Raw genomic sequence first — 57671 nt, forward strand, 5'->3', positions numbered from 1 at the left:
TAAGTTTTTTTCGTTTTTTTATTCGTTCGATTAAAAAGAACTCAAAACGCCTCAAAAGTAGGCTTTTATCTTACATATTCTTCAGTTTTTCAGTGAACAAAGAGACTTTTTCCCAGTTTGTGTACTCAACTTCCTTCGTTGTATCCGTTTCACCACCTGTCATATTCATAATAAAGCGGATCATGGTTCTATCGAACCAGTTATAACGTGGGTAATAGAGGGCACCTGCAAATACACCGATTAAAGTCGGCTGCCATGGAGACTTGGTAAGGAACTTCTTAATATACGCACTGCCTTCTGGTGTATCTTTGCCTTGGTCTTCTTTACGCGCCGTTAAGTTAACACAGAAGAACGCAACCTTGCTTGATTGCAACTGAGTAAGGTTGGCATCAATAAATTGATATAGCTTCTTATTAAGGTGGCCATAACGAATCGATGCGCCAATCAACACTCTGTCGTACTGAGCAAAGTCCACCTTGCCAATAGTGTGCAGATCTTGAAGCTCACATTCGAACTCACTCATTTCTTCTTTTATATAGTTCAAGATTTTCTTGGTCTGCCCTTCACGGCTTGAATACAAAAATAGAACTTTTGCCACAATGTTGTCCTTAGCTACGCCAAAACGTAGGGGTCAATAAGATTAATAAGGTGAAGATTTCTAATCGGCCAAACAGCATAGATACGATAAGTACCCATTTTGCTTTGTCGTTCACATCGCCAAAGTGCACCGCGACTTCACCAAGGCCCGGGCCAAGGTTATTTAATGTCGCCGCTACCGCAGAGAAAGCACTCAACTCGTCCATACCAGTTGCAATAAGAGCCAGCATACAAACCACAAACACTAATGCGTATGCAGAGAAGAAGCCCCAGACCGCATCTACAACACGTTGTGGTAGTGCAGAACCGCCAACCTTGATGGTATAGACAGCCCGTGGGTGAACAAGACGCTTCATTTCACGAGCACCTTGCAGAGTAAGTAGTAAGATTCGAATCACTTTCATACCACCACCCGTAGAACCTGCACATCCCCCTATAAAAGAAGAGAACAAAAGCAGTACGGGTAAGAACAATGGCCACTCTGAGAAACCCGTCGTTGTAAAACCCGCGGTCGTAGAGATAGACACGGTTTGGAACAAGGCTTGGTCGAAAGCATCGTAGTACGAATCATAAGAGTGATGATTGAGCAGTAATAAGAAACAAACCAAGAACAGTACTGCCTGAATAAAGATAAAGGCGCGGAACTCAGGATCTTTCCAATAATACTTAGGATGCACACCACCTGAAGCAAATGCAGCAAAGTGAAGCGAATAGTTACATGCTGATATAAGCAGGAACACGACGGTAATCATGTTGATCGCAGGGCTATTGAAATACCCCATGCTCGCATCGTGAGTCGAGAAGCCACCAATCGCAATAGTAGAGAAGCTATGACTGATGGCATCAAAGAAGCTCATCCCAGCAAGCCAAAACGCCACTGCACAAGCAATGGTTAAGCTCAGGTAGATGTACCAAAGCGCTTTTGCCGTTTCAGCAATACGCGGAGTCATCTTACTGTCTTTTACAGGGCCCGGGATTTCTGCACGATATAGCTGCATACCACCGATGCCGAGAACAGGAAGGATGGCTACCGCCAATACGATGATACCCATACCACCAAACCATTGCAGGAACTGGCGGTAAAACAGAATCGCCTTAGGCAGATCATCGAGGCCGACAATAACGGTCGCGCCCGTGGTTGTTAATGCAGAGAAGGATTCGAAGAAAGCATCGGTTACCGACACATTGGGGTTATCGGCGATCAAAAATGGCAGCGCACCAGCACTACCGATTACCGTCCAGAATAAAACAACAATCAAGAAGCCATCACGCGCTTTCAATTCATGCTTATAACGTCGGTTTGGAAACCAGCAGGTTGCTCCACAGAATAAGAGAACAAAAAAGGTCGTCACAAATGGCACACCCGCACCATCTCGATAGATCAGAGCGACGAGCGCAGGTGCGAGCATTGATACACTAAAAAGTGCTAATAATAATCCGACGATTCGAATAATTGAGCGAAATTGCATGAGCTATTGAACGAAGCGAAATGCTTCACACTTCCTAGTTGTCTTTGACTTTCGTTACCAGTGCCTTAGCACCGCTTTTATTGATCATGGTTTGGGTAAACGAATCTACCTGAAGGAGCTCTATTTCAATAATAAGCTCAACTTGAACACCATAATCCGCTTGGACTTCAACAGCCTGATGCTGAGCCATGATGGATTGTGCAATCGGCACAAAGCCATAGTCTAACTCTAGCCGTAATTTTGTGGTTATTTTTTTCTCGATAGTTTGAAGCAGCTTGAGAGCTTGTTGTACTCCACCACCATAAGCCTTAACTAAACCACCAGTACCGAGCTTGATTCCGCCTGAATAGCGAGTGACTACAGCCGTTAACTCGCCAACACCTGAACCAGACAGTTGCGCCAAGATAGGCTTTCCAGCAGTACCCGAGGGTTCGCCATCATCACTAAAGCCCCACTTCATCGAGTCTTCAGGTCGCCCTGCAGCAAAGCCCCAACAGTTATGTCGCGCTGAAGAATGCTCTTTTTTTACCTGTTCAACGAACTGCTTAGCAGCTTCTACACTTGGAGTATGAGCAAGATGAGTAATAAAAACGCTCTTTTTTATCTCTTCTTCAAATAAAGCCGACGCTGACGGTATTAAATAGGGCTGTTCATTCATATCGTTAACTTAATTATTAAGAGCGGCGAAGTGTATCACGCGTGAATAATAAGGGTTAGAGGATCTGTGCTGTCGCACAATGTTAAACAATTGTTTAAAAAATGTATTGAAATTAATCAAGCAGAGGTACAGACTAGAATAACTGGTCTTACCAGGTGCTCTACAATAATAGAAAGATAACAAGATTCTCTCAAACAATCGTGGATTGTATGTCATGGAGATAGACAATGATTTACCAAGCTAACACCCTACAGGTAAAGGAATTACAAGATGGTATTGCGGAATTAAGCTTCTGTGCACCGGCATCTGTAAACAAACTCGACCTTGCAACTTTAGAATCACTAGATAAAGCGTTAGATGCTCTTAATGCTCACGCAGGATTACGTGGTTTAATCTTAACTTCAAACAAAGACGCGTTCATTGTGGGCGCAGACATCACTGAATTTCTTGGCCTATTTGCTAAGCCAGAAGCAGAACTTGATGAATGGTTAAGATTCGCTAATTCAATCTTCAGCAAGCTCGAAGACCTTCCTGTCCCAACTCTTTCAATGATGCGTGGCCATGCCCTTGGCGGCGGCTGTGAATGTGTACTCGCTACCGATTTCCGTATCGGTGACAAGACCACCAGCATAGGTCTACCAGAAACCAAACTTGGCATCATGCCTGGTTTTGGTGGTTGTGTGCGCCTACCTCGTGTTATCGGTGCTGACAGCGCGATGGAAATTATCACTCAAGGCAAAGCATGCCGTGCAGATGAAGCGCTTAAAGTTGGCTTGTTAGATGCGATTGTTGAAACAGACCAACTACTAGAATCAGCGATCAACACTGTTTCTTTGGCAGCCAATGAGAAACTTGATTGGCAGCTACGTCGCAAACAAAAAACATCAGCGCTTTCACTAAGCAAACTCGAAGCGATGATGAGCTTTACCATGGCGAAAGGCTTAGTTGCTCAAAAAGCAGGTCCTCACTACCCAGCTCCGATTACTTCTGTGATTGCAATTGAAGAAGCAGCGCGCAGTGATCGCGATGCGGCGTTAGACATCGAACGCAAACACTTCGTTAAGCTAGCAAAATCTGAAGAAGCAAAAGCACTTGTCGGTTTATTCTTGAATGATCAATACATTAAAGGCTTAGCAAAACAAGCTGGTAAGTCTGCGAATAAAACAACTGAACGCGCAGCAGTACTTGGCGCTGGCATCATGGGCGGCGGTATTGCTTACCAGTCAGCATTGAAAGGCGTGCCAGTGATGATGAAAGACATCGCACAAGCGTCTCTTGATCTTGGTATGAACGAAGCTTCTAAGCTGTTGAATAAACGCTTATCACGCGGTCGCCTAGATGGATTCAAGATGGCAGGTATTCTGTCTTCTATTACTCCAAGCCTGCATTACGCGGGTGTAGAACAGTCGGATGTGATTGTTGAAGCAGTAGTAGAAAACCCGAAAGTAAAAGCAGCAGTACTGAGCGAAGTGGAAGGTTTGGTTGGTGAAGACACGGTTCTAACATCAAACACCTCTACAATTCCGATCAACCTGCTAGCGAAATCACTGAAGCGCCCAGAAAACTTCTGTGGCATGCACTTCTTTAACCCTGTGCATCGCATGCCTTTGGTTGAGATCATCCGTGGTGAACAAACTTCAGAAGAGACCATCAATCGCGTGGTTGCTTACGCAGCGAAGATGGGTAAATCCCCAATCGTTGTTAACGACTGCCCAGGCTTCTTCGTTAACCGTGTACTTTTCCCTTACTTTGGCGGTTTCAGCATGTTGCTACGCGACGGTGCTGATTTCACTAAGATCGATAAAGTGATGGAGCGCAAGTTCGGTTGGCCAATGGGCCCGGCTTACTTACTAGACGTTGTAGGCCTAGACACTGCACACCACGCACAAGCTGTGATGGCGCAAGGTTTCCCAGAGCGTATGGGCAAAGAAGGTCGTGATGCGATTGATGCACTTTACGTTGCTGAAAAATACGGTCAGAAAAACGGTAGCGGTTTCTACACATACAGCGTAGACAAGCGTGGTCGTCCGAAGAAGACCTTCTCTGAAGACATTCTTCCTATCTTGGCTGACGTATGTCAAGCACCACAAGATTTTGATGACCAAACAATTATCCAGCGCGTGATGATTCCAATGATCAACGAAGTGGTGCTTTGTCTAGAAGAAGGCATTATCGCGACACCGCAAGAAGCGGATATGGCACTGGTTTACGGTTTAGGCTTCCCTCCATTTAGAGGCGGCGTATTCCGCTACTTAGACAGTGTGGGCATTGGTAACTTCGTTGAAATGGCGAAAGGCTACCAAGACTTAGGTGCAATGTACCAAGTTCCTCAGCTATTGCTTGATATGGCAGCGAAGGGCGAAAGCTTTTACGACAGCCAACAAGCCAGTTCTCTGTAACCCACATTTGGAAAAGGAATAGCAAAATGAAAAATGTAGTTGTTGTTGATTGCCTTCGCACCCCAATGGGACGTTCCAAAGGTGGAGCTTTCCGTCACACTCGTGCTGAAGATCTGTCTGCACATTTGATGAAAGGCATTTTAGAGCGCAACCCAGAAGTAAACCCTGTCGAAATTGAAGATATTTACTGGGGTTGTGTACAACAAACACTAGAGCAAGGCTTCAACGTTGCACGTAACGCTGCCTTGCTTGCTGGTCTACCGATTGAGATTGGTGCTGTAACAGTCAACCGTTTATGTGGTTCATCTATGCAAGCTTTGCATGATGCAACTCGCTCTATCATGGTTGGTGATGCTGAAATCTGCCTGATTGGTGGTGTGGAGCACATGGGCCACGTACCAATGAACCATGGTGTTGATTTTCACCCAGGCATGTCAAAACACGTAGCAAAAGCGGCCGGCATGATGGGGCTAACCGCTGAGATGTTAGGCAAAATGCACGGTATTAGCCGTGAAGACCAAGATGCATTCGCAGCACGCTCACATGCTCGCGCTCAAGCAGCTACGGTTGAAGGTCGTTTCAAAAATGAAATCCTGCCAACCGAAGCTCACGCTGCAGACGGTTCTCTGTTCACTCTGGATTACGACGAAGTCATTCGCCCAGAGACAACAGTTGAAGGCTTATCCCAGCTGCGTCCGGTATTTGACCCAGCAAACGGCACAGTAACAGCAGGTACTTCATCAGCTCTGTCTGATGGTGCTTCTGCAATGCTTATCATGAGCGAAGAGAAAGCTAACGCACTTGGCCTTAAGATTCGCGCTCGCGTGAAGTCTATGGCTATCGCTGGCTGCGATCCTTCAATCATGGGTTACGGCCCAGTACCAGCAACCCAAAAAGCACTTAAACGTGCAGGACTAACCATTGAAGACATGGGTGTGATTGAGTTAAACGAAGCGTTTGCTGCTCAATCTCTACCTTGTGCTAAAGACTTAGGTCTACTGGATGTTGTTGACGAGAAAGTAAACCTTAACGGCGGTGCGATTGCTCTGGGTCACCCACTAGGCTGTTCTGGTTCTCGTATCTCGACGACGCTAATCAACCTGATGGAAGCACAAGACGTGAAATACGGCTTGGCGACTATGTGTATTGGTTTAGGCCAAGGTATTGCAACGGTATTTGAACGCCCATAGCGTTTACTGACTGTAATATTTGAAGGGTAATCTTTTGTGCAGCTATATTTATATAGCTGCACTTTTTATTGCTTGGCATCCAACAATGCATCGATTGTGTTCAGCGAACTCAACGAGAGAAAAACCAACCCTGACATCTATGCACAAAACGCATATATTCAATGTTGATGTTTCATTATTTTTTCTCGGATGATTCAACTAAAGTTACTTCAGTTTCCTAATATTCCTCCACGGAGCAGATCATGTTTAAAGCACTTGTACTAAACCAAGAAGACAAAAAAACTATCGCGTCAGTTTCTCAAATTGAAGAATCTCAATTACCAGAAGGTAACGTGAAGATTGATGTTAGCTACTCTTCTTTGAACTACAAAGATGGTTTGGCGATTACAGGTAAAGGGCGCATTGTTCGCAACTTCCCTATGGTTCCTGGTATCGACCTTTCTGGTGTGGTTTCACAATCTGATGACCCTCGCTACAAAGCAGGCGACGAAGTGGTTCTAACTGGTTGGGGTGTTGGTGAAGGTCACTGGGGCGGCATGGCTGAGAAAGCAAGCCTAAACGGTGACTGGTTAGTGCCGATGCCTAAAGGTCTAGACGCTAAGAAAGTAATGGCGATTGGTACAGCAGGCTTCACAGCAATGCTTTGTGTTCAAGCTATTGTCGATGCTGGCATCAAGCCTGAAGACGGTGAAATCCTAGTTACCGGCGCAAGTGGCGGTGTAGGTAGCGTATCTATCACTCTACTAAACCAACTGGGCTACAAAGTGGCAGCAGTGACTGGCCGTGCTTCTGTAAACGGTGAACTACTTAAATCACTAGGCGCGACACGTATTGTAGAGCGTGCTGAACTAGAAGAACCAGCTAAGCCACTAGAAAAACAACTGTGGGCTGGCGCTATCGATACGGTAGGCAGCAAAGTGCTTGCGAAAGTATTGGCGCAAATTGATTACAACGGTGCGGTTGCGATGTGTGGTCTAGCAGGCGGTTTTGACTTACCAACCACGGTAATGCCATTCATTCTGCGTAACGTTCGCCTACAAGGTGTTGATTCTGTAATGTGCCCTCGTGAAAAACGTATTAAAGCGTGGGAACAACTGGCTGAGCTACTACCAGAATCTTTCTACGCTCAAGCAACCAAAGAAGTGTCTTTAGACGGTGCAATTCAAGCAGCAGAAGACATCACTAACGGTCAAATCACTGGTCGCGTAGTCATTAAACTATAGGCTCTCAAACATAAAGTTATCAAACCTTAAGCAACAGCTTTAGGCTTGGATAACCCAAAACAACAAAGGGCTGATTTTTATCAGCCCTTTTGCGTTTTTGTCATTCGGGTCAAGTGAACTCAGACTCAGATCCGGTTAACCCAAACCGACATCCGCAATCCGTTTTTGAATCAACTCACCACACTCTTCTTTTACCACTCTTCTTAACCATTGTTGTGAAGCAGAAGAATCGCAACGCGAGTGCCAGATCAGTGAGTAATCAAACGGCATAAATTCAAATGGTAATGGCTTAACAACCAAGTCATAACGCTCTGCTACCAAATAAGCCAAATCAGCAGGCACAGTAATCACCAACGGCATTCTATCGACAATCGCCAATGCCGCTTCAAGGTGATAAGCACGCAGTACCATTCTTCTGGGTTGTTGATTAGCTAAAGCGTTGTCCAATAAAGCCTTAACACCATCACTGATCGCAATCATCGCATGTGGGAGTGAAACATAGTCTGCAAGGCTTAAAGGTTGATCGGCTAATGGATGGTTTTTAGATAACAGACACGACACACCAACCGGCCCCAAGACTTCTTGATGAAGTGGTGCAATGCTGCCACTCGGACGACAGATCGCCATATCAACGCGTTCGGTGCTGAGCTGTTTAAACAAATGCTCATGCTGCAACGGAGCAAACTCCAAAGAGATATTGGGTGCTTGTTCATAAATCTTAGGCAACGCATAAGGCAAGATGGTTTGCATCGCATAATCGGTGGTAGCGATCAGAAAACGTTCGCTGCAATAGTAAGGGTCAAAGTCACTCGGACTCAGCAATTGGCGAAAAGACTCCAAAGGCTGATCAATACGCTGACTGATCTCGAGTGCTTTCTTGGTAGGAATAAGGTGCTGACCTTGACGTGTAAACAACGGATCGTTTAGTAATTCTCTTAAACGCCCTAATACTCGACTGGTTGCGGATTGGCTTAAGTTAAGACGAAGCGCGGCCTGGCTTACGCTGCCCTCTTCAATCAATACCTTTAAAGCGACCAATAAATTAAGGTCTCTACGATAGATGTCTTCTAATTCCACGCCACTTACCTAGCTGTATACGATTGCCATTAGTCACTAAGTTGTTTATAGCATGCTTTAGATAAAAAAAATCCCGCAATTACGCGGGGAAGCCCAAGAAAATTTGGGGATAGTGTCGGAATGTTGTCGTATCGGAATTCGCTTGCTGTATTCGGGTTAGTGCTCTTGCTCTTCGGCTATGCCTTGCCAACGGCGCATCTCTACCCAAATACCAATAATCGTTGCTACTATGCCAAAAATAGGCATCAGTGAGGTCTCTGTCGATGAGCGTAGTACTAACGCACAAAAAGAAATAAAACAGAGAACCGAATAAATTGTTAATCTATCTAATCCTGTCAACATCGCCACTCCTTAGCTAGTTGCCTTTGCTTCAAGTTGTTATCAACTTGTTAACTAAGTTATAGGAAATGATTCTGTTTGCCAAGCACTTATTGCATATTTTTTCTGCAGACGTATTATTCACTCGTTAGATAGATATAGAGATACAAACCATGACATTCAAACCTGAACTGGCAACCCATACTTTAGAAGCTGAAGGCCTGCGTTGCCCGGAACCAGTAATGATGGTCAGGAAGACAATTAGAAACATGCAGGATGGCGATGTGTTACTGGTAAAAGCTGACGATCCTTCGACAACTCGAGATATTCCGAGCTTTTGTCGATTCATGGATCACCAGTTGGTAGGCCAAGCAACAGAAACGTTGCCTTACCAGTATTTGATCAGAAAGGGATTGGAGGCGTAACGCCCCACCGACTATCAAGTATCAAAAAAGCCGCTCGTACCTTATGTTCTTAAACAGAACTCAGAGTACGAGCGGCTTTTTGTTTATTCGCTTCTAGATTTGTTTTGCAGATGCTCCAGCTGATGCTGAATTTCTCGGATATCTTTGCGCATCGGAATAATATGCGCGACCCGAATCCAAGCCTCTACCGCAAGTGCAGTCATGATGATGGCACCCGCGACCATTGGCAGCCACATGTCCGTCAACACCATGCCTAACAGTGTAAGTGCAAGACCAAAAGTAAATAGATAACTTTGGCTTTGTGGAGTAATACCCATATAACGCGTCAACATAATCATGCCCTCGTGTTCTTAACTCACAAGATTAAAATATCATGACAAGTATGACAGTTATATGTCCATTCGCTCGATAAACCCCACAATACTGTAAGAGTATGACCTACAACACATTACTCTACTGATTGAGTATAATAAGACTCAAAACACTTACGAGTAAAACGCAGCAGCGATAGCTAAACCCACGAATAGCAAGGCTGTGATCTTACGAATCAGATCAAGAGGCATCTTATCAGCAGACAGCTTACCGATGATCACCACAGGCACATTTGCCAGCAACATACCAATGGTTGTACCCAGAATCACCCACGCTAATGCATCCGCATATTGAGCCCCTAGGATAGAGGTCGCAATTTGGGTTTTATCGCCGATCTCAGCAATAAAGAAAGCGATAAAACTGGCGACAAACGGTCCTCGGTTTGAGATCTGTTCATCGTCATCTAACTTATCGGGAATCAAAATCCAGCCAGCCATCGCAATGAAACTGACCACCAGCACCCACTTTAATACTTCAGGTGAAAGATAATCAGCAACCACGACCCCGAGCCATGCTGCAAGGGCATGATTGGCAATGGTGGCAAAGAAGATAGCTGCGATGATAGGTATCGGCTTGCGATATCGACTGGCTAATAAAAGAGATAGCAACTGAGTCTTATCACCGATCTCGGCTAAGGCGACAGTTGTAATTGAAATTGCTAAAACGCTCACGACATGCTCATTTGGGATGGGGATTATTATATTTAACCAAAGACAAACCTCGCGCCCCATCCCGGTTCACGATGCTTGTCTATGGTCTTGCTAAGCACCACCAAGGTGGTGGTTGCCTCGAACGCCATGATGATTTTGCATCAATTATGTTGACGAACGAACTCATTCAATAGGATATGAATAAGTAAGCTACTCCCCAAAGACCGCGAGATTTTAATAGCCCATGCTTTCAAACACAAGTGTCAAAGTTATCAAAATATCCACTTGTGCCGAAAAACAAACATTAAAGGCAAAAAAATCCACTAAACGACATTTTAGACCACTAATTAAACAAGATTACCCCTACTCGCTTTACGAATATCTCGGTATACTCAGAGGTTATTTTTCTCATTCATTTAAAAGAATCGCGCGAACCTGACTATGCAAAAATACGATATCAAAACCTTCCAGGGAATGATCCTCGCGCTGCAGGATTACTGGGCTCAAAACGGTTGTACCATTGTTCAACCTCTAGATATGGAAGTAGGTGCAGGCACCTCTCACCCAATGACATGTCTACGAGCACTTGGCCCAGAGCCAATGTCTACAGCTTACGTTCAACCTTCTCGTCGTCCGACCGATGGCCGTTACGGTGAAAACCCGAACCGTCTGCAGCACTACTACCAATTCCAAGTAGCGCTAAAACCATCGCCAGACAATATCCAAGAGTTGTACCTAGGCTCCCTAGAGGTTCTTGGTGTTGACCCACTTGTTCACGACATTCGCTTCGTTGAAGATAACTGGGAAAACCCAACACTAGGCGCATGGGGCCTTGGTTGGGAAGTATGGCTAAACGGCATGGAAGTAACTCAGTTTACTTACTTCCAACAGGTTGGCGGCCTTGAGTGTAAGCCAGTAACTGGCGAGATCACTTACGGTATCGAGCGTCTAGCAATGTACATCCAGGAAGTAGATTCTGTTTACGACCTAGTATGGAACGTAGCACCAGACGGTTCTAACGTGACTTACGGTGACATCTTCCACCAAAACGAAGTTGAGCAATCGACGTACAACTTCGAGCACGCAGACGTAGATTTCCTATTCACTTTCTTCGACCAGTGCGAGAAAGAGTGTAAAGAGCTACTTGAGCTTGAGAAGCCACTGCCGCTTCCAGCTTACGAGCGCATTCTAAAAGCAGGTCACGCATTCAACATCCTTGATGCGCGCAAAGCTATCTCTGTAACAGAGCGTCAACGTTACATCCTTCGTATCCGCAACCTGACTAAATCAGTTGCTGAAGCGTACTACGCGTCACGTGAAGCGCTTGGCTTCCCAATGTGTAAGAAGGAAGGTAAATAATCATGGCGAAGAATTTTCTAATTGAACTGGGTACGGAAGAGCTTCCACCAACAGCACTTCGTTCTCTAGCAGAAGCGTTTGCTTCTAACTTTGAAGCAGGTCTTAAAACGGCTGAGCTTTCTCACGAAGGCATCAAGTGGTACGCAGCACCTCGTCGTCTAGCACTTAAAGTAACTGCACTGGCTGAAGGCCAAGCAGACAAAGTGGTTGAGAAACGTGGCCCTGCTGTTTCTGTGGCATTCGATGCTGAAGGCAACGCGACCAAAGCGGCACAAGGTTGGGCTCGTGGTAACGGTATTACTGTTGAGCAAGCTGACCGTCTGAAAACAGACAAAGGCGAGTGGCTTCTTTTCAAACAAGAAGTAGCTGGCAAACCAGTTCAAGAATTGGTGATGGACATTGCTGCGAAAGCACTGGCTGGCCTACCAATTCCTAAAGCAATGCGCTGGGGTAACTCAGACATTCAATTTATCCGTCCAGTAAAAACACTGACAGTACTACTAGGTGATGAGCTTGTTGAAGGCGAAATCCTAGGCGTAGCATCTGCTCGTACTATCCGTGGCCACCGTTTCATGGGCGAACAAGAGTTCACAATCGACTCTGCTGACCAATACCCTGCGATCCTAGAAGAGCGCGGTAAAGTAATGGCAGATTACGAAGCGCGTAAAGCGATCATCCTTGCTGATTCGAAAAAAGCGGCAGCTGCGGTTGGCGGTACAGCTGACCTAGAAGATGACCTTGTTGAAGAAGTAACGTCTCTGGTTGAATGGCCAGTAGTACTGACAGCGAAGTTTGAAGAAGAGTTCCTAAAAGTCCCTTCTGAAGCTTTGGTTTACACCATGAAGGGTGACCAAAAGTACTTCCCTGTTTACGATGACAACAAGAAGCTACTACCGAACTTCATCTTCGTATCGAACATCGAGTCTAAAGAGCCTCGTCACGTTATCGAAGGTAACGAGAAAGTGGTACGCCCACGTCTTGCTGATGCTGAATTCTTCTTCAACACAGACCGTAAGCGCCCGCTTATCGACCGTCTTGCTGAACTAGACCAGGCTATCTTCCAGAAGCAATTGGGTACTATCAAAGACAAAACAGACCGCATCACAGAGCTTGCAGGCTACATTGCTGAGCAAATCGATGCTGACGTTGAAAAGTCTAAACGTGCTGGCCTACTGGCTAAGTGTGACCTAATGACCTCTATGGTATTCGAATTTACGGATACTCAAGGTGTGATGGGCATGCACTACGCGACTCACGACGGTGAAGACGAGCAAGTTGCACTGGCACTTTACGAGCAATACATGCCTCGTTTCGCGGGTGACGATCTACCAAGCACTGGTATCTCTTCAGCAGTAGCAATGGCAGACAAGCTAGACACTATCGTAGGTATCTTCGGTATTGGCCAAGCACCAAAAGGTTCTGACCCATTTGCACTTCGTCGTGCGTCTCTAGGTGTGCTACGTATCATCGTTGAAAACGGCTACAACCTAGACCTAACCGATCTGATCGGCAAAGCGAAAGAGCTACTAGGCGACAAGCTGACTAACAAAAACGTAGAAGCTGACGTTATCGACTTCATGCTAGGTCGTTTCCGCGCATGGTACCAAGATGCTGGTTTCAGCGTTGATATCATCCAAGCGGTACTAGCACGTCGTCCAACTAAGCCTGCTGACTTTGACCAACGTGTTAAAGCTGTTTCTCACTTCCGTGAACTGGAAGCAGCAGAAGCACTAGCAGCAGCGAACAAGCGTGTAGGTAATATCCTTGCGAAATTCGATGGCGAGCTACCAGCTGAACTCGACCTAACGCTTCTTCAAGAAGACGCAGAGAAAGCACTGGCTGAAAACGTTGAAGTAATGACGGAAGCACTAGAACCAGCATTCGCAACAGGTAACTACCAAGAAGCCCTAAGCAAGCTTGCTGATCTACGTGAACCAGTTGATGCATTCTTCGATAACGTAATGGTTATGGCTGATGACGAAGCGCTTAAGAAGAACCGTCTAACGCTACTGAACAACCTACGTAACCTGTTCCTACAGATTGCTGACATCTCTCTACTGCAAAAATAAGCACAAGTGAGACAATTACTCTAAGTCATACTCTGAGTAATTAACGGTAAACACCCAAAGGGAAGCGAAAGCTTCCCTTTTTGTTTTTGTGAACCAAGCATTTGTTTGTAGAGGTCTTATTGATTAACTGAATGAAACAGCACTCAGACTGTAGAGGGCATTGTTTGCTATAACTGACCTGTTTATTCAGGGGAAGGGAACAATGAAAAAAACAGTACTCGCGCTTTCAATACTCGCTCTCAGCGCATGCAGCCAAACCAGTGACAACAACCTATTACTGACAATTGATAACGACACTGTCGTATTCGAATCATCCGGTAAAGGCACCGTGATTGCAGAACAGGAACTCGCGAAAGGTAGCTATACCTTCTCTATCAGCGATACTCAAAATACCTGTGGCACCAACTATGCGCTGGCTGAAGAAAACCGCATCAAATTCAATAAACCCCTTCGCCTAGACGACTGCGCCGAGAAGTCTGAATTAGATATCAAGATCTTTCGCGCTAACACCTATCAGTTTATGCTCAACCCACAAACCAATGAACTGACCGTTCAGATAAAGCCGAAGCAACAACAAGTACAAAGCTTTGCTTGTCCGGTTCCTAGTGACGAACCAACCATCATCGACGTTGCTCAAACCTTTGATGATGGCACCGTGGTTAGAGACGCTCTTTCAGGCAAACAAGTCACAGTAACGAATGGCAGCGTCACCATGCAGCCAGCAGAAAATAGCCAAGGTGTTCTGCTGCTTGAGAAAGTAGAACCAGAAACCAAAGCTGACTTTAGTTGGGATAACGCCACGGTTTACTTCGTAATGACTGACCGTTTCCACAATGGTAATCCTGATAACGACAACAGTTACGGTCGCAGCCAAGATGGACAAGACGAAATCGGCACCTTCCACGGTGGTGACTTGGCAGGCTTAACCGAAAAACTCGATTACATAGAATCACTCGGTGCTAATGCTATCTGGATAACGTCTCCGTTAGAGCAAATCCACGGCTGGGTTGGCGGCGGTGATCGAGGTGACTTCAAACACTACGGCTACCACGGCTACTACCATCAAGATTGGACCAAGCTCGATGACAACATGGGCACCGAAGACGAGCTAAAAACCTTCATCGATACCGCGCATAGCAAAGGCATTCGTGTTGTTTGGGATGTGGTAATGAACCACACCGGCTATGCGACGCTTGCCGACATGCAAGAGTTTGATTTTGGTAAGCTCAACCTAACTGACGAAGAAGCCAAACAAACACTTGGCGAAAACTGGACAGATTGGCAACCTGCCAAAGGTCAGAACTGGCACTACTTCAACAACTACATCTCTTACAGCGACAAAGAAGCGTGGGAAAAGTGGTGGGGCAAAGCTTGGCTACGCAGCGATATCGGCGCCTATGACTCTCCGGGCTACAATAACCTCACCATGTCTTTGGCGCATCTGCCCGATTTCAAAACAGAGTCGACAGAGACAATCGGGCTGCCTAATTTCTATCGCAATAAGTCCACCAGCGCGACCGATGAACTCAAAACACCTCGTAACCATTTAATCACTTGGTTATCGGATTGGGTGCGCGAATATGGTGTCGATGGTTTCAGGGTCGATACCGCTAAACACGTTGAACTCGAAGCATGGGCAGAACTGAAAGAGAGCACCAACCAGGCACTTGCCGAGTGGAAACAGAACAACCCAGACAAGGCCTTGGATGACTTACCCTTCTGGATGACTGGCGAAGTATGGGCACACAGCGTGGTCAAATCAGATTACTTCGCTAACGGATTTGATTCGATCATCAACTTTGAATTCCAGAGTGATATCGCACCAAAGGCGCTCAAGTGCCTATCCGATCTTGATGCTGATTACCTTCGATACGCAGAGAAGATCAACAACGACAGCGAGTTCAACGTACTGAGTTACCTTTCGTCTCACGACACCTCGCTATTCTGGACACAACATGGCAGTGACTTTGCAAAACAAACCAAAGCTGCAAACGCGTTGATGCTGGCTCCCGGTGCGGTACAGATCTATTACGGCGATGAAATCGCTCGTGATTTCGGCCCAACGGGTTCTGATCCAATGCAAGGCACACGCTCAGACATGCCTTGGGATCAAATCACTGGCGAACGTGCAGAGCTGCTAGAACACTGGCAAGCGCTTGGCCAATTCCGCCAACGCCACCCAGCAGTAGCCCAAGGTAAGCACATCATCCGTAACATCAAGGGCTACTATGCGTTCGAACGCCAATACCAAGATGACAAGGTATTAATCGTTTATACCGGAGCGAAGTAAACCTTCATTAACATAAACACCAGAAACTAAAGGGGAAGCTTAGGCTTCTCCTTTTTTATTGTTAAAGGTGCGTTCAATAAGCAAGCTGTTACTCATTAACCAAACTTTATAGAAGTTTTTTACGTGTTAGAGCATTTGGCGCTATGCGTCGCAAAAACATTGCGGTATGTTCAAGGAATACACTGATGGCAGACATAAGGTCTGCCTTAATGACACGTAACAAGCAATCACAATGAATTAGGTAAAATTAGTAATGCAGTTCTCTAAGTTTGGCGAAAAGTTTAATCGATACTCTGGAATCACTCGTTTAATGGATGATTTGAATGATGGCCTGCGCACTCCTGGCGCTATCATGCTCGGTGGTGGCAACCCAGCCGCTATCCCTGCCATGCTCGATTACTTTAACCAAGCCAGTGCCGACATGCTCGCCAGTGGAGAACTCATCGCCGCCCTCGCCAACTACGATGGTCCGCAGGGTAAAGACAGCTTCATCAAATCGTTAGCGGCAATGCTGAAAGAGACCTATGGTTGGGACATCAGCGAGAAGAACATCAGCCTGACTAATGGCAGTCAAAGTGGCTTCTTCTACCTATTCAACCTGCTAGCAGGCCAACAGCCTGACGGTTCGCACAAGAAAATCCTACTGCCGATCGCACCGGAATACATCGGCTACGGCGACGCGGGTATTGATGACGATATCTTTATCTCTTACCACCCAGAGATCGAGCTGCTAGAAAACCGTCAGTTCAAATATCACGTCGATTTTGAACAACTAAAGGTTGATGACTCAGTAGCGGCTATCTGTGCATCTCGTCCAACCAACCCAACGGGTAACGTACTGACCGACGAAGAAGTACGTAAATTGGATAAACTGGCGCGTGAAAACAACATCCCACTGCTGATCGACAATGCTTACGGCCTGCCGTTTCCAAATATCATCTTTGAAGATGTCGAACCGTTCTGGAATGAAAATACGATTCTGTGCATGAGCCTTTCTAAGCTTGGTTTGCCAGGTGTGCGTTGCGGTATCGTGATTGCGAGTGAAGAAGTAACACAAGCATTGACCAACATGAATGGCATCATCAGCTTAGCGCCAAACAGCGTCGGCCCTGCAATTGCCAATCACATGATTGAAAAAGGCGATTTACTGCGCTTAAGCAGCGAGGTGATCAAACCTTTCTATAAAGATAAATCTCTACGTGCAGTTGAACTGTTACAAGACGCTATCGACGACCCTCGCTTCCGTATTCACAAGCCTGAAGGCGCTATCTTCTTATGGCTATGGTTTGATGAGCTGCCGATCACCACAATGGAACTGTACGACCGCCTTAAAGCTCGCGGCGTATTGATTGTTCCGGGTGAATACTTCTTTATCGGCCAAGAAGACGAGTGGGATCATGCTCACCAGTGCTTACGCATGAACTACGTACAAGATGATGAGGCGATGCAGAAAGGCATTGCTATCATTGCTGAAGAAGTGAAAAAGGCTCGCTCAGAGCAGTAATAAGAGCTTTTAGCTTACCGCAGGTCAAATACAAAAAGAGCACCTCATTAGGTGCTCTTTCACTTTTACTTCCCGATATTTTTTAGCTCTAAGGAGCTAACAGTAATTAGCCTTCTAGTAAACTATTACCATTGATAGCAATCTTACGTGGTTGCATCGCTTCTGGGATTTCGCGTTCGAGGTCGATGTGAAGAAGACCATTTTCCATGCTTGCACCTACCACTTTTACGTAGTCAGCCAGTTGGAATTTACGCTCGAAATCGCGCTCTGCGATACCTTGGTATACGAAGGTTTTCTCTGCTTCTGCTTTACGCTCACCTTTCACAATTAGCATGTTCTCTTTCTGAGTCAGATCTAATTGGTCATCAGCAAAACCAGCGACTGCCATAGTAATACGGTAGTTGTTCTCGTCTTTTTGCTCGATGTTGTATGGAGGGTAACCGCCAGAAGAGTTCTTCGATGTATTCGCTTCCATCATATTGAATAGACGATCGAAGCCGATTGCGTTGCGGTAAAGTGGAGTGAAATCTACAGTTCTCATAATGCTATCCTTTTAGTAAGCAATAGTCTTAGCTGCGAATTTTACTTGGATCTAACCTGTGTGTGACCCAGTAAACAGCTAAGAGATTCAATTCGCATTCCTCGGGTTTCACCTCTATTGGCGACAACGCTGGGACATGGCAATGAATCAATTTTTAAGTTGTGTGCTGCCAAAGTTATCCTCTATTAAGCGATACTTCGTTAGCGGTAATGAAGGTTCTGTTTCTTCTCTTGTAGAGCAAGACAGTCATCCTCTTCACAAATAGATATATGGATTGAGCAAAATAGTTTCAAGGGGTTATTTTCAATTATTTTTGCAACTCAATATTTTTCAATATCTTACAAACATAAAAAAGCACCATCCAAAGGATAGTGCTTTTTTATGTTTTTAGTTTTTTGAGACGAAGCTATTTGGCTTTAGTTCAAGGAAGAGGCGCGGAGCATACGAATGTATGTGAGCACCTCTGACACAGAAATTAAGCCAAAGAGCGAAGTATCAAAGAGACTAAACGTCTAGGTTTGCTACTTTCAGTGCATTCTCTTCGATGAAGTTACGACGAGGTTCAACTTGGTCACCCATTAGCGTCGTAAACAACAAATCAGCACCAACAGCGTCTTCAATTGTTACTTGCATCATACGGCGAGTTTCAGGATCCATCGTGGTTTCCCAAAGTTGATCAGGGTTCATCTCACCTAGACCTTTGTATCGCTGTAGGCTTAGACCACGACGAGACTCTTTCACTAACCAGTTCAGAGCATCAACGAAGCTAGAAACTTCTTGAGTACGCTCACCACGCTTAATGTAAGCGCCTTCTTCAATCAAGCCATCAAGAGCTTCAGAAAGATCCGCTAGCTTACCAAACTCTTTAGAGTTAATAAGATCGATGCTTAGTAGGTGTTCATGAGTCACACCATGAGTACGAACCACAATCTTAGGAACGCTTAAGCCTAGCTCTTCGTGTTTTTCAACTTCAAGGCTGTATTGGCTTGCACCTACTTCTTTCGCGTTTAGCTGTTCAACAAGCTGCTTACCCCAAGCTTCAACTGCCGCGTCATCATGACACTGCTCGGCCGTTAGACGAGGAACGTAAATCAGTTCGTGAACCAATGCGCGTGGGTAACGGCGGCTCATACGATCAACAAGCTTGATGCCTGCATTGTATTGCTGAACAAGCTTCTCTAAACCTTCACCTGCAAATGCTGGCGCTTCAGGGTTTACGTGCAGTTCTGCGTTGTCTAAAGCCAAAGATACTTGATACTGGTTCATCGCATCTTCATCTTTAATGTACTGCTCTTGCTTACCTTTCTTCACTTTGTAAAGTGGCGGTTGAGCAATGTAGATGTAGCCACGTTCAATCAGCTCTGGCATTTGACGGTAGAAGAACGTCAGTAGCAGGGTACGGATGTGAGAACCATCGACATCGGCATCGGTCATGATGATGATGTTGTGGTAACGCAGTTTATCTGGGTTGTATTCGTCACGACCAATACCACAACCAAGAGCGGTGATTAGCGTTGCTACTTCTTGAGAAGACAGCATTTTATCGAAACGTGCTTTCTCTACGTTAAGGATTTTACCTTTCAGCGGTAGGATTGCTTGGTTCTTACGGTTACGCCCCTGCTTAGCTGAACCGCCAGCAGAGTCTCCTTCCACAATATATAGTTCAGACAGTGCAGGATCTTTTTCCTGACAGTCAGCAAGCTTACCAGGAAGACCCGCTAAATCTAATGCGCCTTTACGACGAGTCATTTCACGAGCTTTACGCGCTGCATCACGAGCACGTGCTGCATCAATAATTTTAGAACAAACTGTTTTCGCTTCACCTGGGTTCTCAATAAGGAACTCAGACAACTTCTCACCCATTGTAGATTCAACGGCAGACTTCACTTCTGAAGAAACCAGCTTATCTTTAGTTTGGCTTGAGAACTTAGGATCAGGCACTTTAACAGAAACAATCGCCGTCAGACCTTCACGAGCATCATCACCAGAGGTCGCAGTCTTCGCTTTCTTAGAGAAGCCTTCCTTGTCCATGAAGCTGTTCAGAGTACGCGTTAGCGCCGCACGGAAACCTGCTAAGTGAGCACCACCATCGCGTTGAGGGATGTTGTTGGTGAAACAGTAGATGTTTTCTTGGTAGCCGTCATTCCACTGCATCGCAACTTCAACGGTAATACCGTCTTCGCGCTCAGAGTTAAAGTGGAAGATTTTTTGGATGATTGGCGTTTTGTTAGTATTAAGGTGTTCAACAAACGCTTGGATACCGCCTTCGTATTCGAAGTGATCCATTTTGTCTTCTTCGCGCTCGTCAATTAGCTTAATTGATACACCTGAGTTCAAGAATGATAGCTCACGTAGACGCTTAGCTAAAATGTCGTAATGGAACTCGATGTTAGTGAAGGTTTCTTCACTCGGCCAGAAACGAATCTCTGTACCTGTTTTATCCGTGTCACCGATAACCGCTAGTGGCGCTTGAGGCTCACCGTGGCTGTAGGTTTGAGTGTGGATTTTGCCACCGCGGTGGATAGTAAGAGTAACTTGCTTAGAAAGTGCGTTAACTACTGAAACACCAACACCGTGCAGACCACCAGATACCTTGTACGAGTTATCATCGAACTTACCACCAGCGTGAAGAACCGTCATGATTACTTCGGCTGCAGATACGTTTTCTTCTGGGTGCAATTCTGTTGGAATACCACGGCCGTCATCGCTCACAGACACAGAACTATCTTCATGGATAGTTACAATGATGTCATTACAGTGACCAGCTAGCGCTTCATCAATAGAGTTATCTACCACCTCAAAAACCATGTGGTGCAGACCGGTACCATCATCCGTGTCGCCAATGTACATTCCAGGACGCTTACGTACCGCATCCAGACCCTTCAGTACTTTAATACTCGATGAATCGTAATTATCTGACATAGTTACTCTCTGACTAATTATCCTTGCTCTATTTTGCCATGTTCCACATGAAACATCCTGCTATTTTCGTCATGCATATCTGCAATCTGATCAGCGGTAATAGAGCTTACAAAAACTTGAGCCTGGGTCGCCTTTAAACACTCAGCAAGACGTGCTCGGCGTTGGCTATCTAATTCGGAAGCGAAGTCATCTATCAAATAGATGCACTGCTTACCTGTCATTTGAGTGAGGTGTTGCCCTTGTGCTACTCGTAGCGCGCACACCATCAACTTCAATTGACCTCGTGACAAGACATCTTCCACTGGAGTGCCGTTCACTTTTATCTTCAGATCCGCTTTGTTTGGCCCACTAAAGGTGTAACCAAGCTGCTGATCCCTTTCAAAATTCTTTTCTAATATATCGGCGTACGGGGTGTCTTTGTCCCAGCCACGATAGTAGTTAATCTTTATCTCAAACTCAGGAAGGAAGGTCGCACAGATTTCTTCGGCGACTTCTTTGAGCTGATCAACGTAGGTGGCACGCCACTGACTGATGCTTTCTGCTAAACGGGCCAATTCTTGGTCCCAATAGCTCAGCTCTCGATAGTGCGTTGCCGTTTTCAATAAGGCGTTTCGCTGCTTATTGAGGCGCTTTACCCTGCCCCACGCATCATAAAAGCCCGACTCACTGTGGAAGACTCCCCAATCAATGAATGCTCGGCGATGCTTAGGTCCATCGGTTAGTAAATCAAACCCTTCAGGGTGAATCAACTGCAAAGGTAAGACTTGAGCTAACTGAGCCAACTTTTGCCCAGTTTGACCGCTTATTTTAACCTCTGTCGTGCCATCGCGCTGCTTATTAATGCCAATTGGCAGCTCAAATTGATCCGAGGTCATAAAACGGCCATGTACAAACAGCTCACTACACTCGTTTTGTATGATACGACCGGTAAGTGAACTCTTGAATGAGCGACCATGTCCGAGCAGATACACAGCTTCAAGGACACTGGTTTTGCCGCTTCCGTTAGCCCCTATAAGAAAGTTAAAGCCTGATGACGGTTGAATGTCACAGGCTTCAATATTTCTAAACTGCTTAACGATTAAGCGCGATAAAGGCATAACGTCTTCATATTAATCTTCAATCACGACTCGGTAGGTCAACATAGGGCTGCTTATAAGCGAATTGGCATAACAACGTACATCGCGCTGTCATCTTGTGCGTTCTCGATAAGAGCACTCGCATTGGCGTCTGACATTGAGATGCGAACCTGTTCACAACGCAGTGTGTTCAGAACATCCAATACGTAGCTTACGTTGAAGCCAATCTCTAGCGCGTCACCGTCGAAGTTAACATCGAGTACTTCTTCTGCTTCTTCTTGCTCTGGGTTGTTCGCGGTAATGCGCATCTCGCTATCCGCAAGGTTAACGCGAACACCACGGAATTTTTCATTCGATAGAATCGCAGCACGAGAAAATGCTGAACGTAATTCATCACAGCCAGCTTCAAGTGTCTTGGTGGTATTTTGCGGCATTACGCGGCGATAATCAGGGAAACGACCATCAACCAGCTTAGAAGTGAAGACATAGTTGTTCACTTCAGCTCGCACGTTAGAGTTACCAATTTGCAGTGTTACTGGCTGTTCAGGTGCATCCAATAGCTTCACTAACTCTTGAACACCTTTACGAGGAACAATGATCTGCTTCTGAGCAAAATCCGCACCCAGTTGTGCTTGAGATACTGCCATACGGTGACCATCGGTCGCTACGCTGCGCAGGATAGAGCCTTCAATCTCAAACAACATACCGTTGAGGTAGTAACGAACATCTTGGTTCGCCATTGAGAATTGTGTTTTCTCGATAAGACCGCGAAGTTCAGCTTGTGTCACTGACACTTCAACTTCACTGCTCCAGTCTTCAATATTTGGAAAATCTGCCGCAGGTAATGTTGCTAAAGAGAAGCGGCTACGACCAGAGCGAACCTGAATACGGTCACCATCCAATACCACCGTGATCACTGAGTTATCTGGCAATCCACGGCAGATATCTAGGAATTTACGTGAAGGTACGGTAATGCTACCCGCTTCGAAATCACCTTCAAGCGTTACACGGCTGATCAGTTCAACTTCTAGATCCGTCGCTGTCATCGACAACACGTTATCTTCTACTTTAATCAGTAGGTTTCCTAGAATTGGAAGCGTTGGCCTGCCACCGAGTGCGCCAGATACTTGTTGTAATGGCTTAATCAGGTGACTACGTTCAATGGTAAATTTCATATCTTGCTCTTACGGTCTAAATGGCACTGCGTAATAGTACGTGGCCAAGATTCTGCTTATTAAGGTTAAGAATACTGTGTATTAAGAAGAAAGGGTACGAATCAAGTTCGAATAATCTTCTTTAATGTCGTGGCTCTCTTCACGCAGCTGAGCAATCTTACGACAAGCATGCAGTACCGTCGTGTGGTCACGACCACCGAATGCATCGCCAATCTCAGGCAAGCTGTGGTTTGTTAGCTCTTTCGCCAGTGCCATCGCCAATTGACGTGGACGAGCAACAGAACGAGAACGACGCTTAGACAATAGATCAGCGACTTTGATTTTGTAGTACTCGGCAACTGTCTTTTGAATGTTATCAATAGTGACCAGTTTTTCTTGCAGTGCAAGTAGGTCACGCAGTGCTTCACGCACGAAGTCGATCGTGATCGGGCGGCCAGTGAAGTTTGCATTCGCAATAACACGGTTCAATGCGCCTTCCAGTTCACGAACGTTAGAGCGTAGACGCTTGGCAATAAAGAACGCCACTTCATCCGCAAGGTGAATTTGGTGGTCTTCGGCTTTCTTCATCAAGATCGCAACACGTGTCTCAAGCTCTGGTGGCTCAATCGCTACCGTCAAACCCCAGCCGAAACGAGATTTAAGACGATCTTCTACCCCGTTGATCTCTTTTGGATAACGGTCAGACGTTAGGATGATCTGTTGATTGCCTTCAAGCAGCGCGTTAAAGGTATGGAAGAACTCTTCTTGAGAACGCTCTTTATTAGCAAAGAATTGGATGTCATCGATAAGCAATGCATCAACACTACGGTAGTAGCGCTTAAATTCTTCGATCGCGTTGTTTTGCAGAGCCTTTACCATATCCTGAACAAAACGCTCTGAGTGCATGTAAACCACTTTCGCATTCGGCTTATTATCAACAATGGCGTTACCCACCGCATGCAACAAGTGCGTTTTACCTAAACCAGTGCCGCCGTATAGGAACAACGGGTTGTAGGCTGTACCTGGGTTATCAGAAACCTGACGTGCCGCAGCCAAACCGAGTTGGTTCGACTTACCTTCAACAAAGTTATTGAACTTATGTTTTGGGTTCACGTTTGAGCGGTGATTCAAGTCAACCGCGACAGGCTCTTCATCACGCCAGATATTATGGACAGGTTTGCGAGCTTGTAATTGCGCAGGTGCTGATGACTCAGCGGCCACATCAGCTGCAGTGCGAGTCTGAGTTGGTGTCGGTGTCGCAGGCTTTGGTGCAATCACACGCTTGCTTCCCACTTCAAAATGAAGATGTGGGATATCGTTACCGCAATATTCTTGCAGCAGACGGTTAATGCTATTTAGATACTTATCACGAACCCAATCGAGTACGAAACGGTTCGGTGCAAATAGAGTTAGAGTATTGTCATTGAGTTCCGCTTGTAACGGACGAACCCACATACTGAATTCTGTAGCTGGTAACTCTTCTTGAAGCTGTTGCAAACACTGCAACCAAAGCGAAGATGACACGGTGCCCTCACTCTATTTAAAGTAATATGAAATGACCGCTAATTTTACCTGTTGATAAGTCAGATCACCAGCAATTGATCACAGATCCAGTGAATAAGATCCAAGTTATTCACAATAAATTTGTAATTTATCGGTGGATCCACACATCTTGCCCCTAATTTACTCACACAATGATCCACTTATGCCCGGATCCTTGCTAGTTATCCCCAAATCGGGAATTCAATCTGGTTATGGTTAATAACATCTGGTTATTTATTCTAGTGAGCATTTTCCCAGTAACATCCAAACCCATAAATATAAGGAGTTACCAAATGAATAACTGGATTAAGGCTGCAATTGCGGCTATCGCACTCTCTGCTGCTACTGTTCAAGCTGCGACTGAAGTTAAAGTCGGCATGTCTGGTCGCTATTTCCCGTTTACGTTCGTTAAACAAGACCAGCTACAGGGTTTTGAAGTGGATTTATGGGATGAGATCGGTAAGCGTAACGATTACAAGGTTGAATACGTAACGGCAAACTTCTCTGGTCTGTTTGGTCTTCTTGAAACGGGTCGCATCGATACCATTTCAAACCAAATTACAATGACGGATGCACGTAAAGCGAAATACCTATTCGCAGACCCATACGTAGTAGACGGCGCACAAATTACCGTTCGTAAAGGTAATGACAGCATTAAAGGCATCGAAGACCTTGATGGCAAGACGGTTGCGGTAAACCTAGGCTCAAACTTTGAACAACTGCTTCGCAGCTACGACAAAGATGGCAAGATCAATGTAAAAACCTACGATACAGGTATTGAACATGACGTGGCACTGGGTCGTGCCGATGCATTCGTAATGGATCGCCTATCAGCACTAGAGCTTATCAAGAAGACTGGTCTACCATTACAACTAGCAGGTCAGCCATTCGAAACAATTGAAAACGCTTGGCCTTTCGTCGACAACGATAACGGCAAAAAACTGCAAGCAGAAGTAAATGAAGCATTAGCAGCAATGCGCGCAGATGGTACGCTAGAAAGTATCTCTCAGAAATGGTTTGGTGCGGACATTACTCAGAAGTAATTACTCACTTTCTCCATTCAAGGCCCACTGCTTTATACAGCGGTGGGCTTTTTGCTTTTGTGCACTGATTAAAAAACCTGATACAACAGTACTTACATATAGAACAACACTGCCAATAAAAATACGAGATAGATTATGGGATTTGACTTTAATTACATGCTAGAGCTGTTGCCAATACTACTGAAGTATTTAGGCACCACGATGGAGATGGCGACCTGGGGCTTGTTCTTTGCTCTGATCCTGTCTCTGATACTGGCGAATATTCGTGTATTCAAAATCCCAGTGCTCGACCAACTGAGCCAGCTGTACATTAGCTTCTTCCGAGGCACACCACTGTTGGTGCAGCTGTTCCTCCTTTATTACGGCTTACCACAAGTCTTCCCGTGGATGGTTGGGTTGGATGCCTTCAGCGCCGCTGTGATTGGCTTAACCCTGCACTTTGCCGCGTATATGGCAGAAAGTATTCGTGCCGCGATTATCGGTATTGATCGCAGCCAGATGGAAGCCAGCCTTTCGGTCGGTATGACAACCAGCCAAGCGATGCGCCGAGTGATCTTACCGCAAGCAACTCGCGTGGCACTGCCGTCGTTGATGAACTACTTCATCGATATGATCAAGTCGACTTCACTTGCCTTCACCCTAGGTGTCGCCGAAATCATGGCTAAAGCTCAGATGGAGGCTTCTTCAAGTTTCCGCTTCTTCGAGGCTTTCTTAGCAGTCGCACTGATTTACTGGGGCGTGGTGGTTATCCTCACTCGTATTCAAATTTGGGCCGAAGTGAAACTGAATAAGGCGTATGTACGATGATCAAATTACAAAATATCCACAAGCAGTTTGGTGACACCGAAGTTTTGAAAGGGATCGACCTAGAAATCATACAAGGTGAGATAATTGTCATCATAGGTTCAAGTGGTACGGGTAAATCTACCCTACTGCGTTGTGTGAATTTTCTAGAGCAAGCCGATCAAGGCACGATTTCGATTGATGATATCAAGGTTGATACTCAGAAACACACTAAGGCAGAGGTGCTTGCACTGCGTCGTAAGACCGGTTTTGTGTTCCAAAACTATGCACTGTTCGCTCACCAAACCGCGAGACAGAATATTGCTGAAGGTTTAATTACCGTTCGTGGTTGGAAAAAACAGCAAGCCCATGAAAAAGCACAACAAATACTTGATGATATTGGCTTAGGTGACAAAGGTGATAGCTACCCAGCCGCGCTCTCTGGTGGCCAGCAACAACGGGTGGGTATTGGCCGTGCAATGGCACTACAACCCGAGCTTTTACTGTTTGATGAGCCGACTTCAGCGCTCGATCCTGAGTGGGTTGGCGAAGTGCTTAACCTAATGAAAAAACTGGCAAATCAGCATCAAACCATGCTGGTGGTTACCCATGAAATGCAGTTCGCGAGAGAGGTCGCAGACCGAGTGATCTTCATGGCTGACGGTCATATTATCGAGCAGGGATCTCCACAGGATATTTTTGGTAATCCACAGGATCCTAAATTAAAAAAATTCTTAAATAAGGTTGGGATCGACTAAGGATCCTTGTGATTTTAGTTATTCTACGTATAATCCCCCGACCGGAATTTTAGTTAACCCAATCATTGACACTTTTTGTGACAGTGATTACAATTCCGCCTCTTTGTTGAGAGGCGTCGGTTTTCCTTTCTTATATAAAGAAGAGAAAAAATGCCCACGCCGGGTTTAACAAAAACCTAAAACTACTGATCAGTAAGGTAATTACAATGAAACGCACTTTTCAACCTACAGTTCTAAAGCGTAAGCGTACTCACGGTTTCCGTGCTCGCATGGCTACTAAGAACGGTCGCGCAACAATCAATGCACGTCGTGCAAAAGGCCGTAAGCGTCTTTCTAAGTAATCTTTGATTATTTTGAATAAGCTAGCCTTCGGTCGGGAGTTACGCTTGTTAACTCCCGAACATTATCAAAATGTCTTCAAGCAAGCTCATCGAGCTGGCTCCCCTCATTTCACCATCATTGCCCGAAATAACTCTCTTTCAAATCCTCGTCTTGGATTAGCCGTTCCGAAAAAGCAGATTAAAACCGCCGTGGGTCGTAACCGATTCAAGCGTCTTACTCGTGAAAGCTTTCGTAACACTCAACACAAACTTCCTAACAAAGATTTTGTTGTAATCGCTAAGAAGAGCGCGCAAGATTTAAGCAATGAAGAAATGTTCAAGCTACTCGACAAATTATGGCTTCGCCTGTCTCGCCCTTCGCGTGGATAGCGCTAATACCCATCTATTTTTATAGATGGTTTATTAGTCCACTCATCGGCCCACGCTGCCGATTTACTCCAACCTGCTCTTTATATGCGATAGAAGCGTTGAAAGCTCACGGTTTTGTAAAAGGGTGTTGGTTATCAGGCAAACGTCTATTAAAATGCCATCCTTTGAACGAAGGGGGCTTTGACCCCGTTCCACCAGTCCAAAAACAAGACAGAGATAAATAACGATGGATTCTCAACGTAATATCCTGTTAATCGCATTGGCTTTGGTTTCTTTCCTACTGTTCCAACAATGGAACGTAGCTCAGAATCCAGCACCACAAGCGGTTGAGCAGGCACAATCTGGCAGCACCCTACCAGCGCCATCTTATGCAGATGATCTAGACCCGGCTCCTGGTCAAGTTGCTTCTTCTGCTAAAACTATCACAGTAACAACTGATGTACTGACTCTGTCAATTGATACGGTTGGTGGTGATGTCGTTAAAGCAAACCTAAACGATTACTCTGCTGAGTTCGATTCTGAAGATACGTTTGTTCTTCTTAAAAACGAACCAGGTCACCAATTTATCGCACAAAGCGGTCTAGTGGGTCCTCAAGGTATCGATTTAAGCAGCACAAACCGCCCAAGCTACACAGTTTCAGCAGACAGCTTCACGCTTGCTGATGGTCAGGATGAACTACGCATCCCGATGACTTACCAAGCGAACGGCCTTGATTACACGAAAACATTCATCCTTAAGCGTGGCAGCTACGCAATGGATGTTGAATACGATGTAGTCAACAACTCTGGTAACAACGCGACATTCGGCATGTACGCTCACCTGCGTCAGAACGTAATGGATGACGGCGGTAGCCTAACAATGCCAACTTACCGTGGTGGTGCTTACTCTACGGAAGATACGCGTTACAAAAAATACAGCTTCGACGACATGCAAGATCGCAACCTGTCTCTTAACCTAGCAAACGGTCAAGGTTGGGCAGCGATGATTCAGCACTACTTTGCAAGTGCATGGATCCCACGCGACGAAGCAGGCAGCAACCTTTACACTCGTGTAATTGGTAACCTTGGCGACATCGGTGTTCGCATGCCGAACAAAACCATCGCTACTGGCGACGAAGCAAACTTCAAAGCAACGCTTTGGGTTGGTCCTAAACTTCAAGACCAAATGGCTGCTGTTGCACCTAACCTAGACCTAGTAGTTGACTACGGTTGGTTATGGTTCATTGCTAAACCACTTCATACTCTGCTTTCGTTCATTCAAGGCATCGTTGTGAACTGGGGTCTGGCAATCATCTGTCTAACTTTCATCGTTCGTGGTGCTATGTACCCACTAACGAAAGCTCAGTACACGTCTATGGCGAAAATGCGTATGCTTCAGCCTAAGCTGACTGCAATGCGTGAGCGTATCGGCGACGACCGTCAACGCATGAGCCAAGAAATGATGGAGCTTTACAAGAAAGAGAAAGTAAACCCACTAGGTGGCTGTTTACCTATCCTTCTGCAAATGCCTATATTCATTTCGCTATACTGGGCACTAATGGAGTCTGTTGAACTGCGTCACTCACCGTTCTTCGGTTGGATTACTGACCTTTCAGCACAAGACCCATACTACATCTTGCCACTTCTGATGGGTGCTTCAATGTTCCTAATCCAGAAGATGAGCCCGACAACTGTAACGGATCCAATGCAGCAGAAGATCATGACCTTTATGCCGGTTATGTTCACATTCTTCTTCCTGTTCTTCCCTTCAGGTCTGGTTCTATACTGGCTAGTATCGAACATCGTAACTCTGATTCAGCAAACGCTTATCTACCGCGCGCTGGAAAAGAAAGGCTTACATTCTAAGTAAGTTCGATAATAGAAAGAGACAAAGAAAGGCGACCAAAAGGTCGCCTTTTTGTTTTTAGCTGATTACAATTCAGCTAATTGATTAATCGTGAGCGCCCCTTTTTGGCTTTCACATGCTAGCAGGCACAACTATGACTACAGATACGATTGTTGCTCAAGCGACTGCACCCGGCCGTGGCGGCGTCGGTATTATTCGCGTTTCAGGCCCACAAGCAGCCCAAGTTGCGCTTGAAGTTACCGGCAAAGTACTGAAACCACGTTACGCTGAGTACACCCCTTTTAAATCTCACGATGGTTTAGAGCTAGACCAAGGCATCGCGCTTTACTTTCCTAACCCGCACTCGTTTACCGGTGAAGACGTTTTAGAGCTGCAAGGCCACGGTGGTCCTGTGGTAATGGATATGCTCATCAAGCGCATCCTCGCTATTCCTGGGCTACGCGCAGCACGCCCAGGTGAGTTCTCGGAGCGTGCCTTCTTGAACGACAAGATGGATTTAACCCAAGCAGAAGCGATTGCTGACCTCATTGATGCCAGTTCAGAAGAAGCGGCGAAATCAGCTCTGCAATCGTTGCAAGGTGAGTTCTCGAAACGCATTAATACGCTGGTGGACTCTCTGATTCACTTACGCATCTATGTTGAAGCCGCTATCGACTTCCCAGAAGAAGAGATTGATTTCCTTGCTGACGGTAAAGTAAGTGCTGACTTACAAGCTATCATCGACAACCTCGAAGCGGTTCGCCAAGAAGCCAATCAAGGTGCCATCATGCGTGAAGGTATGAAGGTGGTGATTGCAGGTCGTCCTAATGCCGGTAAGTCGAGCTTACTGAATGCATTATCGGGTAAAGACTCCGCGATTGTGACTGATATTGCAGGTACAACCCGTGATGTACTTCGTGAACATATCCATATTGATGGTATGCCACTGCACATTATTGATACCGCAGGCCTGCGTGAAGCCTCGGATGAAGTCGAAAAAATCGGTATTGAACGCGCTTGGGAAGAAATTGCTCAAGCCGATCGCGTTTTATTTATGGTCGATGGCACCACTACCGATGCAACCGACCCGAAAGATATCTGGCCAGATTTCGTTGATCGTCTGCCGAATAACATCGGAATGACCGTGATTCGTAACAAAGCCGATCAAACCGGTGAAGATCTCGGGATTTGCCATGTTAATGATCCAACTCTGATTCGACTATCAGCAAAGACGGGACAAGGCGTTGATGCACTACGTAATCACTTAAAAGATTGCATGGGCTTTGCTGGTGGCAATGAAGGTGGCTTCATGGCACGTCGTCGCCACTTAGATGCCCTAGAACGCGCATCTGAGCATCTAGATATTGGCCAGCAACAGCTCGAAGGCTATATGGCAGGGGAAATCTTGGCAGAAGAACTGCGTATAACGCAGCAACACCTTAACGAGATTACTGGTGAATTCAGTTCCGATGACCTACTCGGCCGTATCTTCACCTCTTTCTGTATTGGTAAATAACCTTTAAAGGCCGGCTCATGCTGGCCTTTTTCTTTAGTAAGGACAGCTTAATGATCCACATTATTACAGGCAGCACCTTAGGTGGTGCAGAGTACGTTGGCGATCACCTTAATGATCTTCTTGAAGAGCAAGGCCACGAGATCACCCTTCATAATCAGCCTGAATTCGATGATATTCCCCAACAAGGCTTTTGGTTGCTGGTGACTTCAACTCATGGTGCGGGTGAATTTCCAGATAATATTAAGCCGTTTATCGACGCATTGACCCAGCAATCTCCAGATTTAAGCCCGGTTCGCTTTGCTGTCGTGGCGCTTGGTGATTCGAGTTACGATACCTTCTGTTTGGCGGGAAAATCAGTCCACAGCCAGATGAAAGAGCTCGGTGCTCAGCCTATTTCTGACTGTTTTACCATCGATGTATTGGAAACTCCGGTACCAGAAGACGCAGCAGAAGCTTGGTTCAACGATCATAGCGACCAGTTTTAACCTCTCTCCTCTCTCAAAAAGCGGCTTATGCCGCTTTTTTTGTCTCTGAACATCGTGATTGTGAATAACTTTTTTTTAAAAACATCGAAAATTAGCGATCTATTTTCAATTTCTGCTGTGGATAAGATCATACATATACGGTGATTAACCTATAGTTATCCAAATAACAAGTTTTAGGCTAATTTCCTCCTGTGAATAAGTAGCCATTTTGATCCCAGCTAATCCTCATCCTGATCAAAGTTAGATCACATCGTTTGATCCAAAAAAGATCCATGATCTCGTTGATCATTTCCGACTTATCCACAGATACCCTCGATCCTAATAATAGATCTAATAAAAGATCTCCTTAAAGATCTTATTTATATTAATTAAAAACAGCTTTTTCGAAAAATCCCAAAAACGTTTTCTCAGGCTATGAAAACAGGTAGAATATCGCTCCTTTTTATCAATCTAGAAAACGTTTGAATACCTGAGGTCGGTTCATGCTTTATCACGAAAAATTTGACGTCATCGTTGTTGGTGGTGGCCATGCAGGAACGGAAGCCGCACTCGCATCTGCACGTACTGGTCAAAGTACGTTATTACTTACTCATAATATCGATACACTAGGACAAATGTCTTGTAACCCAGCCATTGGCGGGATCGGTAAGGGCCACTTGGTAAAAGAGGTCGATGCAATGGGTGGATTAATGGCGCAAGCTATTGATCATGCAGGTATTCAGTTCAGAACATTGAACGCATCAAAAGGCCCTGCGGTTCGTGCTACTCGTGCACAAGCTGACCGCGCACTGTACAAAGCCTTTGTTCGTAACGTTCTTGAAAACACGCCAAACCTGACTTTGTTCCAACAGTCGGTTGATGACTTGATCGTTGAACAGGATCAAGTGGTAGGTGTGGTAACGCAGATGGGCCTTAAGTTCCGCGCAAGCGCTGTGGTTCTGACTGTGGGCACATTCCTAGGCGGCAAGATCCATATTGGTATGGAAAGTTCTTCAGGTGGCCGTGCTGGTGATCCACCATCGATCGCACTGGCTGACCGTCTTCGTGATCTTCCATTCCGAGTTGATCGCCTGAAAACAGGTACTCCTCCTCGTATCGATGCGCGTAGCGTTGATTTTTCTGAGCTTGAGGTTCAGCACGGTGATAACCCGACGCCTGTTTTCTCGTTCATGGGCAGCCGAGCTCAACAACCTCGTCAAATTCCATGTTACATCACGCATACCAATGAAAATACGCATGACGTAATTCGTGCCAACCTTGATCGCAGCCCTATGTACGCGGGTGTGATTGAAGGCATTGGCCCTCGTTACTGCCCTTCGATTGAAGACAAAGTAATGCGTTTTGCTGACAAGAACAGTCACCAAATTTTTATTGAGCCAGAAGGTCTAACGACTCACGAGCTATACCCGAATGGTATCTCTACCAGTCTGCCGTTTGATGTACAGGTTCAAATTGTTCGTTCGATGAAGGGCTTTGAAAATGCTCATATCGTTCGCCCTGGCTATGCGATTGAGTACGATTTCTTTGATCCTCGCGACCTTAAGCTGACTTACGAAACTAAGTTTATCAAAGGTCTATTCTTTGCGGGTCAAATCAACGGTACCACTGGCTATGAAGAAGCGGCTGCACAAGGCTTGATGGCCGGTCTGAATGCAAGTTTGTTTACTCAAGGCAAAGAAGGCTGGAGTCCACGTCGTGACCAAGCTTACATGGGCGTGCTTATCGACGACCTATCTACCATGGGTACCAAAGAACCTTACCGCATGTTTACGTCTCGCGCGGAATACCGTCTGCTGCTTCGTGAAGACAACGCCGATATCCGCTTGACTGAAAAGTCGCGTGAACTTGGCCTTGTTGATGACGCTCGTTGGGCTCGTTTCAACGAGAAGATGGAAAACATGGAGAAGGAGCGTCAACGTCTGAAAGAGACTTGGATTAATCCAAAATCTGAAGATATTGATCAACTGAACCAAATTCTGAAAACACCAATGTCTCGTGAAGCGAGCGGTGAAGATCTTCTTCGTCGCCCTGAAATGACTTATTCACAGTTAACCGCATTGGATCGTTTTGGTCCTGCACTGGAAGATCAACAAGCGTCTGAGCAAGTTGAGATCCAAGTGAAGTACGATGGTTACATTCAGCGTCAACAAGACGAAATTGAAAAATCACTGCGTCATGAAAACACCAAGCTGCCTGCTGATATCGATTACAGCAAGGTAAAAGGACTTTCTAACGAAGTGGTTCTTAAACTAACGACAGCTAAGCCTGACTCAATTGGTATTGCTTCGCGAATTTCAGGTATCACACCTGCAGCAATCTCAATTCTGTTGGTTTACTTGAAAAAACACGGCCTGTTGAAAAAAGGTGAGGAAGCATAATGAGCGCATTACGCGAAAAACTGGATCACCTTATTGGCCAGACTGAACTTGAAGTATCTGAAAAACAACGTGGCCAGTTGGTTGGCTACGTTGAGTTACTGAACAAGTGGAACAAAGCTTATAACCTAACATCAGTTCGTGACCCACAAGAAATGATGGTGAAACATATCTTAGATAGCATCATTGTTAGCACTCACTTACAAGGTAAGCGCTTTATCGATGTGGGTACGGGACCTGGTCTTCCTGGGATTCCGCTCTCAATCATGAATCCAGACTGCGAGTTTTACTTGCTAGACAGCCTAGGTAAGCGTATTCGTTTTATCAAACAGGTGATTCATGAGCTGGGTATCGACAACGTGGTACCGGTTCAAAGTCGCGTTGAAGAATTTCAACCAGAAGAAAAGTTTGATGCAGTGCTCAGTCGTGCATTTGCGTCAATGACAGACATGGTAGAGTGGTGTCACCATTTACCTAAAGAGCAATCCGGTGTATTTTTGGCTCTTAAGGGACAACATCCTAGAGACGAAATCGACCTGTTACCTGAATGGTGTTCAGTGACAGACATTAAAGCTTTGCAAGTGCCAGAGCTTGATGGAGAGCGTCATCTAGTTACTTTATCGCGTCAGGGATAATCAGCGAGGCCATAGTGGGTAGAATCGTAGCAATTGCCAACCAGAAGGGTGGCGTAGGAAAAACAACAACTTGCATTAATTTAGCAGCATCAATGGCGGCAACAAAACGCAAGATATTGGTTGTTGACCTCGATCCTCAAGGTAATGCCACTATGGCGAGCGGTGTCGACAAGTATCAAGTTGAAGCAACAGCTTACGATTTGTTGGTTGAAGACACCCCATTTGATGAGGTGGTTTGCCGGAGTACATCTGGCAATTATGACCTCATCGCCGCGAACGGTGATGTTACTGCGGCAGAAATCAAGCTGATGGAAGTGTTTGCTCGTGAAGTTCGTTTAAAAAATGCACTCGAACCCATTCGCAATAACTATGATTTCATCTTTATTGATTGCCCGCCCTCATTAAACCTTCTTACAATCAACGCGATGGCTGCGGCCGACTCCGTATTGGTTCCTATGCAATGTGAATACTTTGCTTTGGAAGGTTTGACTGCATTGATGGATACCATCAGTAAGCTAGCGGCTGTTGTAAACGAGAACCTGAAGATCGAAGGTCTTCTGCGTACTATGTACGATCCTCGCAACCGCTTATCGAACGAAGTATCTGATCAACTCAAAAAACACTTTGGTAGCAAAGTCTACCGAACTGTGATCCCTAGAAATGTGCGTCTGGCAGAAGCCCCGAGTCACGGCAAGCCAGCAATGTACTACGACAAATATTCCGCAGGAGCTAAGGCTTACCTTGCTCTTGCTGGCGAAATGTTGCGTCGTGAAGAAGTCCCAGTATAGGTCCAACCAAAGGAATTCGCTCAATGTCTAAGCGTGGTTTAGGAAAAGGGCTAGATGCATTGCTTGCAACTAGCTCATTGGCTCGTGAAAAACAGCAAGTTGCTTCTCATAGTCAGGCGTTGTCGGCTGATGGTGAGCTTATTGAACTGGCTGTTGGTTGCTTGAAGCCTGGTGTATATCAACCGCGTAAGGATATTGCGCCTGAAGCGCTAGAAGAGCTGGCAGCATCAATTCAATCTCAAGGCATTATCCAACCGATCGTAGTTCGCCCATTGGCGCACGACCAGTTCGAGATTATTGCTGGTGAACGTCGTTGGAGAGCGGCTCGTCAAGCTGGCCTTAAACAAGTGCCATGTTTGGTCAAGAGAGTCGAAGACAAAGCCGCTATCGCGATGGCGTTGATTGAGAATATTCAGCGTGAAGATCTGAATGTTATCGAAGAAGCACAAGCGCTAGAGCGACTACAGAACGAATTTGAGCTGACACACCAACAAGTCGCTGATGTAATCGGTAAATCGAGAGCTACGGTGAGTAACTTATTACGTCTAAATCAGCTCGAAAATGAAGTAAAAGGTTTAGTTTCCAATAAACAACTGGAAATGGGGCATGCTCGAGCACTGCTTGCGCTTGAAGGTGATACCCAGGTTGAAGCAGCAAACACTGCGGCAACCAAAAAAATGACCGTGCGTCAAACTGAGCAACTTGTCAAAAAGTGCTTAAAACCAGACGTTGAAGGTGAATCGAAGCCTGAAGACACAGAAGCTATCGAACTTTCACGAAGACTCACGGAAAAATTGCAAGCAAACGTTTCAGTTACTCGTTCTGTTAGCGGTAAGTCAAAAGTGACAATTACTCTTGATGAGCCTCACAAATTAGAGCAACTTATTGCTAAACTAGAGTACTAAATGAGATAATTGATTTAGGTCAATTATGTAATAAACAAGTAATTTCGTACAAAAGTTGTAGGTTTGTATGCAAAAATGTAAATGATTGCTGCATTGTTATTGCAATCAATTTGGCTGAACGTATAATTTTCGCCAATTTCTCAGCACGCTTTTAAGCGAGTAGTAAAGAAGGCTTAAAAGAGGAACGAATACATGGTAGCGGCGTTAGCAAGACCAGGACGAGTGCTTGCAAAGCAAATGTTATTGATCGAGCTTAGCGCGGTTATATTAGTGGCGATAGGGTTAGGTTTAGCTGTTAATCCTGATTGGGGTTTTGCTGCATTAATCGGTGGCGGTATTTTTGTCATCGCAAATGCAGTTTTTTGTGTGTGTGCTTTCCTATTTAGTGGAGCTCGCGCAACTAAGTTAGTTGCGGCGTCGTTCTATGCAGGCGAAGCGCTAAAAATCCTTATCACAGTTCTACTATTCTCTATTGTCTACATGTATATGCAGGTGGAATTAGTTCCCCTCAAACTGACCTATTTACTGGTTCTAGGTATTAATATCTTTGCGCCAGTGCTTTTCATTAACAATAAAAAATAGGATGAGTTATGGCTGCGCCAACAGCATCCGGATACATTGAGCACCACTTACAAAACCTTTCTTTAGCTAAGTTTGGTCTTGTAGAGGAGACAAGTTTCTGGAACGTACATATAGACAGTCTGTTTTTTTCGGTGTTGACAGGGATGTTATTCCTTTGGGTTTTTCGCTCAGTCGCTAAGAAAGCAACAGTAGGTGTACCTGGTAAGCTTCAGTGTTTTGTTGAAATGGTAGTTGAATTCGTTGATGGCAACGTTAAAGACACTTTCCATGGCCGCAACCCTCTGATTGCTCCATTAGCACTGACTATATTCTGCTGGATTATTTTAATGAACTTGATGGACTTAGTGCCTATCGATTTCTTACCATATCCTGCGGAGCATTGGCTAGGTATCCCTTATTTGAAAGTGGTTCCTTCAGCTGATGTTAATATAACCATGTCAATGGCCTTAGGTGTTTTTGCTCTGATGATCTACTACAGCATCAAAGTAAAAGGCTTAGGTGGATTCGCCAAAGAACTTGCTTTACATCCATTTAATCACCCAATCATGATCCCGTTTAACCTACTGATTGAAGTGGTATCGCTACTCGCGAAGCCTCTATCACTTGGTATGCGTCTATTCGGTAACATGTTCGCAGGTGAGGTTGTATTCATTCTTTGTGCGGCAATGCTACCGTGGTATTTACAATGGGTAGGCTCTCTACCTTGGGCTATCTTCCATATCTTGGTTATTTTGATTCAAGCATTTGTTTTCATGATGTTAACAATTGTTTATTTATCAATGGCCCATGAAGATGGCGATCACTAAAAATTTTTAAGTTTTATTCTAACTATTAATGTTAATCGGAGAACGTAAATGGAAACTGTACTAAGTTTTTCAGCAATCGCTGTTGCTATTATTGTTGGTCTTTGTGCCGTAGGTACTGCAATTGGTTTTGCTATTCTTGGTGGTAAATTCCTAGAAGGCGCTGCGCGTCAACCTGAAATGGCTCCAATGCTACAAGTTAAGATGTTCATCATCGCTGGTCTACTGGATGCTGTTCCAATGATCGGTATCGTAATCGCACTACTATTCACGTTTGCTAACCCATTTGTTGGTCAACTAGCAGGCTAATTAACTGTTAATTAGTTAATTAAATTTTTGTAGTTGATTCTTAACGAGGGGTAGCTGTTGTGAATATGAACGCAACTCTGTTAGGTCAAGCAATTGCTTTTTCTATGTTTGTTTGGTTCTGCATGAAATATGTATGGCCACCAATCATGCAAGCAATTGAAGAGCGTCAGAAAAAAATTGCTGACGGTCTAGTAGCCGCTGAACGCGCTGCTAAAAACTTGGATCTAGCACAAGCCAACGCTTCTGACCAATTGAAAGAAGCGAAGCGCACCGCAACTGAGGTTATTGAACAGGCAAATAAACGCAAGGCTCAAATTATTGATGAAGCTCGCGAAGAGGCTCAGGCAGAACGCCAGAAAATCTTAGCGCAAGCGGAAGCCGAAATTGAAGCTGAGCGCACACGTGCCCGTGATGACCTGCGCAAACAAGTCGCAACTCTGGCAATTGCTGGTGCTGAGAAAATCCTTGAGCGTACAATCGATAAAGATGTACACGATGATCTTCTTAACAACATTACTGCAAAACTTTAAAGCAAGGGGCTGTATATGTCTGATTTGACTACAATCGCACGCCCCTATGCTAAAGCAGCGTTTGACTTTGCGGTAGAGAAAGGTGAGCTAGACCAATGGGGTCAGATGCTTACTTTTGCTGCCGAAGTGGCACAAAATGATGATGTTCACAATTTCTTAAGCAGCTCTCAAACTGCTGAAAAATTAGCTGAAGTATTCATTGTAATTTGTGGCGAACAATTTGATGAATTCGGCCAGAACTTGATAAAAGTAATGGCAGAGAATGGCCGCTTAATGGCTTTTCCTGATGTTTGCAAAGAGTTCTTATTGCTCAAACAAGAGCACGAGAAAGAGATCGACGTTGAAGTCACTTCAGCGGTTGAACTTTCTAAAGAACAACGCGCAGAGATCAGCAGCAAATTGGAACAGCGCTTAGCGCGCAAAGTTCAGCTGAATTGCAGTATAGATGAGACTCTACTTAGTGGAGTTATTATTCGAGCCGGAGACCTAGTCATCGATAACTCAGCGCGCAGTCGTTTAGACCGCCTGAGCGATGCATTGCAGTCTTAATGGGGATTGGAGCATGCAACTTAATTCCACTGAAATTAGCGATCTAATTAAACAACGTATTGAATCTTTCGACGTTGTTAGTGAAGCTCGCAATGAAGGTACTATCGTTTCGGTAAGCGATGGCATCCTTAGCATTCACGGCCTAGCGGACGTGATGCAAGGTGAAATGATTGAACTACCGGGTGGCCGTTACGCGCTAGCACTTAACTTGAACCGTGATTCGGTTGGTGCTGTTGTAATGGGCCCATATGCTGACCTACAGGAAGGCATGAAAGTTACAGGTACGGGTCGTATTCTCGAAGTACCAGTAGGTCCTGAAATGCTTGGTCGTGTGGTAAACACGCTAGGTGAGCCAATTGATGGTAAAGGTCCTATTGATGCGAAATTGACTTCGCCTGTAGAAATTATCGCACCAGGTGTAATCGACCGTAAATCGGTAGATCAACCTGTTCAAACTGGTTACAAGTCAGTTGACTCAATGATCCCTATCGGTCGTGGTCAGCGTGAACTTATTATCGGTGACCGTCAGACTGGTAAAACAGCGATGGCGATCGATGCGATTATTAACCAAAAAAATTCTGGTATTTTCTCTATCTACGTTGCAATCGGCCAAAAAGCGTCGACTATCGCTAACGTAGTTCGCAAACTAGAAGAGCACGGCGCACTAGCAAACACTGTTGTTGTTGTTGCATCGGCTTCTGAATCTGCAGCGCTGCAATACCTTGCACCGTATGCTGGTTGTGCGATGGGTGAATACTTCCGTGATCGCGGTGAAGATGCACTGATTGTTTATGATGATCTATCTAAGCAAGCTGTCGCTTACCGTCAGATCTCACTACTGCTTAAGCGTCCACCAGGTCGTGAAGCGTTCCCTGGTGATGTTTTCTACCTTCACTCTCGTCTACTAGAGCGTGCTGCTCGTGTAAGCGAACACTACGTAGAAGAATTCACTAAAGGCGAAGTGAAAGGCAAGACGGGTTCTTTAACTGCTCTTCCTATCATCGAAACGCAAGCTGGTGACGTATCTGCATTCGTACCGACGAACGTAATCTCGATTACCGATGGTCAGATCTTCCTACAAACTGAGCTATTCAACGCGGGCGTACGTCCAGCTGTTGACCCTGGTATCTCAGTTTCTCGTGTAGGTGGTTCGGCGCAGACTAAAATCATCAAGAAGCTATCTGGCGGTATCCGTACTGCTCTAGCTCAATACCGTGAACTTGCAGCATTTGCTCAGTTCTCTTCGGATCTTGATGAAGCGACTAAGAAGCAGCTAGACCATGGTCAAAAAGTTACAGAACTGATGAAGCAGAAGCAATACGCTCCTATGTCTGTATTTGACCAAGCTCTAGTAATCTTCGCTGCAGAGCGTGGATACCTTCAAGACGTTGAACTTTCTAAAGTTCTAGACTTTGAAGCTGCTTTACTGTCGTTTGCTCGTGGTCAATATGCCGATCTAGCAACACAGATCGACACAACGGGTGCTTTCAATAAAGAAATCGAAGCTGAGCTGAAGAAGCTTGTTGACGATTTCAAGGCAACCCAGACCTGGTAATTGGTAGGTGGTCTTAGGGCCACCTCATACCATTAACGGAGAGTAACGATGGCCGGCGCAAAAGAGATACGTAATAAAATCGGTAGTGTTAAAAGCACACAGAAGATTACGAAAGCAATGGAAATGGTAGCAGCTTCAAAAATGCGTCGTTCTCAAGACGCAATGGAAGCTACTCGTCCATATGCAGAAACAATGCGTAAAGTGATCGGTCATTTGGCTAATGGTAGCCTCGAGTATAAGCATCCTTATCTTGAGGAACGTGAAGCCAAACGTGTTGGTTACATCATCGTTTCTACAGACCGTGGTCTTTGTGGTGGTTTGAACATTAACTTGTTCAAAAAAGCCATGAACGACATGAAAGATTGGTCTGAGAAAGGTGCTGACGTTGAACTTGCAATTGTAGGTTCAAAAGCGACAGCATTTTTCAACAACAGCGGCGCGAAAGTAGCAGCTCAAGTTTCTGGTCTGGGCGATCGCCCAAGCCTTGAAGACTTGATTGGCTCTGTAAGCGTTATGCTGAAGAAATATGATGAAGGCGAATTGGATCGCCTGTTCGTAGTGTTCAACAAGTTTGAAAACACTATGGTACAAGAACCAACGATCGATCAATTACTTCCTTTGCCTAAATCAGACAGCGAAGACATGAAACGCGATCATGCTTGGGACTACATTTATGAGCCTGAGCCAAAACCACTACTAGATGCACTACTGGTTCGCTACGTCGAATCTCAAGTATATCAAGGTGTGGTCGAGAACCTTGCTTGTGAGCAAGCGGCTCGAATGATTGCTATGAAATCAGCAACAGATAACGCTGGTGACATTATTGATGACTTAGAACTTGTGTACAACAAAGCGCGTCAAGCGGCAATTACACAAGAACTTTCTGAGATCGTTTCAGGCGCAGCTGCGGTTTAAGCTTAGGTAAAACTAAATAGTTAGAGGATTAACGATGGCTACAGGTAAGATCGTACAGATCATCGGTGCGGTAGTCGACGTAGAGTTCCCACAGGGTGAAGTACCTCGTGTATACGACGCTCTGAATGTTAATGAAGTACAAGAACGTCTAGTTCTTGAAGTTCAGCAACAACTTGGCGGTGGCGTAGTTCGCGCAATCGTAATGGGTAGCTCTGATGGTTTACGTCGTGGTTTGACAGTTGAAAATACTGGCGCTCCAATCTCAGTACCAGTAGGTACTAAGACATTGGGTCGTATCATGAATGTCCTAGGTGACGCGATTGATGAGTGTGGCGAGATTGGTGCTGAAGAGCATTACGCCATTCACCGTGAAGCTCCAAGCTACGAAGAGCAGTCTAACGAGACAGCTCTTCTAGAAACTGGTGTTAAAGTAATCGACTTGATTTGTCCATTCGCTAAGGGTGGTAAAATCGGTCTATTCGGTGGTGCTGGTGTAGGTAAGACCGTTAACATGATGGAACTTATCAACAACATCGCACTTCAACACTCAGGCCTATCTGTATTTGCAGGTGTAGGTGAGCGTACTCGTGAAGGTAACGATTTCTACTTTGAGATGCAGGAAGCAGGTGTTGTAAACATCGAAAAACCTGAAGAATCAAAAGTAGCGATGGTTTACGGTCAGATGAACGAGCCACCAGGTAACCGTCTACGTGTTGCCCTGACTGGCCTAACAATGGCAGAGCGCTTCCGTGACGAAGGTCGTGACGTTCTACTGTTCGTTGATAACATCTACCGTTACACACTAGCAGGTACTGAAGTATCAGCACTTCTAGGTCGTATGCCTTCTGCGGTAGGTTACCAACCTACACTGGCTGAAGAAATGGGTGTTCTACAAGAGCGTATCACGTCAACTAAAGCGGGTTCTATCACGTCTGTACAGGCGGTATACGTACCTGCGGATGACTTGACTGACCCGTCTCCAGCAACAACGTTCGCTCACTTGGATGCAACGGTTGTACTTAACCGTAACATCGCATCTATGGGTCTATACCCTGCGATCGACCCGCTAGATTCTACTTCACGTCAACTGGATCCATTGGTAGTTGGACAAGAGCACTACGACATCGCTCGTGGCGTTCAGTCTACTCTTCAGCGCTATAAAGAGCTGAAAGATATCATTGCTATCCTAGGTATGGATGAGCTATCTGAAGAAGATAAGCAAGTTGTATCTCGTGCTCGTAAGATTGAGAAGTTCCTAACTCAGCCTTACCACGTAGCGGAAGTATTTACAGGTGACCCAGGCATTTACGTACCTCTTAAAGAGACTCTACGTGGCTTCCAAGGTCTTCTATCTGGTGAATACGATGACATTCCAGAGCAAGCGTTCATGTACTGTGGTGCAATTGACGAAGCTATCGAGAATGCTAAGAAGCTATAAGGCTAACTAGGAGGCGATATGGCAGCAATAACCTTTCACCTAGACGTTGTAAGTGCAGAGAAACAAATTTTCTCAGGCCTTGTTGAGACGTTTCAGGTGACCGGTAGTGAGGGTGAACTTGGTATTTTCCATGGTCACTGTCCACTGCTGACCGCTATCAAGCCTGGCATGGTGCGTATTGTTAAGCAGCACGGCCACGAAGAAATCATTTATGTTTCTGGTGGTATGGTAGAAGTTCAGCCTGGTACAGCAACTGTACTGGCTGATACAGCTATCCGTGGTGAAGAGCTAGACGCAGCAAAGGCGGAAGAAGCTAAGCGCAAGGCTGTGGAGAATATCCAAAATCAGCATGGCGACATAGACTTCGCACAAGCGGCCGGTGAACTGGCTAAAGCCATTGCTCAGTTACGAGTTATCGAACTGACAAAACAGCGTCGTTAATCTTTTTAAGATTACAGACTCTGAGATAAAGGCGACCTAAGGGTCGCCTTTTTGCATTTTTAGATTCTCAAAAATGCTTCTTTTACGTATCACTACTGGTTAAATGGTTATTGCGATTTAATTTTTTGCCCAAAAACGGTTACAATATCGGCTTAATAAAAATAACGTTGGATAGGTTTACAATGAAGTTTAGCGCGGTAATTCTCGCGGCGGGCAAAGGCACTCGCATGTATTCAAACACACCAAAGGTTCTGCACACACTTGCGGGTAAGCCAATGGTGAAGCATGTTATCGATACATGTAATGGTTTAGGCGCTCAAAACATCAACCTGGTTTACGGCCACGGTGGTGATCAGATGAAGGCTACTCTAGCTGAAGAATCTGTAAACTGGGCACTGCAAGCTGAGCAGCTGGGTACGGGTCACGCTGTGGATCAAGCATCTGCACATTTCGCTGATGATGAAAAAGTATTGGTGCTATACGGTGATGTTCCACTGATCTCACCTGAAACCATTGAAAACCTATTAGACGCTCAACCAAACGGTGGCATCGCGCTACTTACTGTCGTGTTAGACAACCCGATGGGCTACGGACGTATTATTCGTCGTAATGGCCCTGTTGTGGCTATCGTTGAACAGAAAGATGCAACGGATGAGCAGAAGCTTATCAAAGAGATCAATACCGGCGTTATGGTGGCGACTGGTGGCGATCTGAAGCGCTGGTTGTCAGGTCTAAGCAACGACAACGCACAGGGTGAATATTACCTGACTGACGTTATCGCTGCGGCTCACGACGAAGGTCGTGCAGTTGAAGCGGTACACCCAGTAAGCCCAATTGAAGTGGAAGGCGTTAACGATCGTTCGCAACTGGCTCGCCTAGAGCGCGCTTACCAAGCTACGCAAGCCGATAAGCTATTGAAGCAAGGCGTGATGCTACGCGACCCAAGCCGCTTTGATCTGCGTGGTGAACTGCAGTGCGGTATGGACGTTGAGATTGATACTAACGTTATCATCGAAGGCAGCGTAAGCATTGGCGATAACGTGGTTATCGGCACTGGCTGCGTGCTGAAAGACTGTGAGATCGATGACAACACAGTTATTCGTCCATACAGCGTAATCGAAGGAGCGACTGTTGGTGAAGACTGTACGGTTGGTCCATTTACTCGCCTACGCCCTGGTGCAGACATGCGTAACGATTCGCACGTCGGTAACTTTGTTGAAGTGAAGAACACTCGCCTTGGCGAAGGCTCTAAAGCCAACCACCTGACTTATCTTGGGGATGCTGAAATTGGTCAGCGCGTAAACGTGGGTGCGGGTGCAATTACTTGTAACTACGATGGGGCGAATAAGTTTAAGACCATTATTGGTGATGACGTATTCGTTGGTTCAGACAGCCAATTAATCGCGCCTGTTACGATTGGTAATGGTGCTACCGTTGGAGCTGGCTCTACCGTAACACGCGATGTTTCTGAAAATGAGCTGGTTATCAGCCGTGCGAAAGAACGTAAGATTGCTGACTGGCAGCGTCCGACTAAGAAAAAGTAGTCTCTTAATAAATAAGATGATTTAAATGAAAGTCAGTAGTACCGCTACTGGCTTTTTCTTATTTATCTAGATATAAAAAAAGAGCGAGTAATCTCGCTCTTTTTTGTTTTCGTTAACTTAGAAACTAGTCTTGTTTCTCGTCAGCGACTACTCGAGAGTTGTCAGGTGTCGCGAAGTGTTCAGAAAGCTCTTTGTTCGAAACAATATAGCCAACCCACAACGCACCCAAACAGATCACAACGGCAATACCCGTCGCGCTTAGTGCTTGGCTAGCCATTGCCGCGACCAATGCACTTGATAGGCCACTGATACTGATTTGCAGGCTGTTTTGTAGACCAGCAGCTGTTGCTGGGCTTTGTTTAGCGCTTGATAGAGCACGGTTTACTACGATTGGGTAAAGTGCGCCGTTTGCGACAGCAATCAAACAGAAAGGCGCAAGTAGAGGCCAGATTGACGTCAGTTCCCACTGTGATGCGATAAAGATAAGCATCGCCGCTACACTGAACAAACCGATAAGGTTTCTTAGTACAACGCCATCGCCATATTTCTTCACTGCTTGCTTACCGAAGTAACCACCCGCCATGAACGCGATTGTTTGTGGGATAAAGCTCAAACCGATGTCTTTTGCTTCATAACCTAGTTGAGCCATGATCTCTGGCATACCCGTTAGGTAAGCGAAGAACGCTGCAGATGCTGAAGCAAACATTAAGACATTACCCATGTAAGGCTTTGATTTAAGCAACATCTTGATGTCTGTCTTAATCGATGTCTGTTTTACTTCAGGCGCTTCTTTTGGTTGAGCCATTGTTGTCGCCACTAGCAGTGCACCCATCAAGGTTAATGTGATGAAGATGCTGTGCCAGCCAAAGCTATCCGCCAGTAACACACCTAGCTGAGGTGCTAATGCAGGAGATAGCGCAACCAAAGGCATGATGGTTGCAAAAATTTGTTGGCTACTGCTTTGTGAGTAACGCTTGATAACCATTGCTTGCCAGATTACCGCAGGAGCACATACGCCGATCGCTTGAATGAAGCGCAGTGTCAGTAGATGCCATACCTCGGTGCTGAATGCTAAGCCGAATGAAGCTGCAGTAAAGATAACAAGACCAACCGCCAGCGTATTACGGTGACCATACTTGTCACTCGCCAGACCCCAAAGAAGCTGACCCATTGCCATACCGCCAAGGAATACCGTTAAAGACAGGGCAATCTGCTCTGGGCCGGTTGCGAAATCAACTTCCATTGCCTTAAATGCAGGAAGGTACATATCGGTCGCAATAAAGCCAAGCATTGAAAGAACTGCAAGGTAGACCAATTGAAATTTAGAAATATTCATAAGATGCCATTAAGCTAAAGGTAATGATGTTTTTATCATCAAAAAAATTGTTTGATATACAGAAGTGAAGGCCCCTGTTTATTTATGCTGACATTCTATTTTTCAGACCTGATAAAATAAAACGCTAAAATATGTGGTTATCAATCAAAAAATTTGAAGGCTTATGTTCTCTAAATCCTCTTTAGAAATGCTCGATACGGTAGCGCGCTTGGGCAGTTTTACCGCGGCGGCTGAGCAGTTGCACAAAGTGCCCTCGGCGATCAGTTATGGTGTCAGACAGGTCGAACAAGAACTGGATGTGCTGCTTTTCAGGCGTTTACCGAGAAAGGTTGAGCTCACTCCGGCAGGTGAACTGTTCATTGAAGAGGCGCGTGCACTACTGAGGCAAATGGAAGAGGTCAGTGCCCAGACTCGTCGAGCAGCTCGAGGTTGGAAGAAAACCTTGCGTCTGACGCTCGATAATGTGGTGAAGCTCGACAAGATGAAGCCGATGATTGAAGAGTTCTATCAAACCTTTGAGTTTGCCGAACTTCAGATCAACATGGAGGTATTCAACGGCTCATGGGAAGCGATTGCACAGGGCAGGGCGGATATCGTGATTGGCGCCACCTCAGCTGTGCCAGTTGGTGGCGATTTTGAAGTCAAAGACATGGGGCAATTAGATTGGGCATTTGTAATGTCGCCAAGTCACCCGTGTGTGCGCGAACAGAACCTCAATGAAGAGTTCGTGAGCCAATATCCAGCCATCTGCTTGGATGATACCTCCAGTGTGCTCCCTAAGCGACACACAGGCCACTACTCAAGTCAAAGACGCCTGTTGTTACCCAATTGGTATAGCGCAATTGAATGCCTTAAAAATGGAGTAGGGGTGGGGTATATGCCGAGGCACATTGCCGCGCCAATTATCGAACAAGGCCTGCTGGTGGAGAAAATACTGCCTGAACCGAGTCCGCAGAGTCATTGTTGTTTGGTGTGGCGAAAAGACGATAACCATAAGTTGATCGATTGGATGGTGAAATACCTAGGATCGAGTGAACAACTTCACCAAGATTGGTTGGATCATCGCAAGGCGGTCTAATGATCTTAGCGAGAAGATCCTTTTCAAGTTTGAGTTGAATCAGCACCAATAAAAAGAGCGAGTAAATACTCGCTCTTTTTGATTCGGTCGTTAACTCTTATGACAAGAAGAACTTGTAGGAAGGGTTATCGGTTTCATCTTTACACTGATAGCCAAGCTCTCGTAGATGTGTTGAGAACTGAGCTAAATCATCATCATCCAGTTCGAATCCACACAATACACGGCCGTAATCAGCGCCGTGGTTACGGTAGTTGAACAGGCTGATATTCCAATGGGTACCTAAGGTATCAAGGAACTTAATCAATGCTCCTGGGTATTCAGGAAACTCGAAGCTGTATAGGCGCTCTTTCAATGGTTTTGATGGTTTGCCACCAATCATGTAACGAATGTGCAGTTTTGCCATCTCATCATCAGACAGATCGACGACTGGATAGCCACCTTCACGCAGGTCATTGATGATGTGCTCAAGTTCTTCCTGACCACCTTGCAGACGTACACCAACGAAGATATTCGCTAGGCTTTCGTCGTTGTGGCGGTAGTTAAACTCCGTCACCGCTCGGCCACCAATAATATTACAGAACTCTAGGAATGCTCCTTGTCGCTCTGGAATCGTAACCGCAAGTAGACCTTCTCGCTTCTCACCTAGTTCACAACGTTCAGAGACATAACGCAGACCGTGGAAGTTGGTGTTAGCACCAGACAATACCGTTGCTAATTGCTTGTCTTGCAGTTGGTTCTGTTCAGCAAACTTTTTCAAACCAGCCAGAGCAAGCGCTCCTGAAGGTTCAGCAATCGCACGAGTGTCTTCAAAGATGTCTTTCACCGCAGAGCATATCTCATCGCTAGAGACTGCAATGTGACCGTCAATGTACTGTTGGCAAAGACGGAATGTCTCTTCACCAATGCGTTTAACCGCAACACCATCAGCAAACATGCTGACCTGATCCAGTACTACTGGCTCACCGGCATCCAGTGCTGCTTTCAAGCAAGATGAATCTTCAGGTTCAACCGCGATGACTTTTATTTCCGGCATCAATTGCTTAACTAGCACGGCAACACCCGCAGCCAAACCACCACCACCGACAGGCACAAAGATGTAATCCATGTGACCATTTTGCTGAAGCATTTCCATACCCATGGTGCCCTGTCCGGCGATCACCAATGGGTGATCGAATGGAGGCACAAAGGTGTAGCCATGTTCAGCGGAAAGGCGTTCTGCTTCAGCTTTAGCTTCATCAAAGTTGCTGCCGTGTAGAACTACGTTACCGCCAAAGCCACGTACCGCATCAACCTTGATGTCTGGTGTGGTTTTTGGCATCACAATCGTGGTTTGAATACCAAGCTTAGAACCGGACAGCGCCATACCTTGAGCATGGTTACCCGCCGATGCAGCAATCACACCTGCGGCTTTCTGTTGCTCTGAAAGGCTTGATACCATGTTGTAGGCACCACGTAGCTTGAACGAGTGCACCGGCTGACGGTCTTCTCGTTTAAGCTGAACCTGATTACCAATGCGCGCGCTTAGACGCGGCATATCCTGTAGAGGTGTTACGATTGCCGCTTCGTAAACCGGCGCTCTCAGGATCTGACGCAGGTAATCTGCGCCACTTTGTTTTTTGGGACTGGAGGTGCCGTCACTCATAGTTAGCCCTCAAGTTTAGACTTATCACGTACTGCGCCTTTGTCGGCACTGGTCGCCATGCTTGCGTAAGCTTTCAGTGCGAAAGACACTTCACGCTGACGGTTTTCTGGTTTCCAGCCTAGTGCGTCTTGCTTAACACGACGCGCTTCTAGTTCAGCTTCAGGCACATCAAGTGTGATCGAACGGCTAGGGATGTCGATAGTTATGATATCGCCAGTGTTTACTAGACCAATCACACCGCCACTTGCTGCTTCTGGAGAAGCGTGACCGATAGACAGACCCGATGTACCACCCGAGAAACGACCATCTGTTAATAGAGCACAAGACTTGCCTAGACCCATTGATTTTAGGTAAGTGGTTGGGTAAAGCATTTCTTGCATGCCCGGACCACCTTTAGGACCTTCGTAACGAATAACAACCACTTCGCCCGCTTTCACTTTGCCACCTAAGATGCCATCAACAGCACTATCTTGGCTTTCAAATACGATAGCTGGGCCTTGGAATTTCAGGTTTTCTTCATCAACACCCGCGGTCTTAACGATACAACCATCAACCGCGATGTTACCTGAAAGTACCGCTAGGCCACCTTCTTGGCTGAATGCGTTCTCTTTAGTACGGATACAACCTTCTTTACGGTCGTCATCAAGACGATCCCAACGGCAATCTTGTGAAAATGCTTTGGTAGTACGAATGCCTGCAGGGCCAGCACGGAAGAACTTAAGCACTGCTTCGTCTTCTGTCTGCATGATGTCGTATTGAGCTAGCTGCTCTTGCATGCTTAGACCAAGCACTGTGCGAGTCTGGTTGTTCAGTAGGCCAGCACGATCTAATTCACCTAGGATAGCCATTACACCACCAGCGCGGTGAACGTCTTCCATGTGGTATTTAGGCGTTGAAGGTGCAACCTTACATAGGTGTGGAACGCGGCGAGACATCTCGTCGATATCGCCCATATCAAAATCAATCTCACCTTCTTGAGCAGAAGCCAATAGGTGAAGAACGGTGTTACTAGAACCGCCCATTGCGATATCCAGTGCCATCGCGTTTTCAAATGCTGCGCGGTTTGCGATGTTACGAGGCAGTGCTGATTCGTCATCTTGCTCGTAGTAACGCTTGGTTAGGTCAACGATGCGCTTACCAGCATTGATGAATAGCTCTTCACGGTCTGCGTGCGTTGCTAGCATAGAACCGTTACCAGGCTGAGATAGGCCTAGCGCTTCAGTTAGACAGTTCATTGAGTTAGCCGTGAACATACCTGAACAAGAACCACATGTCGGACACGCAGAACGTTCTACTTGCTCACTTTGCTCATCAGAAATCGTTGGATCGGCACCTTGAATCATTGCATCAACAAGGTCTAACTTGATGATTTGATCGGAAAGCTTGGTTTTACCTGCTTCCATTGGGCCGCCTGATACAAAGATCACTGGGATGTTAAGGCGCATTGCAGCCATCATCATTCCCGGAGTGATTTTGTCACAGTTAGAGATACATACCATCGCATCCGCACAGTGAGCATTCACCATGTACTCTACTGAGTCTGCGATAAGCTCACGTGATGGCAGTGAGTACAGCATGCCACCGTGACCCATTGCGATACCATCATCAACTGCGATGGTGTTGAATTCTTTAGCGATACCGCCCGCTTTCTCGATTTCACCTGCTACCAATTGACCCATATCTTTAAGGTGAACGTGGCCTGGTACGAATTGAGTGAAAGAGTTTACAACTGCGATGATTGGCTTACCGAAGTCATCATCTTTAACGCCAGTTGCACGCCATAAAGCGCGCGCACCAGCCATGTTGCGTCCGTGGGTAGTCGTTGCTGAACGATAGATTGGCATTGCTTAAATCCTTATAAAATATTTGGCTGTTGCTTACTTAGTTGTTTGCGTTTGGTTTTCTGAAGTTTGGTCTGCTGGGTAAACGTAGTCTAACCAGCCCCACTTATCTTCAGTGGTTCCATTGAATAGACCAAAGTAAGCCGCTTGAACTTTTTCAGTGATAGGACCGCGTTTGCCTTCACCTACTGTAATTTTGTCTACGCTGCGAACCGGAACGATTTCCGCCGCTGTGCCTGTCATGAATACTTCATCGGCAAGGTATAGCGCTTCACGAGCAATGTTCTCTTCACGGATCTCATAACCCATGTCTTTTGCTAGTGTCATGATCGAATCACGCGTGATACCCGGCAGAATCGCACTGGTCGCTGGTGGTGTGGATAGCACGCCGTTACGTACCACAAAGATGTTCTCACCAGCCCCTTCAGAAAGGTAACCATCAACACTCAGTGCGATGCCTTCATCGTAACCATGACGGCGAGCTTCGCCACCAACTAATAGTGAAGATAGGTAGTTACCACCGGCTTTTGCTGCGGTTGGGATCGTGTTTGGAGCGGCACGGTTCCAGCTAGAAATCATTGCATCAACGCCGTTTTCTAGTGCTTCTTCGCCTAGGTAAGACCCCCAAGGGAAAGCAGCGATGATCAGTTCCATCTCAGTATTTTCTGGCGGGCAGACACCCAAACCAACGTTACCTACGAAACCTAGAGGGCGGATGTACGCTGACTCTAGCTTATTTTGGCGTAGCGTTTCGCGAGTCGCTTCCATAATTTCTTCCTCAGTGTAAGGAATAGGGAAGCGATAGATTTTTGCTGAGTCTTTTAGGCGCTTAGCATGTTCAGGGTGACGGAAGATAACCGGCCCTTTTGGTGTGTTGTAACAACGAACACCTTCAAACACAGAAGTACCGTAGTGCATTGCGTGAGTCAGGACGTGAACGTTCGCCTCTGCCCAAGGAACCATCTCACCGTTAAACCAAATATAGTCTGCTGTTTTAGCTGTCATGTTTGCGGTTCCTTATGCGTTTATCTTTTGTTGTAAGTTGTTGTTTGGCAGTTCATTACGGCTGATCGAGATAACGTCAACGGTACGTACATCCCACAGCTTTTCGATTTGGTTTACCAAGAACGAGATCGGACGGTCACTGTCTACGATGATCTCAACACTCGCCACTTTGCTTTCGTGGTTTTGAGTGCCCGCAACTTGCTTTACAATGAAGCCACGGTGGCGGATAACACGAAGAACACGCTCTAGTAGTACAGGCTTATCATCGGCTTTGATGTCTAATAGGTATCTTTTCATGTTATGTGTTCTCCAACATCTCACTGTTTGAAGCACCTGGCGGTACTAGTGGCCATACGTTTTCTTCTTCATCGATAAGAACATGAAGTAGGTAAGCGGTTTTGCTCTCTAGCATCTCTTTCAATGCTGGTTCTACTTCTTCTTTACGAGTGATGGTTTTGCCCGGGATATCGAACGCTTTCGCGAGCATCACGAAATCAGGGTTGTCATCTAAGATAGTTTCACTGTGGCGGCCATCAAAGAACAGCGATTGCCATTGGCGAACCATGCCCAAACGAGAGTTATTAAGCAGTACCATCTTCACTGGGATCTGACGACGCTTCAATGTGCCAAGCTCTTGAATGTTCATCATGAACGAGCCGTCACCAGAGATAAGTATAGATTGGTCGTCAGGACGCCCAACCGATGCACCCATTGCAGCTGGCAAGCCAAAGCCCATGGTGCCTAAACCGGCAGAGGTAATGAAGTTCTGTGGATCGCGAGGCTGAATGTGCTGAGCTGCCCACATTTGGTGTTGGCCCACATCAGTCGATACGATAGAGCTTGCTGGCATCATGTCTGACAGTTGCTTCAACAGCAGTGGAGCAAAAATCAGATCACCAGGGTGGTCGTAACGCCATTTGAATGAGCTACGAAGACCTTCAGAGTGATGAACCCAAGAGGAGATGTCTTGGCTTAGCTCTAGTTGAGGCATGATCTTGTTGATGTCACCGCGAATTGGCGCATTGGCAAGACGCAGTTTGCTGAACTCAGCGGCATCGATATCGATATGGATAACCTTAGCATGCGGCGCAAAGGTATCGAGTTTGCCAGTTACTCGGTCATCAAAACGAGCACCGACAACAATCAACAGGTCACTCTCTTGAACCACAAGGTTAGCGGCTTTAGTGCCGTGCATACCCAGCATGCCAAGGTAGTGTGGGTCGTCACGTTCGATAGTGCCCAAGCCTTTCAGTGTGCTTACTGCTGGCATTGGGTTTAGGCGTAAAAACTCACGAACCGCATCGGTTGCTTTAGCAAGTTGAACACCACCACCTACGTATAAAACAGGACGGGTCGCTTGAGACAAAAAGTACTGTGCCTGTTCAATGGCATCAGTTGTCGCAACAGGAATTGCGGGTGGAGTAAATTCAGGAAGAGCGTTAACAGGTGCTTCTGCTAGTTGAACGTCTTTAGCGATATCGACGATAACCGGGCCAGGGCGGCCAGACTTTGCTACCACAAACGCTTCAGCGAGGGTTGGAGCTAGCTCTTCAATATCAGTTACTAGGTAGCTGTGTTTAGTACATGACAGAGACATACCAATCACATCCATTTCTTGGAATGCATCGGTACCAATGTGGGAACTTGCAACCTGACCTGTGATAGCAACCAATGGGATTGAATCCATAAAGGCATCAGCAAGGCCAGTGACTAGGTTGGTTGCACCTGGTCCCGAGGTTGCCATACAAACAGCGACATCTTGTGTTGCTCTAGCCATGCCGATCGCGGCCATAGCGGCGCCTTGCTCATGGCGACATAGGATATGTTCAACCCCGCCGTCATAGAGTGCATCGTAGATTGGCATGATGGCACCACCGGGGTAACCAAATACGGTCTCAATTCCTTGTTGCTTGAGTGCGGATACGACTAGTTCTGCGCCTTTCATCGGAATTCTCCCGTATTACCTTTATTTTGGTAACTGTTTCCTTTGTCTCTGCACATCTTGTGCTCCCATTCTTCCTGTAAATCGGCAAAGCCGAAAATGCTCAAAAATATAAAAATCGAATGTTTAAATTAGAAAAAACCCCCGGACTTGTCAGTGCGGGGGTTTTTTCTAATTCGTGGTTACTTTCTTCCCACTCGCCCCCGCGCAGTCTTAATAATGACTACGATAATCAGGTTAATCAGTGCGTAAATGCGAGCGTTAAAAATCATAATATTCGAGTTTTCTCGTTTATTGTCTTCAGTAAATGTCTACATCTCTAGTGTTATCACACAAATCTGCCGCATGACAAGGGAAATGTCATTCTTTTTTCACATTAAAATACCATTCCACCAAGCTATATAACAACCTTATCGCTTTGGTGAGCAACGAATATCCAGAGCGAATACTTTTAAATCAAAGACAAAGGAAAGTTATGGGACTCGCGATAATTCATAGCCGAGCTAGTGTGGGTGTAGAGGCGCCAGAAGTGACCGTTGAGGTGCATATAAGCAACGGAATGCCTGGCTTCACGCTGGTGGGTCTACCTGAAACAACGGTCAAGGAATCTAAAGACCGAGTGAGAAGCGCGATCATCAATTCTCGCTTTGAGTTTCCATCGAAAAGAATCACGGTCAATCTCGCCCCAGCCGATTTGCCCAAAGAAGGTGGCCGTTTTGACCTGCCCATCGCGCTTGGGATTTTGGTGGCGTCAGATCAGCTTCCGACATCAAAAATAGCTCAACATGAATTTATCGGTGAGTTGGCATTGTCAGGAGAACTTCGCTCGGTAAAGGGCGTTTTGCCTGCGACGTTAGCCGCCGACAGTGTAGAGCGATGCTTAGTTGTCCCACATCATAACGGTGATCAGGCTGCGCTGGTGGGCAAGGGAGCGCATAAATCTGCACAAACCTTGTTGGAGGTTTGTGCTGACATGTGTGGACAGGCTCAGCTTGGGCTATATAGAACGGAACATCATCAGGCTGATGTTTCAGTGCTTCGCGACCTACAAGATATTATCGGCCAACAACAAGGAAAGCGAGCTCTAGAGATAGCCGCTGCTGGGAATCATAACTTATTGTTTCTTGGCCCACCCGGAACCGGAAAAACTATGCTCGCTTCTCGACTGCGTGACCTATTACCTGAAATGAGTGATGACGAAGCGATGGAAACCGCGTCGGTGGCCTCGTTAACGCAACAAGAAATCAATCAATACAACTGGAAGCAACGACCTTTTCGCTCTCCTCACCATTCCAGTTCAATGGCGGCATTAGTGGGTGGTGGTTCGGTGCCTCGCCCCGGAGAGATCTCTTTAGCGCATAACGGCTTATTGTTCTTAGATGAGATGCCGGAGTTTGAGCGCAAGGTGCTTGATTCATTACGAGAGCCACTAGAGTCGGGCGAGATCATTATCTCCCGTGCTGCGGGCAAGACTCGTTTTCCTGCGCGTTTTCAATTGGTCGGTGCACTTAACCCAAGTCCAACGGGTTATTACGAAGGTAACCAGGCGCGCGCCAACCCACAGATCATCCTGCGTTACCTCAATCGCTTATCTGGGCCCTTGCTGGATAGGTTCGATATGTCATTGGAGATACCTCTGTTGCCAAAAGGAATGTTGGCCGAAGGCGGTGATCGCGGTGAAACCACTCAAGTAGTTAAGCAAAGGGTTAGGCAGGCGCGAGAGTTAATGCTATCTCGCAACCATAAATCGAATGCACTGTTAGGTAGCCGAGAAATTGAGAAGTATTGCCCACTGCGACGCGAAGATGCAGAGTTTCTTGAGACAGCACTACATCGCTTGGGTTTATCGATTCGTGCTTATCATCGAATTATTAAGGTGGCACGAACCATTGCCGACCTTGACGGTAACGAGCAGATCGAAAAGAAACATCTATCAGAAGCGCTAGGCTATCGCGCGATGGATCGCTTGCTGAAACAACTCACGGCTCAAGCTGTCTAGCAAGCAGAAAAAGCCTGCTTAGATGCAGGCTTTCGTTGGATTGCAGTTCATACTCGCTAAGGTTAGAACTTGTAGTTCAAGCCAACTGAAACGATATATTGAGACTCGTCGTAGAAGGTAATGTTCGAGTCGCTGGTGCCGTAGCCTGCCAGTGAAATAAACGACCAGTTTTCCCAATCCATGAATTGATCATACTCATAGGCGGCGAATAGGTTGATATTGTCGTCGCTGCGTTTCTTGTCGTAGATCGGGTTGCTCGCATCGTAAGAGCGTTGGCTGTAACCCGCTGTTAGTGCGTACTGGTGACGCCCCATGCCACCAAACAAGCTTACCTCACCACCGAATTGGTCGTAAGATTCAGCTTTACCATCAGCATCACGTGTTTGATAGATGACGGATGGAATAAGCATCATGGTACGACTGAGTGGCAGGCGATATTGACCTTTCAAGTAGAGAGTATTGGCATCTCGTTTGAGCTCTTGATCTTGAATATCATCCTTGTCGACATCTTTGGTCGCATAGGCCATGTCTAGCGAGAAAGCTGAGCCCGCAATGTTGCTTAGCTTCAAACGAAACGCATTGCCAGTTTCATCGGTCTTGGTGCGAGCTGATGTGGTGTTGTATGGATCAGCCCAAGTTTCACCAGACATAATGGTTGGCAGCAGTGAAGCGTCGATCACCATGCCTGACTCAAGTTGGTATTTGTAACCGACTTCGAGAACTACAGTACCTGTTGCTACATCATCTCGCGCGGTACCTGTGTATACCTGATGGTTTAGCTTTTCACCAAAGGTATAAGCAACACTACCTAAAGGAGCAACCAGAAAAGAGCTTTCCGAAGAAGCCTTCTGATCTGTGGATGAAAGATTGCTATCAGCATCGGTATTAAAGTTCGAGGTGGAAGAGGTAACCCCGGTATTGAGAGAGATTTCACCACTGAAACCTTGTTGGTCTGCAAGCTTGGCAAAAGCGGGAGAAGCCGCAACGCTCAATGCCAAGAGAGTTATTTTTATTTTCATTCAAGGGCTCCTTGCCCACCGGTTCTTAGGACGGGTTATTAATAGCAGTAAAGCTTTAAACTTCCAGGTTAATTATTTATCAATAATGATTTTTGAACTAGCAAAAAAAAGGAAGCCGAAGCTTCCTTTCATCAATGGCTTACTTCTTTAATAAGAAGTTCACGAGCTCGAAGTACTCATCAAGAGAGTTGATACCTTGAGCTTCTACTAGGTAGCGGTTGTTAACCACAACAGCGGGTACACCTGAAAGGCCGCTGTCTTTGAATGCTTTGTCGAAGCGACGAACCATAGAATCTACAGCAAAGCCGTTATACGCAGCATCGAATTTCTTCGCATCAACGCCTTCGTCTAGGAAGATTTGACGCAGTTCTTCTTCATCACGTGGTGGCTTGTTCATTGTGTGGATGCGGTTAAACATCACTGGCACCATTTTATCTTCAACTTTCAGTGCAATCATTGTCGCGTAAGCTTTGCTCATTGGCAGA

At 45.9% G+C, this 57671-nt stretch carries 53 protein-coding genes and 1 riboswitch (1 of these 54 running past the window's edge); of the genes, 33 read left to right on the plus strand and 20 right to left on the minus strand.

What is annotated here, in order from left to right; genetic code table 11:
* Positions 1-70 precede the first annotated feature (70 nt).
* The 3 genes from hemG to AB6E52_RS10720 are packed head-to-tail and all read right to left on the minus strand — an operon-like array spanning position 71 to position 2724.
* Positions 71-598 carry a menaquinone-dependent protoporphyrinogen IX dehydrogenase gene (gene hemG, locus AB6E52_RS10710; protein WP_017058824.1) on the minus strand — a complete coding sequence of 176 codons (528 nt, stop codon included), beginning with the start codon at positions 596-598 and terminating at the stop codon, positions 71-73.
* A 10-nt stretch (positions 599-608) separates the two neighbouring features.
* A complete protein-coding gene (locus tag AB6E52_RS10715) occupies positions 609-2066 on the minus strand; it encodes a TrkH family potassium uptake protein (RefSeq protein ID WP_008223210.1) in 1458 nt (485 codons plus the stop codon).
* 34 nt (positions 2067-2100) lie between these two features.
* The gene (locus tag AB6E52_RS10720) at positions 2101-2724 is read right to left on the minus strand and encodes a YigZ family protein (RefSeq protein ID WP_004736669.1); all 624 of its coding nucleotides are present in this window, start codon (positions 2722-2724) and stop codon (positions 2101-2103) included.
* Positions 2725-2951: 227 nt separating this feature from the next.
* Here AB6E52_RS10720 and fadB point away from each other — a divergent pair, with 227 nt between their 5' ends.
* From fadB to AB6E52_RS10735, 3 genes are all read left to right on the plus strand, one after another.
* Positions 2952-5123, plus strand: a complete 2172-nt coding sequence (gene fadB / locus AB6E52_RS10725) for a fatty acid oxidation complex subunit alpha FadB (protein WP_102321091.1) — start codon at positions 2952-2954, stop codon at positions 5121-5123.
* 26 nt (positions 5124-5149) lie between these two features.
* Entirely contained in the window at positions 5150-6313 is a 1164-nt protein-coding gene (fadA, locus tag AB6E52_RS10730; protein ID WP_017058821.1) for an acetyl-CoA C-acyltransferase FadA, read from the plus strand.
* 242 nt (positions 6314-6555) lie between these two features.
* Entirely contained in the window at positions 6556-7536 is a 981-nt protein-coding gene (locus AB6E52_RS10735; RefSeq protein ID WP_017058820.1) for an MDR family oxidoreductase, read from the plus strand.
* Positions 7537-7671: 135 nt separating this feature from the next.
* Here the strand turns inward: AB6E52_RS10735 and AB6E52_RS10740 are convergent, their stop codons facing one another.
* Positions 7672-8613, minus strand: a complete 942-nt coding sequence (locus tag AB6E52_RS10740; RefSeq protein ID WP_102321090.1) for a LysR family transcriptional regulator — start codon at positions 8611-8613, stop codon at positions 7672-7674.
* Positions 8614-8769: 156 nt separating this feature from the next.
* On the minus strand, positions 8770-8955 hold the full coding sequence (locus tag AB6E52_RS10745; RefSeq protein WP_004736674.1) for a hypothetical protein: 186 nt from the start codon (positions 8953-8955) through the stop codon (positions 8770-8772).
* A gap of 149 nt (positions 8956-9104) precedes the next feature.
* Between AB6E52_RS10745 and tusA the strand changes: the two genes are divergently transcribed.
* Positions 9105-9356, plus strand: coding sequence for a sulfurtransferase TusA (gene tusA, locus AB6E52_RS10750; RefSeq protein WP_004736675.1), 252 nt, complete (start codon positions 9105-9107; stop codon positions 9354-9356).
* 83 nt (positions 9357-9439) lie between these two features.
* Here tusA and AB6E52_RS10755 read toward each other — a convergent pair whose 3' ends face one another.
* The gene (locus AB6E52_RS10755) at positions 9440-9694 is read right to left on the minus strand and encodes a hypothetical protein (RefSeq protein WP_017058818.1); all 255 of its coding nucleotides are present in this window, start codon (positions 9692-9694) and stop codon (positions 9440-9442) included.
* Positions 9695-9841: 147 nt separating this feature from the next.
* Entirely contained in the window at positions 9842-10399 is a 558-nt protein-coding gene (locus AB6E52_RS10760) for a TMEM165/GDT1 family protein (RefSeq protein WP_004739245.1), read from the minus strand.
* 93 nt (positions 10400-10492) lie between these two features.
* Positions 10493-10609, minus strand: a riboswitch (yybP-ykoY riboswitch).
* 210 nt (positions 10610-10819) lie between these two features.
* Here AB6E52_RS10760 and glyQ point away from each other — a divergent pair.
* The 4 genes from glyQ to AB6E52_RS10780 all read left to right on the plus strand — a co-directional run bounded on the left by glyQ (position 10820) and on the right by AB6E52_RS10780 (position 17600).
* Positions 10820-11737 (plus strand): glycine--tRNA ligase subunit alpha, encoded by a 918-nt coding sequence (gene glyQ / locus AB6E52_RS10765; RefSeq protein ID WP_017058815.1) that lies wholly within the window; start codon positions 10820-10822, stop codon positions 11735-11737.
* Positions 11738-11739: 2 nt separating this feature from the next.
* Positions 11740-13806, plus strand: a complete 2067-nt coding sequence (gene glyS / locus AB6E52_RS10770; protein ID WP_102321088.1) for a glycine--tRNA ligase subunit beta — start codon at positions 11740-11742, stop codon at positions 13804-13806.
* A 202-nt stretch (positions 13807-14008) separates the two neighbouring features.
* Entirely contained in the window at positions 14009-16096 is a 2088-nt protein-coding gene (locus AB6E52_RS10775; RefSeq protein ID WP_102321087.1) for an alpha-amylase, read from the plus strand.
* Positions 16097-16349: 253 nt separating this feature from the next.
* Positions 16350-17600, plus strand: a complete 1251-nt coding sequence (locus AB6E52_RS10780) for a valine--pyruvate transaminase (RefSeq protein WP_102321086.1) — start codon at positions 16350-16352, stop codon at positions 17598-17600.
* Between the two features lie 106 nt (positions 17601-17706).
* Here AB6E52_RS10780 and AB6E52_RS10785 read toward each other — a convergent pair whose 3' ends face one another.
* The 5 genes from AB6E52_RS10785 to dnaA form a co-directional block, all read right to left on the minus strand.
* Positions 17707-18141: an Hsp20 family protein gene (locus tag AB6E52_RS10785; protein WP_009848140.1), complete on the minus strand. Its 435-nt coding sequence runs from the start codon at positions 18139-18141 to the stop codon at positions 17707-17709.
* A 504-nt stretch (positions 18142-18645) separates the two neighbouring features.
* A complete protein-coding gene (gene gyrB / locus AB6E52_RS10790; RefSeq protein ID WP_017058811.1) occupies positions 18646-21063 on the minus strand; it encodes a DNA topoisomerase (ATP-hydrolyzing) subunit B in 2418 nt (805 codons plus the stop codon).
* A 17-nt stretch (positions 21064-21080) separates the two neighbouring features.
* Positions 21081-22160: a DNA replication/repair protein RecF gene (gene recF / locus AB6E52_RS10795; protein ID WP_017058810.1), complete on the minus strand. Its 1080-nt coding sequence runs from the start codon at positions 22158-22160 to the stop codon at positions 21081-21083.
* A 53-nt stretch (positions 22161-22213) separates the two neighbouring features.
* Entirely contained in the window at positions 22214-23314 is a 1101-nt protein-coding gene (gene dnaN / locus AB6E52_RS10800) for a DNA polymerase III subunit beta (RefSeq protein WP_017058809.1), read from the minus strand.
* Between the two features lie 81 nt (positions 23315-23395).
* Positions 23396-24817 carry a chromosomal replication initiator protein DnaA gene (dnaA, locus tag AB6E52_RS10805; RefSeq protein WP_017058808.1) on the minus strand — a complete coding sequence of 474 codons (1422 nt, stop codon included), beginning with the start codon at positions 24815-24817 and terminating at the stop codon, positions 23396-23398.
* 311 nt (positions 24818-25128) lie between these two features.
* On the opposite strand from dnaA, the gene AB6E52_RS10810 reads away from it, so the two are divergent.
* From AB6E52_RS10810 to glmU, 23 genes are all read left to right on the plus strand, one after another.
* Positions 25129-25878 (plus strand): amino acid ABC transporter substrate-binding protein, encoded by a 750-nt coding sequence (locus AB6E52_RS10810; protein ID WP_009848135.1) that lies wholly within the window; start codon positions 25129-25131, stop codon positions 25876-25878.
* A gap of 135 nt (positions 25879-26013) precedes the next feature.
* Positions 26014-26685 (plus strand): amino acid ABC transporter permease, encoded by a 672-nt coding sequence (locus tag AB6E52_RS10815; protein ID WP_009848134.1) that lies wholly within the window; start codon positions 26014-26016, stop codon positions 26683-26685.
* The gene (locus tag AB6E52_RS10820) at positions 26682-27419 is read left to right on the plus strand and encodes an amino acid ABC transporter ATP-binding protein (RefSeq protein ID WP_102321085.1); all 738 of its coding nucleotides are present in this window, start codon (positions 26682-26684) and stop codon (positions 27417-27419) included. Before AB6E52_RS10815 ends, AB6E52_RS10820 begins: the two co-directional genes overlap by 4 nt.
* A gap of 206 nt (positions 27420-27625) precedes the next feature.
* Complete coding sequence (rpmH, locus tag AB6E52_RS10825) at positions 27626-27760, plus strand: 50S ribosomal protein L34 (protein WP_004735800.1); 135 nt, start codon at positions 27626-27628, stop codon at positions 27758-27760.
* Between the two features lie 45 nt (positions 27761-27805).
* Positions 27806-28129, plus strand: a complete 324-nt coding sequence (gene rnpA, locus AB6E52_RS10830; protein WP_017055478.1) for a ribonuclease P protein component — start codon at positions 27806-27808, stop codon at positions 28127-28129.
* The gene (gene yidD / locus AB6E52_RS10835; protein WP_004735802.1) at positions 28096-28353 is read left to right on the plus strand and encodes a membrane protein insertion efficiency factor YidD; all 258 of its coding nucleotides are present in this window, start codon (positions 28096-28098) and stop codon (positions 28351-28353) included. The genes rnpA and yidD overlap by 34 nt, the downstream gene beginning before the upstream one ends.
* A gap of 2 nt (positions 28354-28355) precedes the next feature.
* Positions 28356-29978 (plus strand): membrane protein insertase YidC, encoded by a 1623-nt coding sequence (yidC, locus tag AB6E52_RS10840; RefSeq protein ID WP_017058806.1) that lies wholly within the window; start codon positions 28356-28358, stop codon positions 29976-29978.
* A 130-nt stretch (positions 29979-30108) separates the two neighbouring features.
* The gene (mnmE, locus tag AB6E52_RS10845) at positions 30109-31470 is read left to right on the plus strand and encodes a tRNA uridine-5-carboxymethylaminomethyl(34) synthesis GTPase MnmE (RefSeq protein WP_029235098.1); all 1362 of its coding nucleotides are present in this window, start codon (positions 30109-30111) and stop codon (positions 31468-31470) included.
* A 50-nt stretch (positions 31471-31520) separates the two neighbouring features.
* Positions 31521-31955, plus strand: a complete 435-nt coding sequence (gene mioC, locus AB6E52_RS10850; protein ID WP_017058804.1) for an FMN-binding protein MioC — start codon at positions 31521-31523, stop codon at positions 31953-31955.
* Positions 31956-32437: 482 nt separating this feature from the next.
* Complete coding sequence (gene mnmG / locus AB6E52_RS10855) at positions 32438-34333, plus strand: tRNA uridine-5-carboxymethylaminomethyl(34) synthesis enzyme MnmG (RefSeq protein ID WP_017058802.1); 1896 nt, start codon at positions 32438-32440, stop codon at positions 34331-34333.
* A complete protein-coding gene (gene rsmG / locus AB6E52_RS10860) occupies positions 34333-34965 on the plus strand; it encodes a 16S rRNA (guanine(527)-N(7))-methyltransferase RsmG (protein WP_017058801.1) in 633 nt (210 codons plus the stop codon). Before mnmG ends, rsmG begins: the two co-directional genes overlap by 1 nt.
* 14 nt (positions 34966-34979) lie before the next feature.
* Entirely contained in the window at positions 34980-35753 is a 774-nt protein-coding gene (locus AB6E52_RS10865) for a ParA family protein (RefSeq protein WP_029235097.1), read from the plus strand.
* Positions 35754-35776: 23 nt separating this feature from the next.
* Positions 35777-36658, plus strand: a complete 882-nt coding sequence (locus AB6E52_RS10870) for a ParB/RepB/Spo0J family partition protein (protein ID WP_017058799.1) — start codon at positions 35777-35779, stop codon at positions 36656-36658.
* Positions 36659-36850: 192 nt separating this feature from the next.
* The gene (locus AB6E52_RS10875; RefSeq protein ID WP_017058798.1) at positions 36851-37240 is read left to right on the plus strand and encodes a F0F1 ATP synthase subunit I; all 390 of its coding nucleotides are present in this window, start codon (positions 36851-36853) and stop codon (positions 37238-37240) included.
* A gap of 8 nt (positions 37241-37248) precedes the next feature.
* A complete protein-coding gene (gene atpB / locus AB6E52_RS10880; RefSeq protein ID WP_017058797.1) occupies positions 37249-38046 on the plus strand; it encodes a F0F1 ATP synthase subunit A in 798 nt (265 codons plus the stop codon).
* Between the two features lie 48 nt (positions 38047-38094).
* The gene (gene atpE / locus AB6E52_RS10885; protein WP_004411110.1) at positions 38095-38352 is read left to right on the plus strand and encodes a F0F1 ATP synthase subunit C; all 258 of its coding nucleotides are present in this window, start codon (positions 38095-38097) and stop codon (positions 38350-38352) included.
* A 59-nt stretch (positions 38353-38411) separates the two neighbouring features.
* Complete coding sequence (gene atpF, locus AB6E52_RS10890; protein ID WP_032545592.1) at positions 38412-38882, plus strand: F0F1 ATP synthase subunit B; 471 nt, start codon at positions 38412-38414, stop codon at positions 38880-38882.
* Positions 38883-38897: 15 nt separating this feature from the next.
* Positions 38898-39431: a F0F1 ATP synthase subunit delta gene (gene atpH, locus AB6E52_RS10895; RefSeq protein ID WP_017058795.1), complete on the plus strand. Its 534-nt coding sequence runs from the start codon at positions 38898-38900 to the stop codon at positions 39429-39431.
* A 13-nt stretch (positions 39432-39444) separates the two neighbouring features.
* Entirely contained in the window at positions 39445-40986 is a 1542-nt protein-coding gene (atpA, locus tag AB6E52_RS10900; RefSeq protein ID WP_102321083.1) for a F0F1 ATP synthase subunit alpha, read from the plus strand.
* A gap of 48 nt (positions 40987-41034) precedes the next feature.
* On the plus strand, positions 41035-41901 hold the full coding sequence (gene atpG / locus AB6E52_RS10905) for a F0F1 ATP synthase subunit gamma (protein ID WP_017058793.1): 867 nt from the start codon (positions 41035-41037) through the stop codon (positions 41899-41901).
* A 34-nt stretch (positions 41902-41935) separates the two neighbouring features.
* The gene (gene atpD, locus AB6E52_RS10910) at positions 41936-43339 is read left to right on the plus strand and encodes a F0F1 ATP synthase subunit beta (protein ID WP_017058792.1); all 1404 of its coding nucleotides are present in this window, start codon (positions 41936-41938) and stop codon (positions 43337-43339) included.
* Positions 43340-43357: 18 nt separating this feature from the next.
* Positions 43358-43780 (plus strand): F0F1 ATP synthase subunit epsilon, encoded by a 423-nt coding sequence (locus AB6E52_RS10915; protein ID WP_017058791.1) that lies wholly within the window; start codon positions 43358-43360, stop codon positions 43778-43780.
* A 182-nt stretch (positions 43781-43962) separates the two neighbouring features.
* Positions 43963-45324 carry a bifunctional UDP-N-acetylglucosamine diphosphorylase/glucosamine-1-phosphate N-acetyltransferase GlmU gene (gene glmU / locus AB6E52_RS10920; protein WP_017063022.1) on the plus strand — a complete coding sequence of 454 codons (1362 nt, stop codon included), beginning with the start codon at positions 43963-43965 and terminating at the stop codon, positions 45322-45324.
* 124 nt (positions 45325-45448) lie between these two features.
* Here the strand turns inward: glmU and punC are convergent, their stop codons facing one another.
* The gene (gene punC / locus AB6E52_RS10925) at positions 45449-46660 is read right to left on the minus strand and encodes a purine nucleoside transporter PunC (RefSeq protein ID WP_017063021.1); all 1212 of its coding nucleotides are present in this window, start codon (positions 46658-46660) and stop codon (positions 45449-45451) included.
* 163 nt (positions 46661-46823) lie between these two features.
* On the opposite strand from punC, the gene punR reads away from it, so the two are divergent.
* Positions 46824-47738 (plus strand): DNA-binding transcriptional activator PunR, encoded by a 915-nt coding sequence (gene punR, locus AB6E52_RS10930; RefSeq protein WP_102321082.1) that lies wholly within the window; start codon positions 46824-46826, stop codon positions 47736-47738.
* Between the two features lie 97 nt (positions 47739-47835).
* On the opposite strand, the gene ilvA is transcribed toward punR, so the two are convergent.
* From ilvA to ilvG, 5 genes are read right to left on the minus strand one after another with little or no spacing between them, the layout of a single operon-like run.
* Positions 47836-49380: a threonine ammonia-lyase, biosynthetic gene (gene ilvA / locus AB6E52_RS10935; protein ID WP_102321081.1), complete on the minus strand. Its 1545-nt coding sequence runs from the start codon at positions 49378-49380 to the stop codon at positions 47836-47838.
* 2 nt (positions 49381-49382) lie between these two features.
* Positions 49383-51224, minus strand: a complete 1842-nt coding sequence (gene ilvD / locus AB6E52_RS10940) for a dihydroxy-acid dehydratase (RefSeq protein ID WP_017066753.1) — start codon at positions 51222-51224, stop codon at positions 49383-49385.
* A gap of 33 nt (positions 51225-51257) precedes the next feature.
* The gene (locus AB6E52_RS10945) at positions 51258-52226 is read right to left on the minus strand and encodes a branched-chain amino acid transaminase (protein WP_017063017.1); all 969 of its coding nucleotides are present in this window, start codon (positions 52224-52226) and stop codon (positions 51258-51260) included.
* 12 nt (positions 52227-52238) lie between these two features.
* Positions 52239-52523 (minus strand): acetolactate synthase 2 small subunit, encoded by a 285-nt coding sequence (ilvM, locus tag AB6E52_RS10950; protein ID WP_017055442.1) that lies wholly within the window; start codon positions 52521-52523, stop codon positions 52239-52241.
* 1 nt (position 52524) lies between these two features.
* Positions 52525-54171, minus strand: a complete 1647-nt coding sequence (ilvG, locus tag AB6E52_RS10955) for an acetolactate synthase 2 catalytic subunit (RefSeq protein ID WP_102321080.1) — start codon at positions 54169-54171, stop codon at positions 52525-52527.
* A gap of 472 nt (positions 54172-54643) precedes the next feature.
* Between ilvG and AB6E52_RS10960 the strand changes: the two genes are divergently transcribed.
* Positions 54644-56167 carry a YifB family Mg chelatase-like AAA ATPase gene (locus tag AB6E52_RS10960; RefSeq protein WP_017058783.1) on the plus strand — a complete coding sequence of 508 codons (1524 nt, stop codon included), beginning with the start codon at positions 54644-54646 and terminating at the stop codon, positions 56165-56167.
* A gap of 62 nt (positions 56168-56229) precedes the next feature.
* On the opposite strand, the gene AB6E52_RS10965 is transcribed toward AB6E52_RS10960, so the two are convergent.
* The gene (locus AB6E52_RS10965) at positions 56230-57186 is read right to left on the minus strand and encodes a DUF2860 domain-containing protein (protein ID WP_065584153.1); all 957 of its coding nucleotides are present in this window, start codon (positions 57184-57186) and stop codon (positions 56230-56232) included.
* Positions 57187-57325: 139 nt separating this feature from the next.
* Positions 57326-57671 carry the 3' portion of a thiol:disulfide interchange protein DsbA/DsbL gene (locus tag AB6E52_RS10970; RefSeq protein ID WP_102321079.1) on the minus strand. The gene runs 254 nt beyond the window's last position, so only the last 346 of its 600 coding nucleotides appear in the window; the start codon falls outside the window, past its right edge — the gene reads right to left on this strand; its stop codon occupies positions 57326-57328.

Source organism: Vibrio sp. 10N.247.311.13 (genome assembly GCF_041467595.1).
In the GTDB taxonomy this organism is placed as follows: domain Bacteria; phylum Pseudomonadota; class Gammaproteobacteria; order Enterobacterales; family Vibrionaceae; genus Vibrio; species Vibrio crassostreae_C.

What these genes read in the sequence shown, in the direction of transcription:
- AB6E52_RS10715 (WP_008223210.1), bottom strand. Translation starts at nt 2,066, where the DNA reads ATGCAATTTCGCTCAATTATTCGAATCGTCGGATTATTATTAGCACTT.
- AB6E52_RS10720 (WP_004736669.1), bottom strand. Translation starts at nt 2,724, where the DNA reads ATGAATGAACAGCCCTATTTAATACCGTCAGCGTCGGCTTTATTTGAA.
- fadB (WP_102321091.1), top strand. Translation starts at nt 2,952, where the DNA reads ATGATTTACCAAGCTAACACCCTACAGGTAAAGGAATTACAAGATGGT.
- fadA (WP_017058821.1), top strand. Translation starts at nt 5,150, where the DNA reads ATGAAAAATGTAGTTGTTGTTGATTGCCTTCGCACCCCAATGGGACGT.
- AB6E52_RS10735 (WP_017058820.1), top strand. Translation starts at nt 6,556, where the DNA reads ATGTTTAAAGCACTTGTACTAAACCAAGAAGACAAAAAAACTATCGCG.
- AB6E52_RS10745 (WP_004736674.1), bottom strand. Translation starts at nt 8,955, where the DNA reads ATGTTGACAGGATTAGATAGATTAACAATTTATTCGGTTCTCTGTTTT.
- tusA (WP_004736675.1), top strand. Translation starts at nt 9,105, where the DNA reads ATGACATTCAAACCTGAACTGGCAACCCATACTTTAGAAGCTGAAGGC.
- AB6E52_RS10755 (WP_017058818.1), bottom strand. Translation starts at nt 9,694, where the DNA reads ATGATTATGTTGACGCGTTATATGGGTATTACTCCACAAAGCCAAAGT.
- glyQ (WP_017058815.1), top strand. Translation starts at nt 10,820, where the DNA reads ATGCAAAAATACGATATCAAAACCTTCCAGGGAATGATCCTCGCGCTG.
- glyS (WP_102321088.1), top strand. Translation starts at nt 11,740, where the DNA reads ATGGCGAAGAATTTTCTAATTGAACTGGGTACGGAAGAGCTTCCACCA.
- AB6E52_RS10775 (WP_102321087.1), top strand. Translation starts at nt 14,009, where the DNA reads ATGAAAAAAACAGTACTCGCGCTTTCAATACTCGCTCTCAGCGCATGC.
- AB6E52_RS10780 (WP_102321086.1), top strand. Translation starts at nt 16,350, where the DNA reads ATGCAGTTCTCTAAGTTTGGCGAAAAGTTTAATCGATACTCTGGAATC.
- AB6E52_RS10785 (WP_009848140.1), bottom strand. Translation starts at nt 18,141, where the DNA reads ATGAGAACTGTAGATTTCACTCCACTTTACCGCAACGCAATCGGCTTC.
- gyrB (WP_017058811.1), bottom strand. Translation starts at nt 21,063, where the DNA reads ATGTCAGATAATTACGATTCATCGAGTATTAAAGTACTGAAGGGTCTG.
- recF (WP_017058810.1), bottom strand. Translation starts at nt 22,160, where the DNA reads ATGCCTTTATCGCGCTTAATCGTTAAGCAGTTTAGAAATATTGAAGCC.
- dnaN (WP_017058809.1), bottom strand. Translation starts at nt 23,314, where the DNA reads ATGAAATTTACCATTGAACGTAGTCACCTGATTAAGCCATTACAACAA.
- AB6E52_RS10810 (WP_009848135.1), top strand. Translation starts at nt 25,129, where the DNA reads ATGAATAACTGGATTAAGGCTGCAATTGCGGCTATCGCACTCTCTGCT.
- AB6E52_RS10815 (WP_009848134.1), top strand. Translation starts at nt 26,014, where the DNA reads ATGGGATTTGACTTTAATTACATGCTAGAGCTGTTGCCAATACTACTG.
- AB6E52_RS10820 (WP_102321085.1), top strand. Translation starts at nt 26,682, where the DNA reads ATGATCAAATTACAAAATATCCACAAGCAGTTTGGTGACACCGAAGTT.
- rpmH (WP_004735800.1), top strand. Translation starts at nt 27,626, where the DNA reads ATGAAACGCACTTTTCAACCTACAGTTCTAAAGCGTAAGCGTACTCAC.
- yidD (WP_004735802.1), top strand. Translation starts at nt 28,096, where the DNA reads ATGGCTTCGCCTGTCTCGCCCTTCGCGTGGATAGCGCTAATACCCATC.
- yidC (WP_017058806.1), top strand. Translation starts at nt 28,356, where the DNA reads ATGGATTCTCAACGTAATATCCTGTTAATCGCATTGGCTTTGGTTTCT.
- mnmE (WP_029235098.1), top strand. Translation starts at nt 30,109, where the DNA reads ATGACTACAGATACGATTGTTGCTCAAGCGACTGCACCCGGCCGTGGC.
- mioC (WP_017058804.1), top strand. Translation starts at nt 31,521, where the DNA reads ATGATCCACATTATTACAGGCAGCACCTTAGGTGGTGCAGAGTACGTT.
- mnmG (WP_017058802.1), top strand. Translation starts at nt 32,438, where the DNA reads ATGCTTTATCACGAAAAATTTGACGTCATCGTTGTTGGTGGTGGCCAT.
- rsmG (WP_017058801.1), top strand. Translation starts at nt 34,333, where the DNA reads ATGAGCGCATTACGCGAAAAACTGGATCACCTTATTGGCCAGACTGAA.
- AB6E52_RS10870 (WP_017058799.1), top strand. Translation starts at nt 35,777, where the DNA reads ATGTCTAAGCGTGGTTTAGGAAAAGGGCTAGATGCATTGCTTGCAACT.
- AB6E52_RS10875 (WP_017058798.1), top strand. Translation starts at nt 36,851, where the DNA reads ATGGTAGCGGCGTTAGCAAGACCAGGACGAGTGCTTGCAAAGCAAATG.
- atpB (WP_017058797.1), top strand. Translation starts at nt 37,249, where the DNA reads ATGGCTGCGCCAACAGCATCCGGATACATTGAGCACCACTTACAAAAC.
- atpE (WP_004411110.1), top strand. Translation starts at nt 38,095, where the DNA reads ATGGAAACTGTACTAAGTTTTTCAGCAATCGCTGTTGCTATTATTGTT.
- atpH (WP_017058795.1), top strand. Translation starts at nt 38,898, where the DNA reads ATGTCTGATTTGACTACAATCGCACGCCCCTATGCTAAAGCAGCGTTT.
- atpA (WP_102321083.1), top strand. Translation starts at nt 39,445, where the DNA reads ATGCAACTTAATTCCACTGAAATTAGCGATCTAATTAAACAACGTATT.
- atpG (WP_017058793.1), top strand. Translation starts at nt 41,035, where the DNA reads ATGGCCGGCGCAAAAGAGATACGTAATAAAATCGGTAGTGTTAAAAGC.
- atpD (WP_017058792.1), top strand. Translation starts at nt 41,936, where the DNA reads ATGGCTACAGGTAAGATCGTACAGATCATCGGTGCGGTAGTCGACGTA.
- AB6E52_RS10915 (WP_017058791.1), top strand. Translation starts at nt 43,358, where the DNA reads ATGGCAGCAATAACCTTTCACCTAGACGTTGTAAGTGCAGAGAAACAA.
- glmU (WP_017063022.1), top strand. Translation starts at nt 43,963, where the DNA reads ATGAAGTTTAGCGCGGTAATTCTCGCGGCGGGCAAAGGCACTCGCATG.
- punC (WP_017063021.1), bottom strand. Translation starts at nt 46,660, where the DNA reads ATGAATATTTCTAAATTTCAATTGGTCTACCTTGCAGTTCTTTCAATG.
- punR (WP_102321082.1), top strand. Translation starts at nt 46,824, where the DNA reads ATGTTCTCTAAATCCTCTTTAGAAATGCTCGATACGGTAGCGCGCTTG.
- ilvA (WP_102321081.1), bottom strand. Translation starts at nt 49,380, where the DNA reads ATGAGTGACGGCACCTCCAGTCCCAAAAAACAAAGTGGCGCAGATTAC.
- ilvD (WP_017066753.1), bottom strand. Translation starts at nt 51,224, where the DNA reads ATGCCAATCTATCGTTCAGCAACGACTACCCACGGACGCAACATGGCT.
- AB6E52_RS10945 (WP_017063017.1), bottom strand. Translation starts at nt 52,226, where the DNA reads ATGACAGCTAAAACAGCAGACTATATTTGGTTTAACGGTGAGATGGTT.
- ilvM (WP_017055442.1), bottom strand. Translation starts at nt 52,523, where the DNA reads ATGAAAAGATACCTATTAGACATCAAAGCCGATGATAAGCCTGTACTA.
- ilvG (WP_102321080.1), bottom strand. Translation starts at nt 54,171, where the DNA reads ATGAAAGGCGCAGAACTAGTCGTATCCGCACTCAAGCAACAAGGAATT.
- AB6E52_RS10960 (WP_017058783.1), top strand. Translation starts at nt 54,644, where the DNA reads ATGGGACTCGCGATAATTCATAGCCGAGCTAGTGTGGGTGTAGAGGCG.
- AB6E52_RS10965 (WP_065584153.1), bottom strand. Translation starts at nt 57,186, where the DNA reads ATGAAAATAAAAATAACTCTCTTGGCATTGAGCGTTGCGGCTTCTCCC.